This is a genomic window from Streptomyces sp. NPDC002574 (assembly GCF_042889545.1).
GTDB lineage: Bacteria > Actinomycetota > Actinomycetes > Streptomycetales > Streptomycetaceae > Actinacidiphila.
The window spans coordinates 56,892-113,633 of the sequence record NZ_JBIARB010000013.1 but is presented as its reverse complement, the minus strand read 5'-3'; the positions used below and the strand labels follow the sequence as shown (position 1 = coordinate 113,633).

The window sequence follows — 56,742 nt, the reverse complement described above, 5'->3', positions numbered from 1 at the left end:
CTACGCCGCCCGGGAGCCCGGCCCGCTGCGGGTGGTCGGGCTGCCCCAGCCGCCCGTGCCGGGTGTCGAACTGCACCCGGACTGCCGTGCGGCGTACGACGGCACGGCGGAGCTGCTGCGCGAGCTGGGCCACCAGGTCGACGAGGTGGACCTGCCCGTCGACGGCGCGATCCGGGACGCCTTCACCCGCGTGTGGGGCGTGATGGCCACCGTCTACCCGGTCGCGCCGGAGCAGGAGGAGCTGCTGATGCCGCTGACCCGGCACCTGCGCGCCGAGGGGGCCAAGGTCTCGGGGCCGGACTTCGCGGCGTCGCTGTACGCCTTCCGCGCGCTGGGGCAGTTGATCGCGGACGCGCTGCTGTCCTCGTACGACCTGGTGCTGACCCCGACGCTGGCGCAGCCGCCGGCGCCGGTGGGCCCGACCGGACTGCGTCACGACGACGACCCGGCCGCGGAGTTCGCGGGACTGGCGGCCTTCACGCCGTTCACGCCGATCTTCAACGCCACGGGCCAGCCGGCGGTGAACGTGCCGCTGCACTGGACCGAGGAGGGCCTGCCGATCGGTGTGATGTTCGGCGCCCGCTACGGGGACGAGGCGACGCTCATCTCGCTGTCGGCGCAGTTGGAGGCGGCCCGTCCGTGGGCCGCGCGCAGGCCCGCGCTCTGGTAGTGGCCGCGGCGGGGCGCGGCGGTTGCCCGGCGAGCAGCCGCCGCGCGCCCGGCCCCTGGTCGCCGAGCACGTCGCCCGGGTTGGACAGGGCGCAGCGGTCCAGGGAGAGGCAGCCGCAGCCGATGCAGTCGTCGAGGCTGTCGCGCAGGCGGGTGAGCTGCTCGATGCGGGCATCGAGTTCCGACCGCCAGCCCGCGGACAGCCGTGCCCAGTCGGCGCGGTCGGGGGTGCGTCCCGCGGGCAGGCCGTCCAGGGCCTCGCGGATCGCCGCGAGGGGCATGCCGACCCGCTGGGAGGCCCGGATGAAGGCGACCCGGCGCAGCGCGTCGCGGGTGTAGCGGCGCTGGTTGCCGGCGGTGCGGCGGCTGCGGATCAGCCCCTTGGACTCGTAGAAGTGGAGCGCCGAGACCGCCGCGCCGCTGCGTGCGCTGAGCTGGCCGACGGTCAGTTCGCGTTGTCCGGTGGGGATGGCGGTCATGCTCCGACTCTACGAGAGCGTCGTGAGTTTCTTGCGGCGTGGGACGCTCGCCCGCCACAGCCGGGCGCAGGACACCGCGGCGGCGCCGACGAGCAGGGCGTTGCGGATCGCGACGACGCTGGTGCCCTGCCAGGAGTTGCTGACGACCTCCTCGAAGAACAGCGGGTAGTCGACCGTGGTGACGGCGGTGGCGAGCAGCAGCAGGACGGTCACCGGGCGCTGCGTCGTCTGACGCATCGTCAGGCATACGGCGGCGAGCCCGATCAGCCAGATCAGGTACTGCGGGCTGATGACGCGGCTGGTGACGGTGAAGAGCAGCACGGCGGTCATGGCGGCGTCGTAGGGGGTGGCCGGCGTCCAGCGGGCCGCCCGCAGCCGCCACACCAGCAGCCACACCAGGGCCGCGCCGGTGAGCACGAGGGAGGCGGTGGCCACCCAGGAGACGTACGGGCCGATGAACTCCATGGAGCCGTAGTGCGCCCGCACGCGGCCGGGCCAGCCGAGAAGTCCCGCGACGTGCAGGAAGGTGCCGCCGAGCGATTCGACCTCGACCCCGCGGTGGTGCTGGGCGGCGACGAAGCCGGTGGCGCCGCGGAAGAAGACGGTCAGCACCGCGAGCAGGGCGGCCGCCGAGAGGCCGACCGCGGTCCAGGCCTGGCGGGTCGTGCGGCCGCGCGGGGTGCCGAGCACGGTGAGCGCGGGCCAGAGCTTGATCATGGCGGCGAGTCCGACGAGCGCGCCGCCCAGCCGGGGCCGCGCCGGCACCGCGAGCAGGGCGCACACGGCGACGGCGGTGACCAGGAGGTCGTAGCGGGAGTAGGGCAGGTGCATCAGCAGGGGCAGCCCCAGCACCCACATCCAGGCCCCCGTGATGCTGCGGCCGGGCCGGTTCCACCCGGCGCGCAGGAGGGCGGCCAGCACGAGGGCGTCGCCGAGGAGCGACAGCAGGACGAAGCCCTGCAGGTAACTCAGGCCCGGCAGCAGCGCGGGCGTCAGCATCACCAGGGCGGCGCCGGGCGGGTACTGCCATGTGACGTCGCGCACCGGGTAGGTTCCGCGTTCGAAGCCGTGACTCCAGTGCTGGTAGAGGTAGTAGACCTCGCGCGCGATGTCCCCGTGCCCGGCCCGCAGCAGGGCGAGCATGACCACGCGGCTGGAGATCCAGTACGCGCCGAGCGCGACCCAGGCCTGCGGCCAGGTGGACGGCCGCAGCAGGACGCGGCGTTCACCGGGGACGGTCGGCCCGCTGCCGTACCGGACCTCCGTTGTGTCCCAGTCGTGCGGGCTGGTCTCCGTCCGGGCCTCGGCCACTGCCGCCTCCTCCACCGCCACAACGCCACATTCGGGGCATATGGCTATGAAAGATAGCCACAAACCGGACAGGTACTTCGTGATACGCGCCGGAGGACGGGGCGTTGACAGGGATCCGTCCCTCGCAGCATGCTGAGCAAGCGCTTGGACAGTACGGGAGGCATGACATGGGACAGCCCAGGATCTTCACGTCGGTGGACGAACTGAAGGCCGCCGTCGGCGAGGAACTCGGCACGACCGACTGGCTGGAGATCGACCAGAAGCGGATCGACCTCTTCGCGGACGCCACCGGCGACCACCAGTGGATCCACGTGGATCCGGAGAAGGCGGCCCAGGGCCCCTTCGGCACCACCATCGCGCACGGCTACCTGACGCTGTCGCTCATCCCCTCCTTCACCCCCGAACTGATGCGCGTCGAGGGCGTGAAGATGGGCGTCAACTACGGCGTCAACAAGGTGCGCTTCCCCTCACCCGTGCCGGTGGGTTCGCGACTGCGTGCCACGGGCCAGGTGGCCGAGGTCACCGAAGTGCCGGGCGGGGCACAGCTCGTCGCCCGCATCACCCTCGAGCGCGAGGGCGGCGACAAGCCGGTCTGCGTCGCCGAGACGGTCGTGCGCTTCTACCTCTGAGGCCTTACCCCCGGCCGGAACCGGCCGGGCCGTACCCGACCATGCGCAGGGCGAGATCGGCGTAGAGCGCGCCGATCTCGTCCGGCGTGCGCCGCCCGCCCGGGTTGAACCAGCGGGCCACGTCGATGCAGAGGGACAGCAGCGCGACGGTCGTGCCGGAGACGTCGGGGACGTCGAACTCCCCCGTCCGCACCCCGTCGCGCAGGATCGAGCGGACCGCGGCCTCGCTCTGCCGGCGCAGTTCCACGATCTCGGTGTAGTGCTCGGGGCCGAGCGCGCCCAACTCGTACTGCACGACGCGGCCGGTCGTGTGGTGCTCGGCGTGCCAGCGGACGAACGCGCGCACGGCCTCGGCCAGGCGCCCGGACGGGGAGCCCTCGCCGCCGGCGGCGTCCTGCAGCAGCCCGAGGGAGAGCCGGTGGCCGACCACGCTGATCTGGTAGAGCAGCTCTTCCTTGGTCTTGTAGTGGATGTAGAGCGCCGCCGGGCTCATGCCGGCGCGGCCCGCGATGTCGCGGGTGGTCGTCGCGTGGTAGCCGCGCTCCGCGAACGCCTCGACCGCGGCGATGACCAGCCGCCGGGCGGCATCAGGGGTGATGCCCGTCCACGCCTCGGTCCGCTCCGACTGCTCCGCCTCCACGTCCATGGCGGACACCCTACATGCCCACTGAGCAAGCGCTTAGATTCCGAGCGGTCGGTCGAACGGTGAGGAGCGGCGGCCCGGTCCGGTCAGAAGGCGGTCAGAAGGCCGAGACACCGGTCAGGTCGCGGCCGATGAGCAGCTTCTGGATCTGGCTCGTGCCCTCGTAGAGGGTCATCACGCGGGCGTCGCGCAGCAGCTTGCCGACCGGGTACTCGTCGATGTAGCCGTAGCCGCCGAACACCTGGAGCGCGTTGCCGGCACAGCGCACGGCTGCCTCGCTCGCGAAGAGCTTGGCCTTGGACGACTCCGCCGCGAAGGGCTGCCCGCGGTCGATGAGGTCGGCGACGCGCCAGGTCAGCAGGCGTGCGGCGTCCACGTCGAGGGCGATGTCGGCGATCAGCTCCTGCACCAGCTGGTGGGCGGCGATCGGCCGGCCGAACTGCTCGCGCTCCTTGGCGTAGCCCACGGCGGCGTCCAGGGCCGCCTGGGCGATGCCCACACAGCCGGCGGCCACCGACACCCGGCCCTTGGCCAGCGCCGACATCGCCACCGAGAAGCCCTTGCCCTCGGGCGCGATCATCGTGGAGTCCGGTACGCGCACGTCCTCGAGCACCAGCTCGGCGGTCGCCTGGCCGCGCAGGCCGAGCTTGCCGTGGATCTCGCGGCGGGTGAGGCCAGGGGTGTCGGTGGGCACGAGGAAGGCGCTGACGCCCTTGTGGCCCGGGGTGTCATTGGTGCGGGCAAAGAGCAGCACGACGTCGGCCCACGTGCCGTTCGTGATGAACATCTTGGTGCCGTTGATCACCCAGTCGCCGCCGTCCCGGGTGGCCCGGGTGGTGAGGTGGGCGGCGTCCGAGCCGGTGCCGGGCTCGGTGAGGCCGAAGCAGCCGACGGCCTCGCCGGAGGTCAGCCGGGGCAGCCAGGCGCGCTTCTGCTCCTCGGTGCCCCAGTGGGCGACGGACTTCGCGACGAGGCCGAGCGAGACCGAGACGATGCCGCGCACGGACGAGTCCCCACGGCCCAGCTCCTCGGTGACCAGGCAGTACGCGAGGTGGTCGCCGCCCGAGCCGCCGTACTCCTCCGGGACGGTGAGGCCGAGGAAGCCCACGGCGCCCAGTTTCTTCACGATGCCCCGGTCCACGCTCTCGGCGCGGTCCCAGGCCGTCGCGTGCGGCGCGATCTCGCGCTCGGTGAAGTCAGCGGCCAGGCGGCGGACCGCGGCCTGCTCCTCGGACAGCTCAAGGTTCACGACGCACCTCGGTGTTGATCCACTCGTTAATTAGCAGTGCTAGTTTCTTGCTCGCAGCCTCTACTATGTGCCGCATGGCCCGTCCCCGCAAGCCCCTGCTCAGCCGCGAGCGCATCGTCGCCGCGGCGCTCGCGCTGGTGGACGCGGAGGGGCTGGCGGCCGTCTCCACCCGGCGGCTCGCCGCGGAGCTCGGGGTCAGCGGGCCGAGCCTGTACAACCACTTCACGACGAAGGACGGGATCCTGGACGCGGTCGCCGACGCCGTCGTCGCCGAGGTGGACCTCGCCATGTTCGAGGACGGCCGGGACTGGCGCGACGCGCTGGTGGACTGGGCCCGGTCCTACCGCGCCGCCCTCGCCGCACACCCCCACATCGTGCCGTTCCTCGCCCAGGGACCCGGCCGCCGCCCCGCGGGCCTGCGCATGGCCGACGCGGTCTTCGGCGGCATGACGGCCGCGGGGTGGCCGCCGGCCCACGCGACCCGGGTGGGCGCCCTCATGCGGTACTTCGTGGCGGGGTCGGCACTGGGCTCGTTCGCGCGCGGGTTCGTCGACGACGCGTCCGCGTACGACCCGGCGGACTACCCGCACCTGGGGCAGGCGCACCTGCTGGCGGAGCGTCAGCAGCAGGTGGACGAGGGCGCGTTCGAGACGGGGCTGCGGGCCCTGGTGGACGGGCTGGCCGTGCAGTTCGCCGCACTGCCGCGCTGACCGGCAGGGGCCCGCTGTCGGTGGCGGGTGCGACGATCGGCCCATGACGGACACGACCTTCGACTGGCGCTCGTTCCTCGTGCGGTGGAGTGGGGAATGGGCCGACGCCCGGGATCCGGACGACTGCCTCACCGAGGACGACGCGCGGGCCCTGCGCGACCGGTGGCTGGGCTTCGCACCGGCGGACGCCGAGCGCATAGCGGAGGCGGAACGCCGGCTGGGACGCCGACTGCCGCCGTCCTACCGGGCGTTCCTCGAGGTGAGCGACGGATGGCGGCACGCGGGCGGCTCTGTTCCTCGGATCGTCGGCGCCGAGGGGGCGCGGTGGTTCGAGGACGTCAGCGGCTTCGCGGACCTCCACACGGCGGATCCGGACGAGGTCCCGTACCCGTCGCACGAGGACGTGGTGCGCACCGGAATGTGGGGGCGGGCCCTGCACGTGAACGACAGGTCCGACCCGGTCCATGTGCTCATGGACCCGGGCGACGTGGACGGCGAAGGGGAATGGGCCGTCTCCTTCTTCGACGTCTGGTCGGGACATCCGCCCACGCGGTACGCGTCGTTCCGGGACTTCTTGGAAGGCATGTACCGGGAGTTCCACCAGTCGTTCGCGATCCACGGCGCCCGCGGCGGAAAAGAGTTCGCCAACACGACGACGCGGGCGCTGGACGCCGCGGTGGAGGACGCCCGGCACGACGCGCTGGCCGGCCGGTGGGAGTCGGCCGAAAGCGTGCTCGCCGAGGCGGAGGAGTACGGACGGCCGAGCGCCAAGCCGCTGCGCGATCAGATACGGCACCTGGCGAACGGAACCTCGACGGGCGGCTTCGCCAAGCTGGCCCTCGACCTCGTGTACGCGCCTGAGCTGTTGCCGGTGCTGGCCGGCGAGCACGTCGGGGGCGGACGTGACGGGGCCTCGTGGGGCTTCGTCCGGGGTGCGTCCGACGCGGTCCGCGCCCTGGGCGAGGACGTGCTGCAACGGGTACGGGAGGGAACCTTCCGGTACACGGCTCCGGGTGCCTTCGGGGAGGCCGTCGACCGGGCGCGGGAGCAGGCGCGGTGGGGCGGGACCGATGCGGCCTGGCGCACCTTGCGGGCGGCGCTGCCGGTCTGGGAGCCGCCGGGTCCGGATCTGCTCGCTCCGCTGGGTCTGCTCGCGGACCCGGTCCTCGGTCCGCTGATCACGCCGGAACGCGGACGGGAAATGCTGGCCACCCCGCGCGCCGGCGAGGCGGGAGTTGCGCCGGAGCCGGCCCCCGACACCGATCCGGCCGGCCTCGTCTGGCTCCCCTCCGCCCTGGGGCACCGACGCGGCTACCGCTTCGTGCTCGTGGAGGGCACGACCCCCGACGCGTTGCCCGGGCTGCTGGCGACGGAGGAGGCCGGCGGATTCCTCCAGGACCCTGCCCGCGCGGACGCGCCCTCCACGGGCACGACGCGCATGGCCGCCGGCAGCGCCGGCGGGGGCTGGTCCTTCGCCTTCGACGCGGTGCCCCCCGACTTCGCCGAGGCACGGTTCGTCTCACCGGTGGTCGCCGCGTCCCGGACCGGCCGCGCCGTCGTCGTCTGGAGCACCCCCGGCGGGACGCACCGGCCGACGTCCGACCTCTTCCATCTGTCGGTCGCAGAGAAGGGCGAGGAGTCGTACGCGTTCACCGTGCGCGGCACCGAGGTCCGGCGGAGCGGCAGTGTGCCGCCGGACCTCGATCCGGATCGTCTCTTCTCGCCCGAGGACTTCCCGAGGGAAGGTGAACTGCGCGCCCTGGGGGCCATAGCCGCCGCGTTCGGGGTGACGCTGCCGCGCTTCGCCCTGACGCGGAACTACCTGCCCACCTTCACCACCCGCTCGTGGACGCGGCCCCCGGGACCGGGTGAGAGATATGTGACGGTGACCGTCGGTCAGGGGTGAGCGGGCCTCAGAAGACCACCAGGGCGCGGCCGCCACGCCCTGCGAGCATCGCGTCGAAGGCGGCGGGGATGCCCTCCAGGGCGATGTGCTCGGTGACCATCGCGGACAGGTCGAGGCGGCCCGCGCGGATGTGGTCCGCGAGGACGGGCAGGTCGCGGGCCGGGTCGCTGTTGCCGTAGACGCAGCCCGAGAGCGTGCGGCCGAAGTGGAAGATCTCCAGGGCGGAGAAGGAGACCATGTCCTGCTTGCCGCCGATGCCGACGACCGTCGTGCGGCCGCCCCGCCGGGTGGAGGACCAGGCGGCACGGATGGTCTCCGAGCGGCCCACGCACTCGATGGCGACGTCCGCGCCGTGGCCGCCGGTCAGGGCGCGGACGCGTTTCGCGATGTCGTCACCGGCGACCAGGAACTCGGTGGCTCCCGCGGCCCGGGCCAGCTCCTCCTTGGCAGGGGACACGTCGACGGCGAGGATCGTCCCCGCGCCGGCGATGCGGGCGGCCTGGAGCACGGCGAGGCCCACGCCACCGACGCCGAAGACGACGACGGACTCGCCGGGACGGACGGCGGCGGAGTGGTGGACGGCGCCGTAGCCGGTGAGCACGGCGCAGCCCAGGAGGGCGGCCTCGGTGAGCGGGACGCCGTCGGGCAGCGGGAGGACGGCGACGGCCGGGACCACGGTCTCCTCGGCGAAGGCGGCCGTGCCGAGGCCCGGGTAGAGCTCGTCGCCCCCGGAGGCGAGCTTGGCGTAGGGCGCGGCGGCCGCCGCGCCCGCGTTGGCGCAGAGCCAGGGCTCGCCGAGGCCGCAGTAGTGGCAGGCGCCGCAGGAGGGCGCCCAGTTGAGGACGACGGGGTCGCCGGGGGTGAGGCCGGTGACGCCCTCGCCGACGGAGACGACCGTGCCCGCGCCCTCGTGGCCGAGGACGGCGGGCACGGGCTGGCGGAGCGTCCCGTTCGACAGCGACAGGTCGGAGTGGCAGACGCCGGCCGCAGCGAGGCGTACCCGGACCTGGCCGGGGCCGGGTTCGGGCAGCTCGATGTCGGCGATGGCCAGGGGCGCGTTGACGGCGGACAGGACGGCGGCGCGGACCACGGTGTTTTCTCCTGCGCTCAGGGGTTCGGGGGCGTCAGAACTGGAGGGACTTGGTCTGGAGGTACTCGGCGAGGCCGTGCGGTCCGAGTTCGCGGCCGACGCCGGACTGCTTGTAACCGCCGAAGGGGGCCAGCGGGTTGAAGCGGCCGCCGTTGATGTCGACCTGGCCGGTCTCCATGCGCCGGGCGAAGGCGACGGCCTCGGCGTCGTCCCCGGCCCACACGGCCCCCGCGAGGCCGTAGACGGTGCCGTTGGCGATGCGCAGGGCGTCGTCCTCGTCCTCGTACGCCAGAATCGACAGGACCGGGCCGAAGATCTCCTCCTGCGCGATGGTCATGCCGGGGGTGACGTCGGCGAAGATCGTGGGGCTGACCCAGTAGCCGAGCGGGCGGGGCGCCTCGGGGCCGCCGGCGACGAGCCGGGCGCCCTCGGCGATGCCCTGCTCGATGTAGCCGCGCACCCGGGCCTGCTGCTTGGCGTTGACGACGGGGCCGATGCGCTCACCGGGAACGTACTTGGCGGCGGCGGCCGCGGCGAGGGCGACGGCCTCGTCGTAGTGGTCGCGGTGGACGAGCATGCGGGTCCAGGCGCTGCAGGTCTGCCCGGTGTTGGACATGACGTTCGCGACGCCGACGTTGACGGCCTTGGCGAGGTCCGCGGTCGGGAGGATGACGTTGGCGGACTTGCCGCCGAGCTCCAGCGCGACGCGCTTGACCGCGGCCCCGGCGGTGGCGGCGATCTGCTTTCCGACGGCCGTGGAGCCGGTGAACGACACCAGGTCGACGCCGGAGTGGGCGACGAGCGCCTGTCCCGCGACCGGGCCGAGGCCGGTGACGAGGTTGAACACCCCGGCGGGCAGGCCCGCTTCCTGGACGGCGTCGGCGAAGAGCTGGGCGACCAGCGGGGTGTCCTCGGCGGGCTTGAGCACGACGGTGCAGCCGGCGGCGAGGGCGGGGGCGACCTTGGCGACGATCTGGTGCAGCGGGTAGTTCCAGGGGGTGATCGCGCCGACGACGCCGACCGGCTCGTGGAGCACGGTGGAGTTGCCGATCCGCTCCTCGAACGCGTGCCCGGCGGCGAGTTCGGCGTACGAACCGGCGACCTTGATGGGGAGGTCGGCGTGGACGGCCTGGGCGAAGGCCAGGGGCGAGCCCAGCTCGGCGGCGACGGTCTCGGCGATCTCGTCACGGCGGGCGGCGAGTACGTCGCGCAGCGCGGCGATGCGGGCGGCCCGGTCGGCGGGAGTGGTGGCGGCCCAGCCGGGGAAGGCCGCGCGGGCGGCGCGCACCGCGGCGTCCACGTCGGCGGCGGTGCCGGCGGGCACAGTGGCGAACACCTGCTCGTCGGCGGGGTTGACGACGTCGATCGTCTCCGCGCCGGCGGCGGGCCGCCACTCGCCGTCGATGTACATCCCGTCGTGCGGCTTCATCGGTTGTCCTCCCGGGCGGCGGTGCCTTGGCCCGCCCAAACTAGCGCCGATAGTTTTCTGGTGCCAGGTCGGCACTGCGTGCAGTGGATCACGCGGGGGCGACCTGGACGGGGAAGCCGTTGAGAACGGCCGTGCCCGACAGCGGGTCGAGGAGACTGCCGTCGAGCAGCTGGTTGAGGTTGGCGCCGGGAGTACGGGCGGCGACCGTGAGCCGGGTGCCGTCCCGGTCGTGTCCCCAGCCGTGCGGAAGGCTGACCACCCCGGGCCGCATCGCGTCGGTGACCTCCACGGGCGCCTCGATCTCGCCGCCGTCGCCCTTGATCCGGGCGGGGGCCGCGTCGATGAGCCCGAGGCGCTCGGCGTCCTCCGGGTGGACCTGGAGCGTGCAGCGGTTGGTGCCGCCGGTCAGCGCCGGGACATTGTGCATCCAGCTGTTGTTGGAGCGCAGATGGCGGCGGCCCACGAGGACCAGGCCGTCGCCGGCGCGCCCGGTGACCGACTCCAGCAGCCGGGGGACGTCGGCGGTGACGGCGGCGGGCGCCAGCTCGATCGTGCCGGAGGCGGTGCGCAGGATCTCCGGGACGCGGGGGCGCAGCGGGCCGAGGTCGATGCCGTGCGGCCGTTCCAGCAGCCGCTGGAGCGTGAGGCCCCGGGCGTCGGCACCGAAGCCGTCGCCGTAGGGGCCCAGGCGCAGCATCATGTCGAGCCGCCGCTCGTAGCCCGTACGCCCGGTCAGCTGCCCGGCCAGTTCGCCGGGTTCCCGGCCGTGGACCGGCGAGTGCGGGTCGGCGGTCTCCTTGCCGAGGCGATGGGTGATCGCCTGTTCGTCGACGAGGGCGGGGTCCGCGTCCGCCCCGAGGCCGCCGATGACGAGGGCGAGGCGGGCCAGGATCTCCGGCTCGTCGGGGCGCCCGTCCTCCAGCGGCACCGGCGGCGGGCTGTAGCGGGCGTTGTTGCGCACGGAGAAGTGCGTGAACGCGAAGTCGTAGTGCGCGCTGCGCGAGGGCGGGGGTGGCGGCAGGACCACGTCGGCGTGGCGGGTGGTCTCGTTGAGGTACGGGTCCACGCTGACCATGAAGTCCAGTGCGGCCAGGGCCCGGTCGAGGCGTTCGCCGTCGGGCGCGGACAGCACGGGGTTGCCGGCGATGGTGACCAGCGCGCGGACGCGGCCGTCCCCGGGGGTGTCGATCTCCTCGGCGAGCGCGGCGGCGGGCAGTTCGGAGGCGACCTCGGGGTGACCGGAGACCCTGCTGTGCCAGCGCCCGGTCGTGAAGCCGCGGCCGGGCCGCGGCGGGCGCGGCGCCCGGGCGGTGGGCGGCAGCGGGAACATGGCCCCGCCGGGGCGGTCGAGGTTGCCGGTGAGGATGTTGAGCACGTCGATCAGCCAGCTGGCGACGGTCCCGAAACGGACGGCGGTACTGCCCAGACGTCCGTAGACGGCGGCCGTCGGGGCGGCGGCGAGATCGCGGGCGAGGGTGCGGATCTGTGCGGCGGGGACGTCGCAGTGGGCGGCGACGCTCTCGGGGGTGAAGTCGCGTGCCAGCGCCCGGACCTCCTCGACTCCGGTGACATGCTCGGCGAGGCGGCCGAGGTCGGTCAGCCGCTCCTCGAACAGCACGTGGACGAGGGCGAAGAGCAGGGCGGCGTCGGTGCCGGGGCGCGGGGCGAGGTGCCGGTCGGCGAGTTCGGCGGTGCGGGTGCGCTTCGGGTCGATGACGGTGAGCCTGCCGCCGCGCCGGCGCAGCGCCTTGAGCTTGCCGGGAAAGTCGGCGGCCGTGGCGAGACTGCCGTTGGAGACCATGGGGTTGCCGCCGATGACGACCAGGTGGTCGGTGCGGTCCAGGTCGGGGACCGGGACGGCCAGCGCGTCGCCGTACAGGTGACCGCAGGCGGCCTGCTTGGGCATCTGGTCCAGGGTGCTGGCCGAGAAGACGTTGCGGGTGCCGAGGGCGCGGACGACCGTCGGCGGGTAGAGGCCGCCCGCGACGGTGTGCACGTTGGGGTTGCCGAGGTAGACGGCGGAGGCGGCTCGGCCGTGCTCGGCCGGCACCCGGCCGAGACCGGAGGCCACCGCCTCCCACGCCTCGGGCCAGGTGGCCTCCACGAGCCGGCCGTCGCGCCGCACGAGGGGCGCGGTCAGCCGGTCGGGATCGCCGTCGACCTCGCCGAAGGAGGCGCCCTTGGGGCAGATGAAACCCGCGCTGAAGACGTCGTCGCGGTCACCGCGGGCGCGGGTGACGCGGTCGTCCTCGATCGTCAGCGTCAGGCCGCACGTGGCCTCGCACAGCGGACAGATACGCAGAGCGGTGCGGCTGCTGGCCATCGAGCCCTCCCGGGTGACCGGAGACATCCTCGTCGGGCACACCATACCGACCGGTAGGCATGTCGGGTAGCGATCCCGCGGGCCCGGGCCCCCTCGCGGCGTTTCAGACGTCCAGGACGCGGGCGAGATAGGCCCGCAGCAGCTCCTTGGTCTCCGCGATGAGGACGGCGTCGCCCTCCGGGTCGGCGCGGAAGGCCAGCTTCAGCAGCGCGTCGGCCGCCTCCACGCCCACCACGAAGGCCGTGCGCAGCCGCTCCTGATCGCCCGCGGCGCCGAGCCGGCCCGCGAGCAGCGAGCGCAGGCCGTCGGCGAGTTGGTGGTTGGCCTCGTCGTTGGCGGCGGCACCCGGGGCGGGTCCGGCGAAGCTGACCAGGGCGAAGCCGGGAACCGTGCGGCGCATGGCGACGTAGTGGTCGACGACGACGTCGATCAGGCGGCGCCAGTCGCCGGCACCCGCGTCGGGACCGGTCGCGGTTGCGGTTGCGGTTGCGGTTGCGCCGGACCCTGCTGCGTCGAGGCGTGCGGTGACGCCGGCGAGGTACTTCTCCAGGTTGCGGCGGGCCAGCGCGTCGGCCATCGCGCGCTTGTTGGAGAAGAAGCGGTAGACCGAGCCGATCGGCACCCCGGCACGGGCGGCCACGGCCCGGGTGCTGAGCGCCTCGTAACCGCCCTCGTCGAGGACCGCCGCCGCCACGTCGAGGATGCGGGCGAGGCGTTCGGCGCTGCGCTGCTGGACGGGGACCCGCCGGAGACCGCTGCCGCTGCTCTGCACGGGATTCATCATGCCGGTCCCACCGGTTTTCCACAGGTGCCCGACGACCCCTTGCGGGCCGGATTCCTCTGCTTGACCATAGGAATCGTGACCAGCACTGAGATCAAGGACCTGGAGTACCTTCCGGGCTTCGGCAACGAGCACGTCAGCGAGGCCGTGCCGGGCGCCGTCCCGGTGGGCCGCAACTCCCCGCAGCGCGCGCCGCTCGGGTTGTACGCGGAGCAGTTGAGCGGCACCGCGTTCACCGAGCCGCGGCACCACAACCGCCGTTCGTGGCTGTACCGCATCCGCCCCTCGGCCGCGCATCCGCCCTACCGGCGGATCGCGAACGGTGCGCTGCGCAGCGGGCCCTTCCAGGAGGCCGCACCCGATCCCAACCGGCTGCGCTGGAGTCCGCTGCCGATACCGCAGGGCCCGGCGGACTTCGTGGACGGCCTGGTCACCGTCGGTGGGAACGGCGATGTGCTGCGCCGCGAGGGCATCGGCATCCACTGGTACGCCGCCAACCGCTCCATGGACGCCCGGGTGTTCTCGTCCTCCGACGGCGAACTTCTGATCGTGCCGGAGCGCGGCGCCCTGCTGCTGCGCACCGAACTCGGCCTGCTGGCAGCGGAGCCTGGGCACGTCGCGCTGATCCCGCGCGGGGTGCGCTTCCGCGTCGAGTTGCTGGACGCCGACGCGCGGGGCTACGTCTGCGAGAACTACGGGCAGCACTTCCGCCTCCCCGACCTCGGCCCCATCGGGGCGAACGGGCTCGCCCAGGCCCGTGACTTCATGGCGCCGGCCGCCGCGTACGAGGACCGGGAGGAGCCGGTGGAGGTGGTCAACAAGTTCGGCGGCAACCTCTGGGCCGCCGAGTACGACCACTCGCCGCTGGACGTCGTGGGCTGGCACGGCAACCTGGTGCCGTACGTCTACGACCTGCGCCGCTTCAATGTGCTGGGCTCGGTCAGCTGGGACCACCCCGACCCGTCGATCTACACGGTGCTGACCTCGCCCTCCGACACCCCGGGCCTGGCCAACGCCGACTTCGTGGTGTTCGCGCCGCGCTGGCTGGTCGGCGAGGACACCTTCCGGCCGCCGTACTTCCACCGCAATGTGATGAGCGAGTTCATGGGGCTCGTCGAGGGGGCGTACGACGCCAAGGCGGAGGGCTTCGTGCCCGGCGGTGCCTCGCTGCACAACATGATGTCGGCGCACGGCCCGGACCGGACGACCTTCGACAGGGCCAGCAGCGCGGAGCTGAAGCCGCAGAAGATCGACGACGGCCTGGCGTTCATGTTCGAGACCCGCTGGCCGGTCGTGCCCACCGCGCACGCCCTGGGGGCGGAGCATCTGCAGAGGGGGTACGACGACGTGTGGCAGGGGCTTGAGCGACACTTCAGGCCATGACGACGAGCCCCGGCCTCTTCGCCCCCGACTCGCTGGTCCTGAACCGCAAGCTGCCCCTGTGGTACCAGGTCTCGCAGTCGCTGCGCGCCTCGATACTCGGCCGTCGCCCGGACGCCCCGCTGCGGCTGCCGACCGAGGACGTCCTCGCCGGGCACTACGGGGTGAGCGTGCTCACCATGCGGCAGGCGCTCAAGGAACTGGAGGAGGAAGGGCTGATCAGCCGGCACCGCCGGCGCGGCACGTTCATCGAGCCGGCGGCGCTGCGCGGCGCCCCGGTCCGGCTGCTGGGCTCGGTCGACGCGATCGTGGCCCAGCAGTCCGGGGAGCGCACGAGCGTGCTCGGGCACGGACCGGAGCCGGTGCCCGCGGAGTTCGCCGAGTACTTCCCCGGGGTGGCCGAGACCGTGGCATACCGCAGGCTGCGGTGCGACGAGACGGGTGAACCGACCAACTGGGCGGAGAACTTCGTGCTGCCCGAACTGGCGGCCCGGATCGACCTGGCGGACCTGGCCCGCTGGCCGATGACGAAGGTGCTGCGCGACGCCCTGGGGGTGCGGATCAGCCGGATCACCGACACCGTGGAGGCCCGCCTGGCCGACCCGGACACCGCGCGCCTGCTGCGGGTGCCGCTGCTCAGCCCGATCCTGCACTGCACGGGGGTGACCTACGACGAGTCCGGACGCGCGGTCGACGCCGTGCGCATCCACTACCGCGGGGACCGGTTCTCCTTCACCGTCACGATGGAGGCACCCTGAGGGGCGTCAGTAGCATGCTCACGGTGAGCGATGAAGCGCCGACGCTGGCAGACCTGATGCCGTGGTCCACCGCACCCCTGCGCCTGGGGCGTTCCTGGGTGCTGGCTCCCGAGGCCGCCACTCTCACCGCCCGCTGGGACCGGCTGCTGCGGGCCGAAGGGGCCGAGCGCGAGCGTCTGTTCCACCCGTCACGGGCGCGGACGACGCACACCGGCGTCGCCCAGCTGCCGGGCCACCCCGTGTCCACCGCGCGGCTGGACCGCGAGGACGGGCCGAGCGCCGAGCCGGTACGGGTGCTCCACGGCCCGTACGACCAGCAGTGGCTGCTGCCGGACCAGCGGCTGATCGACGCCGCCCGCCCGGAGCTGTGGCGCGTCGCCGACGACACCCATCAGCTGTACGCGGTCGAGCTCGCCCGGCTGCCCCAGGTTCCCGGGCCGCCGCTGACCTTCTCGGCGCTGCTGCCGGACGGTCACTCCCCCGCCGGGCGCCCGGGCCGCGTCCGTCCGCTCTTCCGCCGCCCCGGCGGGGCCGACCCCAATCTGGCGCCGGGGCTGCTCGCCCATCTCGCGGCGCGGCTGGGCGTGCCGGTCCCGGCGGAGGACGTGCTCGCCTGGATCGCCGCGACGGGCAGCGGCGGAGGCCCGGTCGAGGTACCGCTGACCGCCGAACCGGAGCTGTGGGCGCAGGGCGTCGCGCTCGGCCGCCGGCTGCTCTGGCTGCACACGCGCGGCGCCCGGTACGCCGACCCCGGGGCGCAGCGACCGGCGGGCCATCCCCGGCTGCCGGGCGGCCGGCGGCCGTACGTGCGGGCCGCCCTGCCGGACGCGCCGCAGGAGCCGCCGGCCTGGGACACGGAGGAGGAGGCGCTGGTGGTCGGGGACGGGCGGATCGCGCCGGTACCGGAGGCCGCCTGGGAGTTCCACGCGGGCGGCACCCGGGTGCTGGAGACCTGGTTCGCCCTCCGTGCGGAGCCGGGGACGGCGGGAACGCTGGACGCCGTGCGCCCCGCTTCCTGGCCGCGGGCCCGCACCACCGAACTGCTGGAGCTGATCAGCGTCCTCGCGCTGCTGGCGGAGGAGCGGCCCCGCCGCCGGGCGCTGGCCGCTCGGGTGGCCGCGGGCCCCCGCATCGGCGCCGGGGAGCTGCGGGCGGCGCGCGTCCTGCCGGTCCCGGAGGCGGCGCGGCGTCCCGCGTCCGTGCTCGATCACCACGAGGAAGGTCCGGACGGGCAGTTCGTCCTGCTGTGACCTGGGTCGTGGTCCGCACCACGACTTCGGCAACCGTGATCGCATGACGATGTGACCACAAGTCGACATGACAACAGGCCCGGACGGAACACACCGACACGCCGCGTGATGCGGCGCGGTGCCGGGACGGTGTGTTCGCCCGAGCCTGTGCGCGTGCGGAAGCGTCAGGGACGCCGTCGGGTCAGCCGCGGCCCCCGAAGAGGGATCGCCGCAGCCGCCGCAGCGGGGCGAACAGCGACACACGGGCTCCACGGTTGGCGTTCGTCCGCACGTGGTCACGCGAGGTCAGCTCACGCATCAACAGCGTGGCCTCCTCGGCCTCCCGCTGCGGCACGGCCGGACCGGCCAGCACCGAGAGATGGCGGTCGAGCCGCGCACTGGACGTGCTGCTCCCGCAGGTGATGGCAGGCACTCGCGCCCTGCCTCGCATTGCTATCTGATCCATGACACTCCCCACCCATTCGAGGGCACCCGGCACCGGGCAGGGTAACCCTATCGTCCTGCCGCGTCACCTACGCATCCGCGTTACCGGATTCACCTGTCCGTCAAGGGTGTTGACGGTCATGTGCCGATTCCGAGGGCCAGCAGGGGCAGTTGGGCCACAGGGTCGGCGGTGGGCTGCGGTGATCCGCCACTCGGCTCAATCGTCACGGTGAACGCGTACGAGCGGTCGTCCAGGCCGGAGGCGACCAGCGGCCCGGGCGTGTCGCCTCCGCCCGCATCGTCCCCGAACACCCCGATCGAGCGGAATGCGTCGGGGCGCTCACTGACCAGCCACACCTGGTAGACCCGGCGCCCCTCCAGCCGTGGCAGGCCCTGCACGGTCACCACCGCGCGCCTCTGCGCCCGCGAGCAGACCGCCGTCACGCCCCGGCCGTGGTCGTCACTGGTGTAGGCGGGTCGCGCGTCACCGGCGTTCAGCACCTCGATGACCGCCCGGGTCCGCGCGCGCTCCCGGTCCAGCCGCTCCTCGGCGCGATGGAGGAGGGTGCCCAGTACCGCGGCCACGACCAGGGCCGCGACGGCGCCCGTCGTTGCCGGCCGGAGAGCCGAGGGCCTGCGCCATCGCCACAGGCGGTAGCGCGCACCGGCACGCGCGCCCCTTTCGCGCCACCGACCGCCGGGTGAGCGCTCGGAGCGCCTGGCGTGCTCCGAGTGCTTCCGATGACCGGGGTGCTCGGGGGGCTCCGGATACTCCGGATACTCCGGATGCCCGGGGCGGCCGGCGGCCTCCCCATGAACGGTTCCCGTCCTCCCCCGCGCGGCGCCCCCGAGCCGCACGGTGCCCCCCGCCGCATCGCGCACCCGGTCCGCGCAGGCGTCGCACCGCAGCAGATGGGCCTCGAAGCGGCGCACTTCGCCCGGCAGCAGCGCGTCCAGGGCGTAGGACTCGGCCAGATCGTGCACGGAGCGTCTCATCTCGCTCCCCTGCTTCCCTCGGGCGCCGGGTGGCCCGGCTCCACCTCAACTCCGGGACGCCGGCGCCCGGTTGCCTCATTATCACGTGACAATCCTGTGACGCAAATTCCGCCGGATCCGCCAATCCGCCCCGCACCCCGGTCCCGAACACCTCTCGCAGGACCTCTTCCAAGGGGGAGGGGCCGCACTCGCGAAGGACCGACGCGATGACCGCAGAACTCAGGAACAGGCTCACGGCCCGGATCGGGCGATCCCGTGCGATCGCCCTGATCACGGCGGGCACCCTGGCCGCGGGGGGGCTCGCCGCGGCGGGCGTCACCGTGCTGGCACCGGACGCCGCGGAGGCCTCCAGCCACCGGGAGGCGCCGCTGATCTCGGGCCAGCCGCAGTACGACACCACGGACGTCTACGCGTTCGTCAGCCCCGACCGCCCGGACACCACCACGCTGGTGGCGAACTGGATCCCGTTCGAGGACCCGGCCGGCGGCCCGAACTTCTACACGTTCGCCGACGACGCCCAGTACGACATCCACATCGACAACGACGGCGACGCCCAGGGCGACTACCTCTACCGGTGGACGTTCCAGGACCACGTCCGCAACAAGAAGACGTTCCTCTACAACACCGGCCCGGTCACCAGCCTCGACGACCCGGACCTGAACGTCTTCCAGACGTACGACATCGACCTGTTCCGGCTGCACAACCAGCGGGTGGTCGGCCGCTACAAGGTCGCGAACGACGTACCGGTGGCGCCGTCGAACGTCGGCAAGGCGTCGATGCCCGACTACAGCGCCCTGCGTCAGCAGGCCGTCAAGGACCTCGGCCGCGGCACGACGGCCTTCGCCGGCCAGGCCGACGACCCCTTCTTCCTGGATCTGCGGGTCTTCGACCTGCTCTACGGAGGCAACCTCTCCGAGGTCGGCGACGACACCCTCAAGGGCTACAACGTCAACACGATCGCCCTCCAGGTCCCGACGGCCGCGATACGCCGGTCCGCGAAGCAGCCGGTCGTCGGCATCTGGTCCACCACCCAGCGGCGCACCGCGGACGGGGACTGGGCGCAGGTCTCCCGGCTCGGCATGCCGCTGGTCAACGAGGTGGTCAACCCCCTCAAGGACAAGGACAGGTTCAACGCCTCGTCGCCCTGGAACGACGCGCAGTTCCTCAAGAACGTCACCGAGCCGGAGCTGCCGAAGCTCGTCGAGGGCATCTACAAGATCAAGGCCCCGGCCACCCCGCGCAACGACCTCGTCCAGGTCTTCCTGACCGGTGTGCCGGGGCTCAACCAGCCGCCGCACGTCCGCCCGTCGGAGATGCTGCGGCTCAACACCGCCGTGCCGCCCGCCGCGCAGCCCAAGCGGCTCGGCGTCCTCGACGGCGACACCGCCGGCTTCCCCAACGGGCGCCGGCTGACGGACGACGTCGTGGACATCGCGCTCCAGGTGGTCGAGGGCGAACTCGTCGGCGCCAAGAACGACCTCGGTGACGCGGTCAACGCCAACGACCAGTCCTTCGGGACGAACTTCCCCTATGTCGCCCTGCCGAACGCCGGCTCGGACGGCCCAACGGCCAAGCCGGCGACGACCGATGCGACCCGGACCGACGGGGTGACCCAGCTCAACGCCGGCGGACTGATCCAGGGCCCCGGCGGTGACGACAACACCGTCCTGATCGCCTCGGCCGCCTCCGGCGGCGCGGGTGTGCTGCTCATCGGCGCCGCGCTGGCCTGGTGGCGGATGCGCCGCCGCCCGGTCCGCGCGCGGGCGCACCGCGCCTGACCGCCGGTCCCGCTCCCGGCCGGGGCGTGACTCCCCTCGCCCCGGCCGGGGCTCCCACCCACCCGAAAGGCAGGCAGCCATGGACGCACCGCCCCTGGGCCGGCTGCGCACCGCCGTCCTCTTCACCGCGCTGTCGCTGGGCCTCGCGCTGGCGCTCACCGCGGGTGCGCTGGTGCTCGGCGGGTCCTCCGGCCGGACCGGCGCGACCGGTGGACCGGCCGCGGCGGCCGCGCGCACCGGCGACGCCCCACTGGACCGGCTCGCGACGGGGGACCTCGCGGGCGGCATCGCCGGGCTGCAGGACCACCTGCGCGCCCAGCCGGCGGACTCCTCGGGCTGGGCCACGCTCGGTGCGGCCTACGTCGAGCAGGCCCGCACCTCCGGCGACCCCACCCGCTACCCGCAGGCCGAGGCGGCGCTCGCCCGCTCCCTGCGGATCACCCCCGACGGCAACGACGCGGCGCTCGCCGGGCAGGCCGCCCTCGCCGCCGCCCGGCACGACTTCGGCACCGCCCTGAGCGCCGCCGACCGGGCCCTGCGCACCAACCCCTACAACGAACGCGCCCTGGCGGTCCGGGTGGACGCCCTGGTCGAACTCGGCCGCTACGACGCCGCGCGGACCGCCGCCGAGCACGCCGACGCGCTGCGCCCCGGCATCCCCGTCTTCACCCGCCTGGCCTACGTGCACGAGCTGCGCGGGGACGCCGCGGGCGCCCGCCGCATTCTGACCCGGGCCCTGGACACCGCGAGCACTCCCGGGGACACCGCCTACGTGGCCACGGCGCTGGGCCAGCTGGCGTGGAGCCAGGGGCGTTACGCGGACGCCCTGGGGCAGTACGCCACCGCCCTGCGCGCGTCCCCCGGCTATCTGCCGGCGATCGAGGGCCGCGGCCGGGCCTACGCCGCGCGCGGCGACCGCGCCAGGGCCCTCCGCGACCTGGCCGAGGTCGTGCGCCGCTACCCGCTCCCCGCCCAACTCGCCGAGCTGGGCGAGCTGTACGAGGCGGCAGGGCAGCGGGGCAAGGCCCGGGAGCAGTACGCGGTGGTCGGCACCTGGATCGCGCTCGCCAAGGCGAACGGCGTCGCGACCGACCTGGACGCGGCGCTGGTCGCCGCCGACCACGGCGACCCGCGCGAGGCGCTGCGCGCGGCCCGCGCGGAGTGGGCGCGCCGGCACACCGTGCACACCGCCGACGCCCTCGCCTGGGCGCTGCACGCCAACGGCCGCGACCGGGAGGCCCTGCCGTACGCGGTGCGCTCCTCCGCGCCCGGCTACCGCAACGCCGCCTTCCTCTACCACCGCGGCGTCATCGAGGCCGCGCTCGGCAGGCGACCGGCCGCCCGCGCGTCGCTGGCCGCCGCGCTGCGCCTCAACCCTGGTTTCTCCCCGACCGGCGCCCCCGCCGCCCGCGCGGCCCTCGCTCGTACCGAAGGAGACCCGTCATGATCCGGCGCAGGCCGCTCGCGGCGGCCGCTGTGGCGGCGGCCGCCGCCGCGCTCGCGCTCCTGCCCGCGGGGCAGGCGCAGGCGCACCCGCTCGGCAACTTCACCGTCAACCGCTACGACGGTCTTGTCGTCGCACCCGGCGCGCTGCGCGTCGACCACGTCGAGGACCTCGCGGAGATCCCCGCCGCGCAGGCGGCCCCGGCCGTCGACCGGGACGGCGACGGCACCCTGGCGAAGCCCGAGTTGGCGGCCTGGGCGCGGTCGCGCTGCGGCGCCGCGGCGGACGGCGCGCGGGCCGGGGCGGGCGGGCGGAGCGCTCCCGTCCGGGTGGACGCGGCGAGCGCCGCCGTCCGGCCTGGGCAGGCCGGGCTGACGACGCTCCGCGTGGAGTGCCGGCTGACGGCGGCCCTGCCCCGCGCGGCGTCGCTCGCGCTGACGTACCGTCCGGCCGACATCGGCACCGGGCCCGGCTGGCGGGAGATCACGGCGCGCGGCGACCGCATGACGCTGGCCGCCGCCGACGTGCCCGCGGCGTCGGTGTCGCGGCGCCTGACGGCCTACCCGGGGGACCTGCTCTCCTCCCCCGCGAACGAGCGGTCGGCGCGGCTGCGCGTGACGCCGGGCGGTCCGGCACTGGGCGACGCGGCGGACGCGAGCACGGCGGCACCGGGGAGCGGGGTGCTGCCGCGCGGTGCGGACCGCTGGACGCAGGCGCTCACCGGACTGGTGTCGCGGCACGCGCTCACACCGGGGTTCGCCGCGCTGGCCCTGCTCACGGCGCTGGCGCTGGGCGCGATGCACGCGCTCGCCCCGGGCCACGGCAAGACGCTGATGGCCGCGGCGGCAGCGGCGGGCGGGCGCCGGTCGCGGCGCGACATGTTCGCCCTCGGCGCGTCGGTGACGGTGACCCACACGCTCGGCGTCTTCGGCCTCGGGCTGCTGGTGACGACGGGGTCGGCGGCGGCGCCCTCCGTCATCGCCTGGCTCGGCATCGCGAGCGGCCTGCTGGTCGCCTTCGCGGGGGCGGCGCTGCTGCGCAGGGCGTGGCGGCTGCGGGACCGCGCCCACGGGCACAGCCACGACGACGGACATGATCACGAACACGGCCACGCGCGCGCCCCCCGACGGCACCCCCACACGCCCACCGCCACCGGCCCCTCCCCCACCACCGCCGTCCTGACCGCCGAGCGCTCCGCCCCCGCACCGCACGACCATCACCATCCGCACCCGCACGCCCACGCCCACGCCCACGCCCACGAGGCCCGCCCGACCCTTCGCGGCACGATCCTGCTCGGCTTCGCGGGCGGCCTGGTCCCCAGCCCGTCCGCCGTCGTCGTGCTCGTCGGCGCCGCGGCGCTCGGCCAGGCGTGGTTCGGCTTCCTGCTGGTGCTGGCCTACGGCGCGGGTCTGGCCGTCACGCTCACGGCGGCCGGATTCGCCGTCGTGCGCCTGGGCCGACTGGCCGGCAGGGCGTCGCTGCGTCAAGGGCGGTCCCGGGGGCGGGCGTTGACCGCGGCCCGGCGCCTGGTGCCGCTGGCGACGGCGTCGGTGGTGCTGGCGCTCGGCTGCGGCCTGGTGCTCAGGGGCGCTGCGGCGACGCTCGGTTGACGTCGACGCGGGAGGTTCCCGTCGAAAGGGTTCGTCCGGGGGGAAGTTCGGTCATGCTGGGCAGCGGGCGCGACGAAGGGGGGAACCGCCGATGACACGGGTCGTGGCGGGGCGCTACCGGTTGATCGGCGAACTCGGCCGCGGCGGCATGGGCGTGGTCTGGCTCGCCCGTGACGAGCTGCTGGGCCGCGAGGTGGCCGTCAAGGAGGTGAAGGCGCCGCCCGGTTACGACGAGCGCGACACCGCGCGCCTCTACGCGCGGCTGGAGCAGGAGGGCCGCGCCGCCGCCCGGGTGGAGCACCCGAACGTCGTCAAGGTCTACGACGTGGCGATGGCGGACGGCAATCCGTGGATCGTCATGGAGCTGATCCGCGGTCTGACGCTGGCCGACGTCCTCGACGCCGAGGGGCCCATGGCCGTGCGCAGGGCGGCGGACGTCGGGTCCAAGGTGCTGGCCGCGCTGCGCGTGGCGCACGCGGCCGGTGTGCTGCACCGCGACGTCAAGCCCGGCAACGTGCTCATCGGCAACGACGGACGCGTGGTGCTCACCGACTTCGGCATCGCGATGATCGAGGGCACCTCGGCGCTGACCCGCACCGGCGAGCTGGTCGGCTCGCCCGAGTACCTCGCGCCGGAACGCGCGCTGGGACGTCGCCCCGGCCCCGCGTCCGACCTGTGGTCGCTGGGCGTGCTGCTCCACGTCGCGGTGGAGGGCGGTTCGCCCTTCCGGCGCGACACGGCGCTGAGCACGATGCGCGCGGTCGTGGACGAGCCGTTGCCGCCGCCTCGGAGGGCGGGCCCGCTCGGGCCGGTGATCGCGGGACTGCTGCAGAAGGACCCCGCGGCCCGGATCCCCGCCGCCGAGGCCGCGCGGCAGCTGGACGCCGTGGTGTCCGGCCGCCCGGCGGGACCGGGCCCGGCCGCGGCGTACGCGCCCACCGAGGCCGCCCTGACGGTCACCGCGCCGCAGCCGGTCCGGGACCCGGACCGGGGGCGCACGCCGGTGCGCACGACACCCCTGCCCGCGCCCCCGCATGACGACCCGCCGGCCGCCACCGCGACGGGCCGGCCCCGGCGGGCGCTCCTGGCGCTGGCCGCGGGGGTGCTCGCCCTGGCGCTGGGAGCGGGTGGCGCGGCCTACGCGCTGCTGAACGACGACGGGGGCGGCGGGGCCGGTTCGGGGCCGGCGACGACGGGCGGTGTCAACGGCGCCGGCGTGACCTCCCCGGCCGTGACGACGGACGGCGGGGCCTCCTCGCCGGCCGTCTCCTCCCCCGCCGCCGGCACGCACTCCGCGTCGCCCGGCGACGGCCACGGCCCGGGCTCGGGGACGCCCTCCGGCACGTCGTACACGCCGGTCCGGGTGAACGTCCACGTCTCGGTGCACGCGGTGCGGGACAGCTACACGGGCGCCTGCCCGCCGCCGGAGGCCGAGGCGCCGGCCTTCTCCGCGGTCGTGACGGTGGACCGGACCCCCGCGACGGTCACCTACCGCTGGCGGACGGGGAGCGGGACCGGCGGGGACCCGACGTGGCGGAGGCTCGACTTCCCGGCGGGCGGGGCCACCAGCCGTACGGTCGAGCACATCGAGCTGTCGTACGAGCCGGACGCCACCCACGAGGACTGGATGGCGCTGGAGGCCGGGAGTCCGATGGCGGTGGAGTCGGAACACGTCCCGTTCACCGTCACCTGCCGGGCACCGTCCCCGTCCCTGTCCCCCTCCCCCACGGGCACTGCGGCCTCTCCCTGACCGCGCGGAGGGGACCGGGCGGGCGCCCGGCCCCCTCCGGTGTGCGGGCGCCGCGGATCAGGCGGCCGCGGAGAACACCGGGAGGTATCCGCCCGACTGGCCGGAGGCGGTGGGGTGGTACGACTCGTACACGGGGATGGTCAGGCTGTGCAACCACGCCGTTCCGGCGCAGAGTTCATGGCCGCTGAAGGCGCCGCGGACGTCGCCGAAGGCGAAGCCGTGGTCGGCGGCGCGTTTGGCGGTGACGGTGTCGAGGAGATCGGCGGCGTCGTTGATGGCCCTGCGCTTGGCCGTGGTGAGGCCGATGCAGGAGGTCCCGAGCCGGTAGAAGTGGGGGTAGCCGACGACGACCACGCGGGCCGCGGGCGCCCGGGAGCCGATGGCCTCGTAGAGCGCGTCCAGCCGGGCCGGGAGCCGGTTCGCGATGTACTCGCGCGCCTGGTCGATCCGGTTGAGGCAGGCGCTGGAGGTGTTGATCAGGCAGGTGGTCATGACGCCGACGAATCCCGCGTCGTTGCCGCCGACGGTGACGCTGACCAGGGTCGTGTCGGCGTTCAGCGCGCCGAGCTGGCGGTTGATCACATCGGTGGTGGTGGCGCCGGAACAGGCGGGGAAAGAGAACCCGGACGGAGTATGCGCCTTGGCCCACAGGCGCGGGTACGCCCGGCTGCTGCGGTAGCAGCCGCCGCTGGAGTCGTCGTACCTCCCGGAGCCGACGCCCGAGGCGTAGGAGTCGCCGAGGGCCACGTACACGGGGCCCGCGGCCTGTGCCGGGCCGGCACCGGTCAGGGCGAGTGCGGCGGCGAGGACGAGCGCGGACGCGACGGACACGAAACGGGACAGTCTCATGCCACCTCACTTAGCAGGATCTCGGCCGCTTCCCCCGCACCGCCGGCCGGCCCGCCGGAGCGGTGTCCCCGCCACGGCGCGCACCACGACCACCCTCGGCAGGCGCGCGCAGGTGACGGGCCGTCGGCATGCCACCGGCCGCCCCCTCGCCGGCCCTCGCCCGCCGAACCGAACAAACTGCCGCCCCCCGCCGGGCAGTTCGGGGGAAATCGTCCGCCCCTGTCCGGCCCGCCACCCGGTCCGGGCACGGCGGCCGCTTCTGTTCCCTCCTTCCTTGACGCCCACGCCCGAATTGAGCGACATTGAACACCTGCATCCGGCGTTTTGGGGGGCAAAGTCGCCAATGCAACCACCGCACACAGACAATGCATCCGGTCACCCGATCGGCAAGGAATCACTTCCCCTGCTCGCGGGCGCCGCCGTGGGAGTCGGCGGGGTCGGCGCGGTGCTCGCGCTCGCGGACATCGCCTCGCCCGTCAGGGCGCCGTTCACCTTCTTCTTCCTGCTCGCCGCACCGGCCGCGGCACTCGCCGCCGGGCTGCGCGGCCTCGACCCGCTCAGCCGGGCGGTCGTCGCCGTCGGCGGCACCGTCGTCATCGACCTGCTCGTGGCGCAGGGCATGCTCGCGCTGCACATGTGGTCGGTGCGCGGCGGGGTCGCCGCGGTAGCGGCGGTGAGCGCCGCGCTGTTCCTGCTGCCGCTCCTGCGGCACTCCTATGGCCGGGCCGAGAGAAGGCGGACTCCGTAAAGTGGACATCACCGTTTACCGCCCCGGCGAGCTCACCGCCGCCGACCGGGCGGCGTGGGCACGCGTGCAGAGCCAGGCGGTCGCCATGGGCAGCCCGCAGCTCGGCAATCCCTTCCTGTCGCCCGGCTTCACCTTCGCCGTGGCCCACCACCACCGGGGCGTGCGCGTCGCGGTGGTCCGCGAGGACGGCGACCCGGTCGCCTTCTTCCCGTTCCAGCGCTCGGCGACCGGCGTGGGCCGGGCGGTCGGGCTCGGGCTCTCGGACTGCCAGGGGCTCGTGCACCGGCCGGGGTTCCAGTGGGACGCCCGGGAGCTGCTGCGCGCCTGCGGGCTCGCCGTCTGGGAGTTCGACCACCTCGTGGAGGGCCAGAAGCCCTTCGAGGAGGGCGCGACCGGTACGTACGCCTCACCCGTCATGGACGTCGAACACGGTTACGAGGCGTATCTCGGCCATCTTCGCAGCCACTCGCCCAAGTTCGTGCGCACGACGCTCGCCAAGGAGCGCAGGCTCGGCCGGGACGTCGGCGAGGTGCGCTACGTCCACGACGAGCGCGACGTCGGCGCGCTGCGCACGCTCATGGGGTGGAAGTCGGCGCAGTACCGAAGAACGGGGCGCAGCGACCGCTTCGCGCGGCCGTGGATCGTGGACCTGGTGGAGCATCTCTTCCACACCCGCGAGGAGTCCTTCAGTGGCTTGCTGTCGGTCCTGTACGCGGACGACCGGCCGATCGCCGCGCACTTCGGGATGCGTACGCCGGCGGTGCTGGCCTGCTGGTTCCCGGCGTACGACACGGAGTTCTCGAAGTACTCGCCGGGGCTGGTGCTCCATCTGCGGATGGCGGAGGGGGCGGCGGCCGACGGGGTGGCCCATCTCGACCTCGGGCGCGGTCACAAGGAGTACAAAGAGTCCCTGAAGACCCGCGACCTGACCGTCTCCGAGGGCTGGGTGACCCGGCCGCATCCGGTGGCGCTCGGCCATCGCGCCCGGCGCGCGCCGGTGCGCGCGCTGCGCAACGCGGTCACGGCGCATCCCGTGCTGCGGGAGCCGGCGGACCGATTCCTCAAGCGTGTGGGGCGGTTGCGCGCCGGTGCGTGATAACGGACATTGCGTCACAGTAATGATCAATACGGTCCAAGGGGATTGATCAGTGCCGATCAGGACTGATCACCGCTCATCAGGTCTCACCATGACTCAACTGGACGATTATCCGCCAAATCCATGAAATGGTATTCACTCTCACGAGTCTTGCCATACAGTTCCAACCGTCAATACCGTCGTACATCCACCCGCATCGACCTGTTATGCAAAGCGGCTCAAGGGGAGGGCCAGACAGTCGCGACAGGAAGATCGCGGGGCGCGGTAGGGGGGTGCCGTGCTCGGTCACCAGGACGTGTGTGCCGAGTCGCGAGCCGCGCGGCCAGTCATGCATGTCCACTCACCCGGCCCGCCAGCTGTTGGGACCCCGCCATGCCCTGCATGCGCGGATTCCCGGGCGGGGTGAGACAACAACCCCCCTTTCGAACCGGCACACCAGAGGGCGCCCGGGACGGGCGACCCACCGGACGAGAGGGAAAACAGACTCATGAGCTCGTCTCTGCGCCCGGCAGTCACCGGGCACGCACAGACAGTCGCGGTCCTGACTCCGGACCATTTCACGCCGGTCTCCACGCACTTGGCGATCGCTCCGCTGGTCAGCGTGGTCATTCCGGCGATGAACGAGGCCCAGAACCTGCCGCACGTCTTCGCCACCCTGCCGTCGTGGATCCACGAAGTGGTCCTCGTCGACGGGAACTCCACGGACGACACCATCGCGGTCGCCCGTGAACTGCGGCCGGACGTCCGGATCGTGGCGCAGACCGGCAAGGGCAAGGGCGATGCCCTGATCAGCGGCTTCGCCGCCTGCACCGGCGAGATCATCGTGATGGTGGACGCCGACGGCTCGGCGGACGGGTCGGAGATCGTCTCCTACGTGTCGGCCCTCGTCGGAGGGGCCGACTTCGCGAAGGGCTCGCGCTTCGCCAACGGCGGCGGCACCGACGACATGACCCCGATCCGCAAGCTCGGCAACCGCGTCCTGTGCGCCGTGGTCAACGCCAAGTTCGGGGCCCGCTACACCGATCTGTGCTACGGCTACAACGCGTTCTGGCGGCACTGCCTGGACAAGATCACGCTGGACTGCACCGGCTTCGAGGTGGAGACCCTGATGAACATCAGAGTCGTCACCGCCGGCCTGAAGGTGCAGGAGATCCCCAGCCACGAGTACGTGCGCATCCACGGCGTCAGCAACCTGCGCGCGGTGCGCGACGGGCTGCGGGTGCTGAAGGTCATCGTGCAGGAGAAGAACGAGCGCCGCGCCGCACGCCGCAAGGAGGTGCGGTGACCACGCGGACCCCTGTCTCCGTGGTGATCTGCGTCTACACCGAGGACCGCTGGGGCGACATCCTCGCCGCGGTGGCCTCGGTGCGGGCGCAGACCCTGGCCGCCCACGAGGTGCTGCTGGTCGTCGACCACAACCCCGCGCTGCGCGGGCGGTTGGAGGAGCACTACGCCGGAACCCCGGTACGGGTGCTCGCCAACGCCGGGCCGCGCGGCCTGTCGGCCGGCCGCAACACCGGGATCGCGGCGTCCACCGGCGAGGCCGTCGCCTTCCTGGACGACGACGCGGTCGCCGAACGGGACTGGCTGCACTGGTTCGCCGACGCCCTGGAGGACCCGCTCGTCATGGGCGTCGGCGGGCGCACCCGTCCGGTCTGGGCCTCCGGGCACCGGCCGCGCTGGTTCCCCGAGGAGTTCGACTGGGTGGTGGGCGCCTCCTACCGGGGCCAGCCGCCCGGCCGGGCACAGGTGCGCAACGTCCTCGGCGGCAACGCCGCGTTCCGGCGCACCGCCTTCGACATCGCGGGCGGCTTCGCGACCGGCATCGGGCGCGACGGCGACAAACGGCCGCTGGGCTGCGAGGAAACGGAGTTCTGCATCCGGCTCGCGCAGGCCAAGCCCGGCACGCTGCTGCTCATCGACGACCGCGCCGTGATCTGGCACCGCGTCCCCGCCGCCCGGGAACGTTTCGCCTACTTCCGCACCCGCTGCTACGCCGAGGGCCTGTCCAAGGCACTGGTCACCCGCAGTGTCGGTACCGATGCGGGCCTGGAGACCGAACGCCGGTACGCCACACGCGTCCTGCCCGTCGGTGCCGCGCGCGGACTGCGCGACGCCCTGCGCGGCCGTCCCGGCGGCGCGGGGCGGGCCGGCGCCATCGTCACCGGTGTGGCGACCACGGCGGCCGGGTATGCCGTCGCCCGACTGCGCACCCGGGGGGAGGCCATGCCGTGAGACCGGCCGTTCCCCTGCCGTCCGTCCACCGCACACCGGGAGGTGCCCTCGTATGACCGAGACCGACGGACGGCGGGACGGCCCCGTGCCGATCCTGATGTACCACGCCGTCACCGACACGCCCGTGCGCGCCACCCGGGGGCTGTCCGTGACGCCCGCGGCCTTCGCCGCGCAGATGGCGCTGCTCGAGGAGCGCGGCTTCACCCCGCTCGGCACGACCGCGCTGGCGAACGCCTGGCGGGAGGGGCGGCCGCTGCCGCACCGCCCGGTGCTGATCACCTTCGACGACGGCTACGAGGGCGTGCACCGGCACGCCCTCCCCGTACTGAAGGGCCTCGGCTTCGTCTCCACGCTCTTCGTCTCCACGGGCTGGCTGCGCGGCGCGCACGAGATGCCGGGCGCGGCGCCGGACACCATGCTCGACTGGGACCAGGTGCGTGAACTGCGCGACGCCGGGACCGAGATCGGCGGCCACAGCCACAGCCATCCGCAGCTGGACCAACTCGGTGACGAGCGGCTCTGGTTCGAGCTGCTGCGCTGCAAGGAGATCCTGCGCGACGAACTGGGCGCGCCCCCGGTCTCCTTCGCCTACCCCTACGGCTACTCCACCCGCCGGGTGCGGCAGGCCGTGCGCACGGCGGGCTTCGGCTCCGCGCTCGCCGTGGGCAACGCCCTCGCCGACCCGCGGCGGCAGAACCCCTATGCGCTGGCCCGGGTGACCGTCCGCCGCAGCACGGGGATCGAGGAGTTCGGGCGACTGGTCGAAGGGCGCGCCGTCGCCCGCAATTTCGCGGCGGACCGGGTCCTGACCCAGGGGTACTCCCTGGTGCGCAGAGCCCGCCGGGGTGTGCGGAAGGTGCGCGAGAGCGGTGTCTGAGACGACCACGACGTCCACCACGCCCACGACGCCCGGGGAACCGGCCCCGGGAACGGCGCCCGGCACCGCGGCGGCCGGCGATCCCGGCACCGCGTCCGGCACCGCCAAGCGCGGCGGGAACCAGCTGTTCCGCAACGCCTACGCGCTGATGCTCAACACCGGTGTCTCCGCGGTCCTCGGCCTGGGCTACTGGCTGGTCGCGGCCCGCTACTACAGCGAGGACGCGGTCGGCCAGGGCTCGGCGGCCATCGCCGCCATGAAGTTCCTGGCGGGCCTGACCGCGGTGACCCTCACCGGGGCGCTCGCGCGCTTCATCCCGGTCTCCGGCCGGCGCACCGGACGCCTGATCTTCGGTACGTACGCCGGGAGTTCGGCGATCGTGGCCTTCGCGGCGGCGGTCTTCCTGCTCACCCTGGACTTCTGGGGCCCCTCGTACCGCTTCCTGCACGGCACGGTCAACGGCCTCGGCTTCATCGCGGCGGTCGTCGGCTGGTCGCTGCTGACCCTGCAGGACGGGGTGCTGACCGGGCTGCGCAAGGCGGTGTGGGTGCCGGTCGGCAACACCGTCTTCTCGGCGGCGAAACTGGCGCTGCTGGTGGGCATCGCGGCGGCGGTGCCGACGGCCGGTGTGTTCGTGTCCTGGGTCGCGGCCATCGGCCTGTCGGTGGTGCCGCTGGGCTGGCTCGTCTTCCGCCGGTTGGCGCCCCGGCACGCCAAGGCCACACCGGAGAGCGCCGAACCGCCGACGGCCCGGCAGATGGGCCGCTTCGTCGCCGGTGACGCCACCGGCTCGTTCTTCGCGCTCGCCGTGGTGTACCTCGTCCCGGTCATCGTCGCCTCGCAGATCTCCTCCACCGACAACGCGTACTTCTACATCACCATGACCATCGGCGGCACGATCGACCTGCTGGCGATCAACATGGGGTCCTCGCTGACCGTCGAGGGCGCCCACGACCCGGGCCGGATCGCCGAGAACTGCCGGGCGGCGCTGCGCCGGATGGCCAAGATCATGGTGCCGATCACGCTCTTCATGGGCGTCCTCGCACCGCAGATCCTCGGCGTCTTCGGCGACGGTTACGCGCAGGAGGGCGCGCCGCTGCTGCGGCTGCTGGCGCTGTGCTCCCTGACCCGGGTGCTGATCGAGGTCTACTTCGGCATCCTGCGGGCGCAGAGCCGCACCGGGCTGCTGGCCGTCCTCCAGGGGCTGCTGTGCCTGCTGGTACTGGGTCTCACCCTCGCGCTGCTGGGTCCGCTGGGCATCACCGGGGCCGGGTGGGCCGAGCTGGGCAGCCTGCTGGTGATCGCGGTGATCGCCGTCTTCGGACTGCGGCGGCTGGTCACCGCGCCCGCGGCCGCCCCGCAGCCGGCCACCGCACCGGCGGCGGAGGCGCACGAGGCGTACGGGGCGAGCACCGCCGAACCGGCGGCCGAGCAGACGGCCGCGGCGGGCGAGGACCTGGAGATCGTCTACGGCACCCGCTGGGCGCGGGCCGCCGCGCTGGACAGCGACACCCTCCAGCTCGGCGTCCACCTGGACTTCGACCACCCCGAACGGCGCCCCTACGTGACACCGCCGCAGGGGACCGCGATCCCCGGGCTTCCCGCGCCGCGCGCGGAGAAGTCCCTGACTCCCGCGACGACATCCGCGACACCGGACCCGGCACCCGAGCCACCTGCGCAGAACCCGGCGGGACCACCGGCGGAATCAGCGGCGGAAGCGCCGGCACCGCCCGAAGCGCCCACCGGCCGCCGGTCCCGGCTGCTCGAACTCGGCGTCTGGGGACTGCTGTTGGGCGCGCTGGCACTGTACTGGCTGCCGCTGAGCAGCATGGACGACGCCTCGCTCGACGCGATGAACGGCCTCGGCCTGATCTCCGTCCTCCCTCCGGCGACCCTGGCCGGGGCGGCCCTGCTGGTGGTGGCCTTCGCGGCCGGCCTCTGGCTGCGCGCGCCACGCCGGTGGCTGCTGCTGGCGATCCTGCTGGCGACGGTGGTCTCCCTGCACGGCGTGCCCGCGGTACTGGAGGAGCAGCCGCGGTTCGCGACCGCCTGGCAGCACGCGGGATTCATCGACTACATCGGCCGCACCGGGGACGCCGCGCCCGACATGGACGCCCGCTTCTCCTGGCCCGGCTTCTTCGCCGCGGTCACCTTCGTCACCCGCGCCATCGGGCTCACCGACCTCACCGAGGTGCTGCGCTGGTGGCCGCTGGCCGTGGAACTGCTCTACCTCGCACCGCTGATGCTGCTGCTGCGCGCGGTGCGCGCCGGATGGCGGGCGAAGTGGTGCGCGGTGTGGATGTTCGCGCTGTGCGGCTGGGTGGGGCAGGACTACTTCTCCCCGCAGTCCCTCAACTACCTGATCTACCTGCTCTTCGCGGCCGTGCTCCTGGTCTGGTTCCGGGCCCCGGGGGCGCCGCGCGGCAAGCTGCTGCCGGGCGAGGCCGAGGTGCCCCCGACGGGCCGGACCGACCGGGCGGTGCTGCTGGCCCTGCTGGTGGCGCTGTTCGCCGCGTCGGTGGTGAGCCACCAGCTCACCCCCTTCGTGATGCTGGGCGTGCTGGCCGTGCTCGTGCTCGTCCGGCGGTCGACGCCGCTCGGGCTGCCGCTGCTGTGCGGCGTGCTGCTGATCGGCTGGATCTGCTATCTGGCCGAGCCGTACTGGTCGGGCCACTTCGACGAGCTGTTCGGCGGCGTGGGCTCGCTCGGCGGCAATGTGTCCTCCAGCGTCTCCGGGCGCATCGAGGGCGGCAGCACGGTGCACAAGCTGGTGCTGTACGTACGGATCGCCCTGGCCGGCGGCGTCATGGTGCTCGCTGCCGCCGGCTGGCTGCGCCGCCGCTGGGCCGGGATCAACGACCTGGCGCTGCTGGTGCTGCTGGTCGTGCCGTTCCTCGGCTTCGGCATGCAGTCCTACGGCGGCGAGATGGCCCTGCGCGTGTTCCTGTTCGCCCTGCCCGGCGCCGCCGTGCTGGGCGCGCTCGCCTTCTTCCCGCGCTCCTCGTCGGACCGCGGGTGGCGCGGGCCGGCCGCGGCGCTGCTGGCCGGCTGGGTGCTGATGGCCGGCTTCCTGGTGGCGCGCTGGGGCAACGAGCCGTTCGAGCGGGTCCGCACCGGCGAGGTCGCGGCCATGGAATACGTGTACGCGCACGACAAGCCGACCGCCCGCCTGGTGTGGCTCAGCACCGACCCGGTGAACGACGTGACACCGAGCCTGCCGTGGAACGCCCGGGACATGGAGCGGGTGACGTATGTGCCGGTCCTCGCCCCGCGCGACCCGGTGCTGGTCGATCCGCTGGTCAAGGCGCTCCAGGACGCGGGACCGAACTCGTACCTCATGGTCTCGCGCGGCCAGGACTCCTATCTGCAGCTGGACGCCGGATTCTCCCGGACCTGGCCCGCCAAGCTGATGCGCTCCCTCGACGCGCGCACCGAGCTGCGGCCGGTGCTGCGCAACGAGGACGCGACCGTCTACGCACTGAGCGAGCAGCCCACCGACTGGACGGCGGCGCAACCGCGGCCCGGCCGGGTCTTCCCCGTGGTGACATGGAACACCTGGACGGCGGCCGGCGTGCTCACCGGCGTCTCGTTGCTGGTGCTGCTCGGCGCCCGCGAGCTGGTCCGGGTCACCGTGCCGGAGGCCAGGCGGCGGCGCGGCATGCGCTGGTCCCTGGTGGCGGCCGCGCCACTGCTGCTGGTGTTCCTGGCGGCGACGGCGATCCGTTTCCTCACCCTGAGCTGACCGGCTGCCTCCCCGCCCCGGGAACAGCCCCGGGAACACCGCGCCGCCACGCGGCGTTCCCGGGGCCAAGGAGGTGCGAGCAATGGCGCACGAGGAGAACGAGACGACCCCGCAGCCGCAGGCCACGACCGCGGCACCGGCACCGGACACGGCGGCGCAGGCCCGGCGGGCCCGCTTCGGCCGACTGCCGGAGCGCGTCCGGCCGCAGGACACGATCCCCGAGGTGCGGGCCACGGTCCACGACCCGGACCGCGACGCCTACAACCCGGACGAGTGGCTGGTCCGCAACGTCGTCTGACGCCCGCCGCGGCCGCTACCGGCCGCGGGCGAGCCAGCGCACCCCGTAGCCGGGCAGGTCGAAGGAGCGGCCGTCCACCGTCGCCCGGATCGGGCGGCCGAGGACGTTGACGACGAGCACCGCCTTGTCGTCCGCGAGCACCCGGACATTGGGCCGGTCGTCCTGCGCGACGGACACCGTGCGAAAGCGCGTGCCCGGCGGGAAGGCGGCGGCGAAGCGGCGCAGGAGGTCCATCATGGGCAGCTGCTCGCCACCGCCGGAGGACAGCTCGGTGCTGGTCCACAGGCATCCCGGGCACGACTTCCCGCGCTCCTGCGGATTCCAGTAGAACGCCGCGTCCGCTCCGCCGCGGGCCAGCTCCATCATGGCGGCGGCCTGCACGGCGGTGCGGTGCCGTTCGTCCCAGCCGGTCGGCTTCCCGTCCGGTTCGACGTACCACTCGGCCCACCACAGGGGCAGGCCGCCGCTGCGCTGCTTGAGCCAGCGGCCGACGGCGGCGAACTTCTCGGTGGCGGCGAACTCGTCGGGGACCAGGGAGTCGTCGCGGTTGGTGCTGGAGCCGTCGGCGACGAGGAAGTCCGCGCCGGCCTTGTGGCGCAGCCAGTAGTCGACGGCGTCGAGGGCCCTCCGGTCGGCCGCGCCCCAGGGGCCCTTGAGGGTGCCGGAGGCGTCGCCGTTGCCGTCGTCACCGGGGGCGAAGCTGTCCATCACGAGGTAGGGGCCGCCGACGAGATTGTCCTGATCCACCTTCTTCAGCGCCCGGTACACCCGGTTGTACAGGTCGGTGTAGCCCTCGTAGTCCCAGCGCTGCCCGCCGTCGTTCCAGAAGCCCTTGAACTCGTTCCAGACGATGAAGTGCCGCACGTCCGGGTAGCGGCGGGCGACGGTGGCGGCGAGGGCCGCGAAGTCGTCGAAGTGGTCGGGGGTGGGGGCGACCTCCAGCCGGGACCAGTCGGTCCCGGCGCCCGGCGCGCCGCCCTTCATCCAGTCGGGGGCGCAGCACAGCGTGATCACGGGGGTGCCGCCGCTGGCCCGGATGAGGTCGATGCGGTCGTCGAGTTCGCCGAAGTCGTACTTCCCCGGCGACGGTTCGGGGTTGTCGGCGCCCCAGCCCATGATCGCCTGGTCCTGGGGCAGCGACCGCTCGGAGAGCAGCCCGGCCGCCGCCCGCTTGGCCGGGCCCTCGCCGTGGTCCGCGCTGTACTCGGTGTGGGTCAGGCCGAACCCCAGCTCGGCGGAGGGTTTCCCGGTGGGTGTGCTGGACGGGCTGTGCACGCCGGCGCCCGACCCGGCGCTGCCGCGCCCGCCGTCGCCCGTACCGCCCCGTAGGTCGCACATCGTCAGCAGCAGCGCCAACGCGACCACACCGATCCCCAGAAGCGCGGTGATGCCTCGCCGCCCCGCCCCCGGTACTTTCGCACGAACGTCCCCATGGCGTCCCATCACCAGCCAGGGTAACCGCCGCGTTGCCCGGATCGGGCGGGTTTCACCGGGGGTTCAACGGGATTGCGCCGCTCCGCGAAAACCCTGTGCGCGTGCGGAGCCCGTGCCGGATCATGAGCGTCATGCCCGACGCAACGCCCCCGCATCGCGCCCTGTCCATCCGTCTCGGCATGAACGACGACGACTCGCCGTCCGACGCCATCGACGCCCTGTTCCTCAGCCGCTTCGTCACCGGCGAACAGCCTTACTCCCGCGGCTCCTCCGTGGAGCGCGTGAAGTCGGGGCTGACCCTGCTGCCGGCCGGGGCCGAGGTGCTGCGCGCAGCGCGCGACAAGGACCGCGGCGCCACCCTCGCCGAGGGAGAGGGCTGGACGATCCTGGTCTCCCGGTGGCACCACCGCGCGGACGTGACCGTGACCGCCGTCAGCGAGGAGCTCGCCCAGCGCGTGCTGGCCGAGGCCGTCGAGAACGCCGAGGACCAGCCGGAACCGCAGCCCGACGACGTCACCATGGGCTTCTGGTACGTGGCGCCGCGCCGCGGGCCGCACCGCATCACCCGTCAGATCAGCGCCGCGCCCTGGGACGACGTCCGGCACAACTACACCGCGCCGGTGGCCGAGGCCGTGGACGGGCTGATGAAGCTCACCCCGGACGACATCAGCGGCCGCCTGCTGCTCCTGCACGGACCGCCCGGCACCGGCAAGACCTCGGCGCTGCGCACGCTGGCCCGTTCGTGGCGGGACTGGTGCCAGGTGGACTGCGTGCTCGACCCCGAGGTGCTCTTCAACGACGTCGGCTACCTGATGGAGATCGCCATCGGCGAGGACGACTCCGAAGGGCCCGGCCGCTGGCGCCTGCTGCTCCTGGAGGACTGCGACGAGCTCATCCGCGGCCAGGCCAAGCACCAGACGGGCCAGGCACTCTCGCGGCTGCTCAACCTCACCGACGGGCTGCTCGGGCAGGGCCGCAACGTCCTGGTCGGCATCACCACCAACGAGGACCTGGAGCGGCTGCACCCGGCGGTGGTCCGTCCCGGGCGCTGCCTGGCCCGGATCGAGGTCGGGGCGCTGACCCGCGCCGAGGCCACCGACTGGCTCGGCACGTCCGAGGGCGTCGGCCGCGAGGGCGCCACCCTGGCGGAGCTGTACGCGCTGCGCCGCGGCGCGTCCTCCGGCGCCGGCCCCGTGCTCCCCACCCAGACCCCGGCCTCCTCCTCGGGCGGCCTCTACCTCTGACGGCGGTGGCGGAGCCTGCCTCCGGCGAGGCGAAGGCGAGGCGAGGGGGCGGATCCGGTCCCGCACCGGTGCCGAACTGCGGCGCGGCCGCCGCCCCCGGGCGCACCGCTGCTGGGACCACCTGTACGCGGCGCCCCTGTGGCCGCTGCACGGCGCGAACCTGGGCACGCTGCCGCGTACCTGCGACGCGGTCGGGGCGTGCCTGGTCGTCCCGCGTTTCCCCCGGGTGCCGGAGGCGCCGGCCCGCGGCAACAGGCTGCGGTGCCCTCCTTGCGTACCGACGAGGCCGTACGCCTGGCGGACCTGCCGGCCGCGCGGCGCAGCACCACGGTCGCCGTCCTGGGACACGAGCAGCACGACATCCCGCCGGAGGCGCTCGACCTGCTCGACCTCGCCGTCGAGATCCCGATGGTGGGGACGGGCGCCGGCCTCATGTCGCGGTCGCGGGCTCGCCGGCGCTCTGCACACTCGCCGGGCTGCTGTGAGCAGGACGCGCTACGCCCCGTACGCGGCCCGCAGCGCGTCCCGTACGGCGGCCTCGGCGGCACCGCGGTCCAGGCCGAGGCGGTGGGCGCGCTCGGCATAGGCGGACGCGGCGGCGGCCGCCTCCCGGTCCGCGGCGTCGCCCGCGGCCGCGACGAACGTACCGTTGCGGCCGCGGGTCTCGATCACGCCGTCCGACTCCAGGGCGCGGTACGCCTTGGCCACGGTGTTGGCGGCCAGGCCGAGGTCGTCGGCGAGTCCGCGCACCGTCGGCAGCCGGTAGCCGACCGGGAGGGCTCCGGAGCGGGCCTGGTCGGCGATCTGGGCGCGCAGTTGCTCGAACGGCGCGGCGGCCGCGTTCGGACGGATGACGATCTTCAGGCTCACTGCGGTTCGCTCTCCCGGCGGGGCACGGCACGGCTGTTTGTCGTGGCCATTGTGCTGCAGCCGCTCGGCGCCAGGGCGACGGCACGGCCGGGGGCGTCGGGGTCGTGGGCGATGGTGTCGCCGGGCTCGTGCAGGTGCAGCACGAACCGCTCGCCCGCGCGGTACCCGTCCAGGCCGGCCCTGCAGTACGCGACCACGTCGTCGGGCAGCGCGTCCAGCGGGAACCAGCCGAGCTCCGAGCACTTGTCGGGCTCGCGGTTGACCGGCTCCCGGCCGGTCCCGTCCGCGACGAAGAACCAGCCGATGCGGGCGTTCCCGCCGGGCGCGCGGTGCTGCATGACCAGCGCGACCGAGACGTCCTCGGGGCCCAGCGCGACGCCCACCTCCTCGTACGCCTCGCGGATCACCGCCTCCCGGACGTCCTCGCCGTCCTCGACGTGGCCGGACGGCGCGTGCAACAGGCCGTCGGCGTAACCGGTGTTGACGCGGCGGGCGAGCAGCACACGGTCGCCGCGCCGCAGGATCAGGTGGACGTCGACGATCTCGCTGTGGCGCCGGGGCGGTGCCGGCCGCACCACGGCCGCGTAGCGCTCGTCCCGCACCGGGCGGCCCCACAGCGCGGTGTCGTGGGCGAGTTGCTCGATCTCCGTGTGGGCGGCCAACGGGCGTACAAGGGTTGCGAGTTCGGCCGCCGTGATGCCCATCGGCTCCGCCTCGCCCCAGCACCCCTCGACCAGCACGATGCGCCCGCCGCGCCGCAGCAGCCCCGCCCAGCGGCGCAGCGCCGCCGCGGGGTCGGGCAGCGCCCAGAGCATGTGCCGCACCAGCACCACGTCGAACCGCCCCGCCGCCACGGGCGGCTGCGTCGCGTCGCCGACGACCACCCGCGCGCCGGTCCCCGCCAGCTTCGCCCTGGCCAGGGCCACCATGCGCGGCGACCGGTCCACCCCGGTCACCCGGTGGCCCCGCTCCGTCGCCAGCGCCGCGAGACTGCCCGTCCCGCACCCCAGGTCCAGCACGTCCGCCGGCGTGTCCGGCAGCCACCCCCGCAGCCGCCCCGCCCACGCCTCCCGCACCGCGGGCTCACGCAGCCCGTGGTCCGGCTCCTCGTCGAAACGGTCCGCCGCGGCGTCCCAGTACTCCCCGCTCTTTTCGTCCACCCGCCGATCCTGCCATCCCCCACTGACACCGCCCCGGGGCGTCGACTGCGCTGTCGCGCCAGTCCGTGCGGAGGCAGCCACTTCGGGCCTCCCGCCGATCCTGCGGGCCGGTCGGGCGTGCGCCGTCACAGCGTCCACCAGCAATAAAGGCGCAGGTCCGTGGCGTGACCCCGATGCCGTCGCCGCCTAGAGTCGTGGCGGACGAGTTCAGCCCGCGCGCCATCGGCCGACGAGTGGGCCTGGCCGGCAACACAGTTCGCCGACTGGTCGGTGTGAAGGAACCCGGATGAGCTGCTGGTCGGCCGCTGAAGTGGACGCACCGGCATCCTCGACCCCTGCAAGCCCTACCTCCACCAGCGGTTCACCCAGGGCCCTGGAATCGCCCGGCGGCCACACGCCGGGGCAGGCCGGTGACGGCGCCGAGCACGACGGCTCGACATGGGGCTCGGGTCAGTGCCGGCCGGGGCCTTGACTGTCGAGACAGTCGATCAGTGCGGCCTCATTGCGGCGCAACTGGTCACGGTCACCGGCAGGGAGCGAGGCAAGAGCATCGACCAGAACCCGCTTGCGAGGAACGTGGACCATGTTGCCCGTGTAGATCCGGCACCCCGAGCACCAGACAAACCCGATGCAGCGCTCGAAGCTGGAGGACTCGGGCGGATGGAAGCGGTACTGGTAGGAACGGACGGGCTCGTGGCACACGAGGCAGATCCAGCGGTCACCGTCGGCGACGTACCAGCCGTATCCCCACTTGCGCCAGGACTTCCTTCCGGTTGGTGCTCTTCAAGTCGTCATGCGCACATTCTGCCTTGGGGGCGGCGTTCACGGGGACACCCGATCGCGTGTGCACCCGCCGCGACTCGGGCGAGATCCCCAAGCGCCGCCGACTCACGCGCCGCACACACCTGCGATGGGGCCACCTTCGCCCCCCATCACGGGACCGTGCGGCGCGGTCCCGCGCCCCCGCGGGGTCAGCGCAGGCCGAGGGTGCGGTAGCGGGCGCGGCGGGCGGCGAGGCGTTCGGGGCGGGGCAGGGTGCGGAGACCCGCGAGTTCGGCGCCGAGGATCGCGCCGAGGCGGGCGAGGAAGGCCTCGGGGGCGTCCGCGGCATCCTGCGCATCCTCGGCACGCCCCGCGCCGGAGGCCTCCTCGACGACACGGTCGACGATGCCGCGCGCGAGCAGGTCGGCGGAGCGCACTCCCTGCCGGGCGGCGACCTCGTCGGCCCGTTCGGTCGTCCGGTACAGGATGGCGGAGGCGCCCTCGGGCGGCAGGGGGGACAGCCATGCGTGGCGGGCGGCCAGCACGCGGTCCGCGGGCAGGAGCGCGAGGGCGCCGCCGCCGGCGCCTTGGCCGAGGAGCAGGCAGAGCGTGGGCGAGGGAAGGGTCACCAGGTCCGCGAGGGAGCGGGCGATCTCGCCGGCGAGGCCGCCCTCCTCGGCCTCCCGGGAGAGCGCGGCACCCGCCGTGTCGACGACGGAGAGCAGGGGCAGGTCCAGCTCGGCCGCGATGCGCATGCCGCGGCGTGCCATCCGCAGCCCGGCGGGGCCGAGGGCGGGGGGCCGTCCGTCGTCGGCCTCGTGCCGGTCGTGGCCGAGGACGACGCACGGGGTGCCGCCGATCCGGGCGAGCGCGAGCAGGAGTCCGGGGTCCCGCTCCCCCGCGCCGGTGCCGCTGAGCAGGGTCACGTCCTGGCCGGCCACCGCCAACAGGGCTCGCAGTCCCGGCCGTTCGGGCCGCCGCGAGCGGCGGATCGACTCCGCCGCCGGTACGTCCGCGGCGGTGGCGTCCCGCGGGCCGGCGGGCGCCGCGGGGGCGGCGTCGCCGCACAGCACCGCCAGCGCCCGCGCCGTCGCCCCGGCGAGCCGCGCGAGCGGCAGGACGGCGTCCACGATGCCGTGGGCCAGCAGGTTCTCCGCGACCTGCACCCCGGGCGGGAACGGCTCGCCGTACAGGGCCTCGTGCACCCGGGGGCCCAGGAATCCGATGAGCGCTCCGGGTTCCGCGGTGGTGACGTGACCGAGCGAGCCCCAGGAGGCGAGGACCCCGCCCGTGGTGGGGTGGCGCAGGTGGACCAGGTAGGGCAGTCCCGCCGCCTTGTGGTCGGTGATGGCCGCGGCGACCTTCACCATCTGGAGGAACGCGATGGTGCCCTCCTGCATGCGCGTCCCGCCGGACGCCGGTGAGGCCAGCAGCGGCAGCCGTTCGCGGGTGGCCCGCTCGATCGCCCGGACCAGCCTCTCCCCGGCGGCCACGCCGATCGACCCGCCGAGGAAACCGAACTCGCCCGCGACGACGGCCACCCGGCGGCCGCGCACGTCGCCCTCGCCGGTGACCACCGACTCGTCGAGTCCGGTCCGGGCGCGGGCCCTGGCGAGGTCGGCCCGGTACTCCTCGCCGTCGAGGTACGGGGGCAGCGGGGGTGGTGGGGACCGAGGGGGGTCCCAGCCGCGCCAGGTTCCGGGGTCGACGACGGCGTCGACGAGCTGCTGGGAGCCGGGGCGGCGGGGCGGTTCGGTCATGGGGACACCCTGCCATCCCCCGGATGCGTTGGCCCGCAGGTCAACATGCCGTTGTGGGGCGGCACTCGGGGCGGGCGCGAGCGCCGGCAGGCGCGCCGGGGTCACTCGTGTGGCCCACGTCCATCGGGTGCCGGCCATCGTTGTGGGGATGTGGCTACAGTCAATCCCCAGAGCGCGCCTGAGGCGTCGTCCGGGAGCGCGACCCCCCGGACCGTCCCGGCGTCCGTCCGCCGCACGCACCCCCCGCGCACCTCGCCCGGCTTCCCCCTCGGGGAGTGGGTCTTCATCCCGCGGACCGAGCACTTCCTCGGCAGTTCCTCCGACGCCTACATCGAGCGCGGTGACGAGCGGGTCCCCCTCGTCCACTGCTCCTCGGAGCTGGAGCAGTTCACGAGGGAGATGGCCGGGATCGAGGGGGACTTCACCCGTCGCTGCTCCGGCATCGACCCGGCGGCGCCGTACTGAGGGGCCGCCCCCTCCCCCTCCCCCTTTCCCGTGTCCCCCGCTCCCGATACCTCCACGCCCGGCCCCGACAGGAATGCCTTCATGCCGCCTTTGCAGGACCGTTTCCGCCCTGAGAATGATCTGCCGTACGAGGATCATCTCCACGGTCCCACCATTTACAGCCCCCGCCAGTCCGCCGACGACACGTCGGGGCACGGGATCTTCTCCGCCCCGGACTTCGACGTCCTCAACGGGGCGTGGGCGTCCGAGGAGGAATTGGCGCAGCTGCTCGACCAGTCCGGGGCGGAGGAGGAGGACGTCTTCCAGCACGCCCCGGACACCGCGACGCACGAGCTCCCCCTCACGCGGCGCCGGCACCGCAAGATCCGCCGGGCCGCGCTGCGGCGCCGGCTGACGCGGACCCAGACGCTCAGCTTCGTCGCCGCCGCGCTGGCGGCGACCATCGTGGCCATGGTGAGCGTGCTCGGCGGGATGATCGCGCACGACCCGCTGCGGAACATCGCCTCCGCCGACGGGTCCTCGGGCCTGGCCGACTGGTGGCCGCTGCTGGTGTACGGCCCGTGGATGGTGGCCTCACTGTCGATCCTGCGCGCCGCCCTGCACCAGCGCCGCGCCCCGCACTCATGGGCGGTCGTACTGCTCTTCTCGGCGTTCGCCATCCTCTTCTGCATCGCCTGCGCGCCCAGGACGATCACCAACTGGACCGTCGCGGCCCTCCCCGCCATCGCGGCCCTGTCCTGCTTCCACCAGCTGGTCCGGCAGATCACCCTCACCAGGCCGCCGCGGCGCACCCCGCGCAGCCGCCGGCACTCCTGAGCCGGACGACGGACAGCGGACAGCGGACGGCTGTCGACGAACGCCGTCCGCGTACGACAGGGACTGCTTCCGGTCCCGCCGGGACCGGAAGCAGCGGCACGGGGGCGATCAGCTGAAGACGTCCGTGCAGTCGGTCCGGGTGGCGTGCGCCGGGTCGAGGGCGTTGGCCGTCTCGTGGAAGACGATGCGGTCGGTCAGCCCGATGAGGACGTGCTCGGACAGGTCGAGCGAGCACAGGTCCTGGAGCACCACGTTGTGGACGTCGGGGCCCGACAGGAACTGTGAGGTGTACGGCGTGACGACCTCGTCGTACCGGGTCGAGATCACCGTGTAGTGGACGCCGGGAAGGGTGTCGCCGCCGGCGTTCAGCTTGGCCAGGAAGGCCGATCCGGCCATCTGGTCCGTGAGGCCCTGGGGCAGGAGGCCGTCGATGGCGTCGGCCGCCCCGGGGAAGTAGGGCAGCAGGTTGAGCAGTCCGTTCAGGTCGGTGCCGTGGTTGTCGGCGCCGATCCCGACGAGCGCGTTGACCTTGGCGGCGCCGCCCAGGAACTTCATGTAGTACCGCGGCATCATGCCGCCCTGGGAGTGCCCGACGATGTCGACCTTGGCCGCACCGGTGGCCGTGAGGACCCGGTCGACGTAGTCGGAGAGCTGCTGGGACGACGCGGCGATGGGACCGAGCCCGTAGAAGACCGGGACGCCGGGCAGTTGGCCGTAGTCGAGGGAGTAGACGCAGTAGCCCCGCGCGACGAGGTACGGGGCGAGGCCGAGCCAGTTGTCGATGGAGTTGCCGAAGGTGCCGTGCACCAGGACGACCGGGCGCGGGTGGGCGGCGGAGGGCTTGCAGGACCAGTTGTTCCAGCCACTGCTGGGGGCGGAGGCGGCGGCTTGGCCGGGGGCGGCGGTGGCCGTGCCGGCCAGGGCGGGCGTGACGGTGAGGGCTGCGGCGAGGGTGAGGGCGGAGAGGAGCCGGAGCGCTGTTGTCCGTCTGAAGTGCAGCATCGAGCGATCTCCTCGCAGGTGGGGGAAAGAGCAGGGGGGACCGTTCCCTGACGCCCTGTGATCCGGATCACAAGATTGCTGAGCTTCCGTCAATTTACGCACGGGTAACAAAAACCGGCCAGCTACTGGTCGGTAAAGAATGTGTCACACTGCCTTCATGGGCCTGTGATAGAGGAGCGCTACGAAGCCTTGCGGAACGTGGCGGCCGGGCGCACCGCGCCGGAGCCGAACCGGGCGTTCACCCGGTCCACGGCCGCCTCCGCCGTCAGGTGCGACGCGCGCATCGGGTCCAGCGAGAGCTGCTGGGCCACCCGCTCGGCACCGGTGAGGTCCTCCGCGCGCAGCCCGATGCCGGCCAGACGCGCCCGCTGCAGACCGGCCGAGTCCATCAACCGGTAGGCCAGGGTCCGCAGATCCTCGTCGTGCGCGGACGGCTCCGGGAGCCGCCGGGTCTTCTCCCAGCGCGCGCCGCCGGTGAACCGCAGGGTCAGGGACAAGGACCTGGCGACCTGCCGGCGACCGCGCAGCATCGCCCCCAGCCGCACCACCAGGTCGAGGAGCTCGGCCCGGGCGGCCGGCCCGTCGAGCTCGTGCCGGGTGAAACGGTGCGTCACACCGGCCGACGGCGGCAGGTCCTCGGGGGAGACGGGACGGGGGTCCGTGCCGCGCGCCCGCTCCGCGGCCAGCCGGCCCGCGCGCCGGCCCAGGATCCGTTCGACGACGCCCGGCGGAATCGCGGCGACCGCCCCGATGGTGTGCAGCCCGTACGTGCGCAGTGCCTCGGCCTGTTGGGGGCCGATGCCGTGCAGTGCCTCGACCGGCAGCGGCGCCAGGAAGGTGTCCGCCGCGCCCTCGGGCACGATCAGGATCCCGCCCGGTCCCGCCACGCGGTCCGAGGCCGTCGCCGCCACCGCCCAGGTCTCCGCGACCCCGATCCGCAGGTCCGTGCCCAGCCGGGCCATCGCGCGCAGCCGCACCAGCCACGCGATCCGCTCGGCGTCCGCGCCGAAGTACCGCTGCGCGCCCCGCGCCTGCACCAGCGCCGCCCGGGGCGGAACGGCCTGGACGACGGGCGAGAACTCGCGCAGCAGGTCCAGCACCGCCCGGTAGCCCTCCTCGGGCAGGGCAGGGGCGCAGCGCACGTGCAGGATGCTCGCCGCGCCATCGGGCCGCCGCCCGGAATCGCCGTACGTCATCGTCCCGCGCTCCCCGGGCTGGAGTGCCAGAGCTTGCGGCCGGTGGGGGCGCCCTCGCCGGCGGGGCGCAGATCGGCCCAGGGGTGCATCTCGTAGCCGGTGGACATCCGGACCCGGCGGCCGTCGGGCGGCGGGACGGGGAGGACCACGGGCTCGTCCGGGGTCTCTCCCGGGGTCTCGGCCAGCCGGGCCGCGACCGCCTCCAGGCCGCCCTGCCGGCGCAGTTCGACGAGTTCGGCGAGGTTCCAGGCGGCGGAGCCGACGACGGACAGGCTCTGCGGGCCGCGGCGCTGGACCACCCCGCGGACCAGCAGCAGCCAGGAGTGGAAGACGGTGTGCGCGCAGGCCTCGTGGCTGTCGTCGAAGAAGGCGAGGTCGACCAGGCCGGTGCCGTCGTCGAGGGTGGTGAAGATGACCCGGCGCCCGGAACGGATGGGCGGGGTCTGGGTGGCCGCCTTGGCGCCGGCCACCAGGACGGTCTCGCCGTGCCGCACCTCGCGCAGCCGCTTCGCCGGGATCGCGCCCAGTTCCCCCAGGAAGGCGAGGTGGTCCTCCATCAGGTGCCGGGAGGTGTCCATGCCGAGCACGCCGAGCTCCGCGCCGAGCCGTTCGGCCGCGTCCATGTCGGGCAGCCCGGCCGGCGGGGAGGCCGCCGCCTCTCCCCCGGTGAGGGCGAGCTGCCCGTCGTACGCGGAGGCGCGGCCCTGCCGGTGCAGCTCGGCGACCTGGAGCAGCAGGTCGCGGCGGTTGCCGCCGAACGCGTCCAGCGCGCCGACCTGCACCAGCCGTTCGGCCACGGCCCGGCCGGGGCGGGCGCGTTCCCACAGGTCCTGGAGCGAGGTGTAGGGCTGCCCGGCGGTGATCCGGGCGACCTCGGCCTCGCTGATGCCGTGCACCTCCGACAGTGCGAGCCGCAGCCCCCACACCCCGGCGCCACCCCCTTCATCGGACACCAGTTCGATTCGATAGGCCGCGCCCGACCGGCTGACGTCCAGCGGCAGCACCGGCACCCCGCGCCGCCGGGCGTCCGCGAGCAGCAGCCGCTTGGGGTACATGCCCGGGTCGTGGGTGAGCACCCCGGCGTAGAAGGCCGCCGGGTGGTGCGCCTTGAGCCAGGCCGACTGGTAGGTGGGCACGGCGAAGGCGACGGCGTGCGCCTTGCAGAAGCCGTACGCGCCGAAGGCCGAGACGATCTCCCAGGTGTGCCGGACGACCTCGCGGGGGTAACCGCGCTCCCGCGCCCGGGCCGCGAACCAGGCCCGCACCCGGCCCTGCCGTGCCTCGTCCGACAGCGCCCGCCGGGCCTCGTCGGCGAACCCCCGGTCGCAACCGGTCATGACCCGCATGATCTCGATCAACTGCTCGTGGAAGACGACGACTCCGTAGGTCTCGCTCAGCACGTCCTCCAGGTCGGGATGCGGGTAGTGGACGGGCTTGCGCCCGTGCCGGGCGTCGATGAAGGGCCGCACCATGTCGGCGGCGACCGGGCCCGGGCGGAAGAGCGAGATGTCCACGACCAGGTCGTGGAAGGTGCTGGGCTGCAGCCTCCCCACCAGGTCGCGCTGGCCGGGCGACTCGATCTGGAAGCAGCCCAGCGTCTCGGCGGAGCGGATCAGTTCGTAGGTGGCCGGGTCGCCCGGCGGGACCTGCGCCGGGTCGTCCAGGTCGATCCGCCCGCCGCCGGTGCGCTCCACCTCGTCCAGGGCGTGCGCCATCGCGGACTGCATCCGCACCCCGAGCACGTCGAGTTTGAGCAGCCCGAGGTCCTCCACGTCGTCCTTGTCGAACTGCGACATCGGGAAGCCCTCGCCGCTGGTCGGCATCACCGGCGTGCGGTCCAGCAGCCCGGCGTCCGACAGCAGCACCCCGCACGGGTGCATGGCGACCCCGCGCGGCAGCGCGTCCAGCGCCTCGACCAGCTCCCACAGCCGGCCGTGGTCCTCCCCCGCCACCTGCCGCAGCTCGGGCAGTTCGGCGAGCGCGGCCCGCGCGTCGCGCGCCCGGATGTGCGGGAAGGCCTTGGCCAGCCGGTCGGTCTGCTCCGGTTCCAGCCCCAGGGCGGCGCCCACGTCGCGGACGGCGTGCCGGACCCGGTAGGTCTCGGGCATGGCGACGGTGGCGACCCGCTCGCTGCCGAACCGGTCCAGGATGCGCCGGTAGACCTCCAGCCGGCGGGCGGACTCCACGTCGATGTCGATGTCGGGCAGGGAGGCGCGCCGCCCGGACAGGAAGCGCTCCATGAGCAGGTCGTGGTCGACGGGGTCGGCGGCCGCGATGCCCAGCAGGTGGTTGACGAGTGAGCCCGCGCCGGAGCCGCGCGCGGCGACCCGGATGCCCATCTCCCGTACGTCGGCCACCACTTGGCCGACGGTGAGGAAGTAAGAGGCGAAGCCGAGCTGCTCGATGATCCGCAGTTCGTCCTCCAGCCGCGTCCAGTACCGCTGTTCGCGGTCGTGCCCGGTGCGGACCATCCCGGCGGCGCAGCGCGAGCGCAGCACGCGGTCGGCGGTGCGGGCACCGGCCCCCACCGTCTCCGGCTCGGGGAAGTGGACCTGCCCGATCCCCAGGTCGTCCGCGGGGTCGACGGCGCAGGCCGCGGCGGTCTCCTCGGTGGTGCGCAGCAGCCGGTGCGCGTCCGAGCGGTGGAAGCCGGCCGCCTCCACGATCCGCTCGGCGGTGCGCGCCATGTCCCCCGCGTCCTTCAGCCAGCGCTCGCCGCCGTCCAGGCTCTCCGGCTTGCGGATGTCGACGGGCACGAGCCGGCGCGCCGAGTCCAGCACGTCGGCCACTTCCCCCTGCCCGGGGTCGGCGTAGCGGACGGCGTTGGTCAGCACGGAGGTCACCCCCTGCTCGGCGGCGAAGCCGACGATGCGCGCGGCCAGCCGCAGCGAGCCCGGTCCGGTGCCGGTGCGGCCGTGGTGGGCGGCCTCCAGGCGCAGCGCGTCCCCGTACGCCGCGCGCCAGGGGCGCAGCAGTTTCGCGGCCCGGTCGGGGCGGCCGGCGGCGAGCGCCCGGCCGACCTCGGAGTCCGCGCCCAGCAGCACGAACACCCCCTCCTGTCCCAGATCCTCCCAGCCCAGCCCCGCGTCCCCGGCATGGGCGGCGCTGATCAGCCGGCACAGCGCGGCCCAGCCGCGCCGGTCCCGGGCGAGGAAGACCGCCCGGTCGGTGGCCTCCGGGACGAAGGAGCCGCCGCGCACCGGGGTGCGCCGCCGGCCGCCGGACGGCTGGGCGGCCTGCCCGTCGTACGCCGCGGGCACCGCGAGCGAGGCGCCGAACAGCGGCCGCACCCCTGACCGCGCGCAGGCCTTGGCGAAGCGCACCACGCCGGCCACGGTGTCCCGGTCGGTCAGTGCCAGCGCGTCCATGCCCCGCTCGGCGGCGCGCTCGGCCAGCCGCTCGGGGTGCGAGGCCCCGTACCGCAGCGAGAAGCCGGAGACGGTGTGCAGATGCGTGAATCCCGGCATACGCACCTCCGACCGCTCACGTCTCCCCCCTTTCGGACCCTCCGGTACCCACCATAGACCACTTCTCGAACACACGTACGAAGACATGCCGGAGACGTGCCGGATCCCTGTCCTCCGGCACCCTCCGCGTGGTTTCCTGCACACGACGTCACTGCCGGCGCGCACCCGAGGGGGAAGTCGCCATGCCGATGCTGCTGGTCAAAGGGTCCTTCCGGATAACCGGCACCGAGCCGGACGGCGACACCGTGGGCTTTGTGCCCACCCGCCACCCGGACTGGAACCGCGTCCCCGGAGCGGCGCGGCTCGACCTCACCAACTCCTGCCGGGGCAAGCTGCGCCTGGACGCCGTCGACGCCCTGGAGACCCACTACGGACCGACCTCGGCCCCGGCCCACCAGCCGCTGCCCTTCGCCCACGCGGCCCGGGACGAACTGCTGACCTGGCTGGGGTTCACCGACGTGCGGCGCGCGCCGGACAGCGAGCGGGTCGTCTCCGCCGCCCCCGAGAGCGTGCCCGGGTGGATCCTGACCGGCGGCGTCGACGTGCACGGCCGCTGCGTCGCGCTGGCCGGGCGCGGCCCGCTGCCGGAGGGCACCCGCAGCGGCCAGGAGGTGACGGTCGGCGTGCCGCTGCTGCGCCGGACCGTCAACCACCACCTGATCGCGCAGGGGCTGGTCTACCCGACCTTCTACAGCGACCTCTTCGAGGACCTGCGCGAGGAACTGGCCGCGGTCACCCGGCAGGCCAGGACCGCGGGGACGGGACTGTGGCCGCAGGACGTGAGCACCGCGGGGGCGAAGGTCACCGGGCTCTCCTCGCTCACCGACGAGGCGGTGGTCGTCCCCAAGCTCTTCCGGCGCCTCTTCGACCACCTCGCGTCCGGCGAGTTCTCCCCCGGCTCCTTCCGCGCCTTCCTCGCGGGGGCGGCCGACACGTACCGGATCGTGTCCTCGGACACGCCGCGCGCGCAGGTGCGCGGGCTGCACCACGTCGTCGAGGTCACGGACGACGGCACCGTGCGGATGACCCGGCCGATCGAGGACCTGGTCTTCACCGAGGCATGACGACCGGGGCCAGCTCCGCCGCCCAGCGCAGCAGTTCCTCGTCCTCGCCGGGACGCCCGACGACCTGCAGCCCCAGCGGCAGGCCGTTGCCGGCGTACCCGGCGGGCAGACTCACCGCGGGGAAGCCCGCGTTGCTCCACGGCAGGCACATCACCGAGTCGCCGGTGCTGTCCAGGCCGAACGGGGCCGGGCCGGTGGCGGGCGGCGCCAGCCACGCGTCGATCCGCTCCATCGCGTCCAGCAGACGGGCCCGGACGGCCCGGCGCTCGCGCACGGCCCGCTCGTAGTCGTCGCGGGCGATGGCCTGCCCCTCGCGGATGGCGGCGACGGTCTGCTCGCGGTAGAGGTGGCCGTGGCGGGGGAACCACTCGGCGTGGGTGCGGGCCACCTCGTAGCGGTTCATGGTGAACAACTGCCGTACGACCGCCTCGAACTCCCCGGGGCCGTCCATCACCGGCACCTCGCGCACGGTCCAGCCCGCCGCCGCCAGCCGGGCGGTCTGCGCGGCGAAGGCCGCCCGCGCCTCCGCGCCGGCCCGGTCCAGGTACGGCCCGGCCGGGACGCCGAGCACCGGACGCCGGGCGGTCCCCGGCTCCGCCTCCGGCTCCAATCCCCGTTCGGCCGACGGCGGTTCCCGCCAGTCGTCGCACAGCACGGACGCGCCGAGCGCCGCACCCGCGACATCGGCGGCGAGCACGCCGACCGTGTCGAAGCTCGGGGCGTTGGCGATCACCCCGTCCACCGGGATCCGCCCGAAGGTGGGCTTGAAGCCCACCACCCCGCAGAAGGCCGCGGGTCGGATCACCGAGCCCACGGTCTGCGTGCCGACGGCCAGCGGCACCATGCCCGCGGCCACGGCCGCCGCCGATCCGCTGCTCGAACCACCCGGCGTGTGCGCGGTGTTGTGCGGGTTGCGGGTCGGCCCCGGCGCGGTCACCGCGAACTCGGCCGTCACCGTCTTCCCCGCGATCAGCGCCCCCGCCGCCCGCAGCCGGTCCACCAGCGGCGCCTGCGGTCCCGCCAGCACCTCCGCCGGCACCCGCGACCCGGCACGGGTCTGCGTCCCGTCGCACCGCACGATGTCCTTGACGCCCACCACGACCCCGGACAGCGCGCCCGGCGGCGCCGCGGCCGCCTCCGCCGCGAGCCGGCCCCGCCGGTCGGGCTCGGGCACGAACGCCCTCACCCGGGCGTCGAGCCGGTCGATACGACCACACACCACTGCCACGCGATCCACCGGGTCCGTCACGGCGGTTCACGCTACGCCCCAACCTCTGGCCTTGCTCAAGCGGGGCGTCACGCCGAGCGCCACCGGGCACACCGCCTCCAGGGGGTGGTGGGAATGTCCTGGCTCGCATGGACATGTTCCGCGGCCGCGGTGGGACTGCTCGCCGCGGCGGCCGTACTGCTGCGCGCGCCGCGCGCTTCACTCGATGAGGTGACGGATCCGTACGAGGCGGCGTATCTGCGCGACGGTCCGCGCGGCGCGGCCACCGTGGCCCTGCTCGCGCTCCATCTGCGCGGCACCGTGGACGCCGGGCCGCACGGCACTGCCCGTATCTCCGGGGCGATGGCCGGGCTGTCGCACCCGCTGCAACTGGCGGTCTACAAGGCGCTGTACCGGCCCTCGGGCGTGAACGGAGTCGCCGCGTCCCGCTCCGTGCGGCGGGAGACCGACGCCCTGCGGGAACGGCTGGCCGGCGCCGGGCTGGTCCGCCGCGGCCGGGGGCTGCGCGTAGCCCGCGCGCTGGCGTGCGCCGTCGCGGTGGTGGCGGCGGTCGCGCTGGTGGGCGCGGCGGCCTGGGGGCCGGTGCTCCGGGTGGCGGTCCCCGCCGCACTGGTGGCCGGGGCCTGCGCCGTGTGGGCGGTCCCGTGGCGCACCGGTGCCGGCCGCCGCACGCTGCGGCGGACCCGCGGGCGCTTCCCCCTCACCGGGTCCCGGTCGCTGTCGCCCGAGTCCGCCCTGCTCGCCGCCGCCCTCCACGGTGCGCCGGCGCTGCTCGCCGCCGCCCCGCACTTCACCCGGGACAGCGGTCTGCTGGCCGGCCGCGACCGTACGGACAGCCTCTACGTCTCCCGTTCCGGGACGTCCGGCGGCGGCCCCGGCTGCGGAGCGTGAGGGTACGCGCCGCCCGGCGCGTCCCAAACCCCGCGGCAGTGCGAGATGGGTCACGTCCGGACGTCACGCGCGTATCCGTTCGCCCCGCGCGTCAACACCCGTCACGCCCCGGGTGCCCGAAGACCCCGAAGGGGTTGCGAAGGCAAGGGGACGGCACGGTTTACTGACCGCCATGACGGCGACCGACACCACGCTCAGACCCGCGGCGCACCCCGGCCGGCTGCGCATGCTGAACCACTTGCGCCGCCTCGCGGCAGCGGGCCTCGTGGAGCCGCCGTGCGCATGGCACCGGGCGACCGATGCCGGGGGCGCCGGGCCCACCGCGAACGCCGAGGACGCCGAGATCTGGGACGACTTCCCGCACCGGCTCGCGGCGCTGCTGGTCGGACTGCACGAGGACGCGCGGGCCCCCCGCAGGCCGGCACCGCGGACCGTGCACGTCGGCGCCACCGTGATGGCCTTCCCGCTCAACCGCTGAACCCCCGCGGGATCCCCGCGCGACCGGGCCCCGGGACCTGTCGCCGAGGTCCCGGGGCCCGCGCGCACCGCGTGCGCGTCGGCGCGGCACGTCGGCCGGGTCAGCCGAGTTCCGCGCCCACCGCGGCCAGAGCCGTGGTGACCGGCTGGAAGAACGTCTCGCCACCCGCCTCGCAGTCCCCGCTGCCGCCGGACGTGAGTCCGATCGCGCTCCCGTCGCGGGTGAACAGCGAGCCTCCGCTGTCCCCCGGCTCCGCGCAGACGTCGGTCTGGATGAGTCCGGTGACGGTGCCCTCCGGGTAGTTGACCGTGGCGTCGAGGCCGAGGACGGTGCCGTTGTGCAGGCCGGTGGTGCTGCCCGTGCGGAACACCTCCTGGCCCACCGCCGCGTCCGCCGCCCCGTTGATCGGCAGGGCCTGGCCGTTGCCGAGGTCGACCTCGCTGGGCGCGTCGGCGTTCGGGTCGTCGTACGTCACGAGGGCGAAGTCGCCGTTGCCGGGGAAGGTCGCGTCCGTCACCGTGGCGACGGGGGCACCGCCCTGCGTGTCGGACCAGGTGGGGAAGGCGACTCCGCAGTGGCCGGCGGTCAGGAAGGCCGGGGCGCCGTCCTTGACGACGTTGAAGCCGAGCGAACAGCGCGCGCCGTCGGCGAAGATCGCGTCACCGCCGGCCACGAAGGGCGTGATCCGGCCCGCGGACCTCTCGATCCGGGCCATGCCGCCGCCGAGCGAGCGCACGGTGGCCTGGAGCGTGTCCCACTTCTCGCCGGTGACGGTGCGGTCCGCGGTGACCAGGATCTGGTTGGTCCTCGGGTCGACCGCCCAGGCGGTGCCCGGAATGGTGGCGTTCTGCTTCAACGTGCCTGCCGCGCCGGTCAGTTCGTCGGTGGTGTTGCGGACCTGGCGGGGCACGGCGCCGGCCTGCCGGGCCTGGCGGACGGCCTCGGTGTCGTTCCCGGCGACGTTGACCACGAGCCGCCCGGCGGCCGGGTCCCAGTAGGCGCCCGCTATCGACGAGCCGAACTCCGAGCTGAGCCGGGAGGCCACGTCCGCCGCCGAACGGGCAGTGAGGGCCTGCGGCGGCGCGGCGTCCGCCGGCGGCGCCGGGGACTGCGACGCGTTGGCGTTCGGCAGCAGGACCGCGGCCGCGGCGACCGCCGCGACACCGGCCGCGACCAGCGCGATCTTCCGTTTCGGTAGGTGTTTGTGCTTCAACTCATGACCTCCTGTGGGGGGATACGGGGTCCGGTCGTCGACAGCGGAGGGGGCGGCGCTGTGCCGCCTGTCATACGGCGCGCCGGCGCGATGCGTTCATGACGGGAAATTCGGTCGCCCTCGCCCCGGGGGTGTGGTGGACTCCGCCCGATGAGCACTTCCGAACCCTCCGCGACGGCGCTGGAGTACCGCGCCGCGTACGACGCGCAGCTGCGCGCCCGCATCCCCGACGGCTTCTCCCGGCACGCCACGGTGGAACGGGTCGGCCCCCTGCTGCGCAAGACCTACCGCCACGGCGAGGCGGGCTTCCTCGACTACCGCGACCTCGGCGGCCTGGACGGGCCGGAGCTGGACGCCCTGATCACCGGGGAGCGGGACCACTTCGCCGGCCTCAATACGGCGGTCGAGTGGAAGTACCACGGGCACGACCTGCCCCCGGGGCTGCCCGGGCGCCTGACCGCGGCCGGCTTCGTGCCCGACGAGTCCGAGACGGTGCTGGTGGGCGAGGCCGCGGCACTGGCCGGTGAGCCGCGGCCGCCGGAGGGCGTGACACTGCGCGAGGTCACCTCACGCGCGGACTTCGAGCGCATCCGCGCCATGGAGGAGGAGATCTGGGGCGTCAGCCACGACTGGCTGCCGGACATGCTGGAGAGCGAGGCGGCCGGGCCGGGCGACCCGTGCGTGGTGGTCGTCGCCGAAAGCGGGGACACCGTGGTCTGCGCGGGCTGGGCCCGCTTCCACCAGGGGACGGACTTCGTGTCGCTGTGGGGCGGCTCGACGCTGCCGCAGTGGCGCGGGCGCGGCGTCTACCGGGCGACGGTGGCACACCGGGCCCGGCTGGCGGTGGCCGCGGGCCACCGATTCGTCGAGGTGGACGCCTCGGCGGACAGCGCTCCCGTCCTGCGGCGGCTGGGTCTGGTGGCGGTCACCACGACCGTCCCGTACGTCTGGAGCCCGGACGCGGGAACGGCGACCGGCCCCGGTCCCGCCTGAGGCCCCTGGCGCCGAACGACATCGGGCCGCGGCCCGGGCAACGCGAAAGGTGCGACCGCCCGGTTCCGGCGGCCGCACTTGTCCTGGCCCCCAGGTCACCGCGGAAGTGGGCACCGGGGGTCATCGGCTGTCCGTGGCCCCCGCCCTCGACGCTCTCGTCCTCCCGCGTCGTCCCCGGGGAGGCGTACCGGTCACTTCGCGCTGCGCCCCCACCCACGAAGGCGGTCACGAGACCGCCCGTTCGCCCGGCGGACCCCGGCACCGGCCGGCAGCGGGCAACTCCCCGGGCACCCCGTCCGCGATCCACCCCGTTGCGCGCACAGCGCCCCGGCCCGCGACGGCTGGGCCTGGCCGCGGGAACGACGTCCCGTATGCCCGGCGGCCGTACCCGGCGCCGGACGACAGCGGGCCGGCCTCACGGCGACCGCGGTCACAGGACGACTCGTACCCGGCGACCGAGCACTCGCCGGGGACCGGCCCCGCCGCAGGCGGCGTCGGCTCACGGGCACGGTCGCCCCACAACAGACCTTCGCCTCAGCGCCCCGCACCCGCGGCGGCCAAGCCCGGACCGCCCTGCCTCCGGCGAGCGCCCCGCGTCACACCGCGTCGGACGGCCGGGGCCGGACGCTGTCCAGCAGGGGATCGGGCAGCTCGCCGGGGACCGGTGCCGCCGCAGGCTGCGGTGCGGCGGCCGGGGCGGCGGGCGCGGCCACGGCCGGGCCCGGCTGGGTGGCGCGTTCCAGGAAGCGCAGCAGCTCCACCGGGAACGGCAGGACGAGCGTCGAGTTCTTCTCGGCGGCCACCGCGACGACCGTCTGGAGCAGCCGCAACTGCAGCGCGGCCGGGGCGTCGCCCATCACGTGCGCGGCCTGGGCCAGCTTCTTGGACGCCTGGAACTCCGCGTCCGCGTTGATGATCCGGGCCCGGCGCTCCCGCTCGGACTCGGCCTGCCGGGCCATCGAGCGCTTCATCGTCTCCGGCAGCGACACGTCCTTGATCTCGACCCGGTCGATCTGCACGCCCCAGCCGATGGCGGGGCTGTCGATCATCAGCTCCAGGCCCTGGTTGAGCTTCTCCCGGTTGGACAGCAGGTCGTCCAGGTCGCTCTTGCCGATGATGGAGCGCAGCGAGGTCTGGGCCATCTGCGAGACCGCGAAGCGGTAGTCCTCGACGTTGATGATCGCGTCGGCGGCGTTGACGACCTTGAAGTAGACCACCGCGTCGACCCGGACGGTGACGTTGTCGCGGGTGATGCCCTCCTGGGCGGGCACCGGCATCGTCACGATCTGCAGGTTCACCTTCCGCATCCGGTCGACGACCGGGACGACCATCGTGAACCCGGGTCCCCGCTCCCCGCCCCTGACCCGGCCGAGGCGGAACACCACGCCTCGCTCGAATTGCTGCACGACGCGGGCGCCGGCCAGGAAGTACAGAGCTCCGGCCGAGAGCACAGCGGCTATCAACTCGACGACCATCACGGCCCCCTGCCGTCCGGGATCGCGTACTTCCACGGTACATCGCGGTCAATCCACCGGATACGGGCGAGGATGCCCCGATCGCGCCGCTACGCGGACAGGGCGGTGCGCAGCCAGTCGTCGGCGGCGCCCGGGGTGGGCCGCGCCGGGCCCCACAGCTCCGCGGTGAGCTGCCAGTACAGGTCGGCGCGGGGATCCGCGGCGAGCAGTCCGGCCAGCAGGCGGCGGAAGGCGGGGGTGTCCCGGGTGCCGTACGCCAGGGCGTAGGCGGACACGAAGCAGTCCAGGGCGTCGCCCTCGCGCGGTTCGCGTCCGGCCAGCAGCTCCGCGGCGGCCAGGTCGTACGCCTCGCCGAGCCCCTCGTAGAGCACGGCGGGGCGGCCGCCCGCACTCGACCAGTACTCCTCGGGCCGCGGGCGCACGCTGTCGGCGCAGGAACCCGTGGTGAAGGCGTGCAGCCGGGCGAAGGCCAGCACCTGGTCGGGCGTCGGATCGGCGGGAGGTTCCGGCACCGACAACTCCAGGATCCGGCCGACCAGGTGGGCCGGGAGCCGGGGCGGCAGCCAGCGCCGCCAGAAGCGCCGCATCGGGGCCGTGCTGGGCGGGGTGGACAGCGCGCCGACCAGCCGCAGCCGGTCGGCGCGCTCCGCGGCGGCGCAGTCCCGGAGCGCGTGGAGGGCGGCCTCCCGCCAGCGCAGCGCGGACAGTTGGGTGCCGAGGTCGCGCAGCCGCCCGGCGACGGCGTCCTCCAGCGCGTCCGCCAGGGCGTCC

Annotated in this window: 47 protein-coding genes (2 of these 47 running past the window's edge); 25 read left to right on the top strand and 22 right to left on the bottom strand. The window is 74.1% G+C overall.

Annotated elements, in window-relative coordinates; all coding sequences use genetic code 11:
- On the top strand, nucleotides 1–670 hold the 3' portion of the coding sequence (locus ACFYXS_RS29530) for an amidase (RefSeq protein ID WP_389253613.1). 776 nt of this gene lie to the left of the window's left edge; only the last 670 of its 1,446 coding nucleotides appear in the window; the start codon falls outside the window, past its left edge; it ends in the stop codon at nucleotides 668–670.
- Here ACFYXS_RS29530 and soxR read toward each other — a convergent pair.
- Nucleotides 603–1,148 (bottom strand): redox-sensitive transcriptional activator SoxR, encoded by a 546-nt coding sequence (gene soxR / locus ACFYXS_RS29525; RefSeq protein WP_389253611.1) that lies wholly within the window; start codon nucleotides 1,146–1,148, stop codon nucleotides 603–605. The genes ACFYXS_RS29530 and soxR overlap by 68 nt on opposite strands.
- Nucleotides 1,149–1,157: 9 nt before the next feature.
- Entirely contained in the window at nucleotides 1,158–2,459 is a 1,302-nt protein-coding gene (locus tag ACFYXS_RS29520) for a glycosyltransferase 87 family protein (RefSeq protein ID WP_389253609.1), read from the bottom strand.
- A 167-nt stretch (nucleotides 2,460–2,626) separates the two neighbouring features.
- Between ACFYXS_RS29520 and ACFYXS_RS29515 the strand changes: the two genes are divergently transcribed.
- Entirely contained in the window at nucleotides 2,627–3,088 is a 462-nt protein-coding gene (locus tag ACFYXS_RS29515; protein ID WP_319661921.1) for a MaoC family dehydratase, read from the top strand.
- Between the two features lie 4 nt (nucleotides 3,089–3,092).
- On the opposite strand, the gene ACFYXS_RS29510 is transcribed toward ACFYXS_RS29515, so the two are convergent.
- A complete protein-coding gene (locus ACFYXS_RS29510) occupies nucleotides 3,093–3,734 on the bottom strand; it encodes a TetR/AcrR family transcriptional regulator (RefSeq protein ID WP_389253606.1) in 642 nt (213 codons plus the stop codon).
- 94 nt (nucleotides 3,735–3,828) lie between these two features.
- Nucleotides 3,829–4,980 carry an acyl-CoA dehydrogenase family protein gene (locus ACFYXS_RS29505; RefSeq protein ID WP_389253604.1) on the bottom strand — a complete coding sequence of 384 codons (1,152 nt, stop codon included), beginning with the start codon at nucleotides 4,978–4,980 and terminating at the stop codon, nucleotides 3,829–3,831.
- A 74-nt stretch (nucleotides 4,981–5,054) separates the two neighbouring features.
- Between ACFYXS_RS29505 and ACFYXS_RS29500 the strand changes: the two genes are divergently transcribed.
- A complete protein-coding gene (locus ACFYXS_RS29500) occupies nucleotides 5,055–5,690 on the top strand; it encodes a TetR/AcrR family transcriptional regulator (protein ID WP_389253602.1) in 636 nt (211 codons plus the stop codon).
- 43 nt (nucleotides 5,691–5,733) lie between these two features.
- Complete coding sequence (locus ACFYXS_RS29495; RefSeq protein ID WP_389253600.1) at nucleotides 5,734–7,596, top strand: SMI1/KNR4 family protein; 1,863 nt, start codon at nucleotides 5,734–5,736, stop codon at nucleotides 7,594–7,596.
- A 7-nt stretch (nucleotides 7,597–7,603) separates the two neighbouring features.
- Here ACFYXS_RS29495 and ACFYXS_RS29490 read toward each other — a convergent pair whose 3' ends face one another.
- The 4 genes from ACFYXS_RS29490 to ACFYXS_RS29475 form a co-directional block, all read right to left on the bottom strand.
- Entirely contained in the window at nucleotides 7,604–8,686 is a 1,083-nt protein-coding gene (locus ACFYXS_RS29490) for a Zn-dependent alcohol dehydrogenase (protein WP_389253598.1), read from the bottom strand.
- 34 nt (nucleotides 8,687–8,720) lie between these two features.
- Nucleotides 8,721–10,115 (bottom strand): aldehyde dehydrogenase family protein, encoded by a 1,395-nt coding sequence (locus ACFYXS_RS29485; protein WP_389253596.1) that lies wholly within the window; start codon nucleotides 10,113–10,115, stop codon nucleotides 8,721–8,723.
- 88 nt (nucleotides 10,116–10,203) lie between these two features.
- Nucleotides 10,204–12,465: a molybdopterin oxidoreductase family protein gene (locus tag ACFYXS_RS29480; protein ID WP_389253594.1), complete on the bottom strand. Its 2,262-nt coding sequence runs from the start codon at nucleotides 12,463–12,465 to the stop codon at nucleotides 10,204–10,206.
- 76 nt (nucleotides 12,466–12,541) lie between these two features.
- Nucleotides 12,542–13,219: a TetR family transcriptional regulator gene (locus ACFYXS_RS29475; protein ID WP_389253920.1), complete on the bottom strand. Its 678-nt coding sequence runs from the start codon at nucleotides 13,217–13,219 to the stop codon at nucleotides 12,542–12,544.
- A 78-nt stretch (nucleotides 13,220–13,297) separates the two neighbouring features.
- On the opposite strand from ACFYXS_RS29475, the gene hmgA reads away from it, so the two are divergent.
- From hmgA to ACFYXS_RS29460, 3 genes are read left to right on the top strand one after another with little or no spacing between them, the layout of a single operon-like run.
- Nucleotides 13,298–14,602, top strand: a complete 1,305-nt coding sequence (hmgA, locus tag ACFYXS_RS29470; protein ID WP_389253592.1) for a homogentisate 1,2-dioxygenase — start codon at nucleotides 13,298–13,300, stop codon at nucleotides 14,600–14,602.
- Entirely contained in the window at nucleotides 14,599–15,357 is a 759-nt protein-coding gene (locus ACFYXS_RS29465) for a GntR family transcriptional regulator (RefSeq protein ID WP_389253589.1), read from the top strand. The genes hmgA and ACFYXS_RS29465 overlap by 4 nt, the downstream gene beginning before the upstream one ends.
- Before the next feature lie 14 nt (nucleotides 15,358–15,371).
- Nucleotides 15,372–16,607, top strand: coding sequence for a type ISP restriction/modification enzyme (locus ACFYXS_RS29460; protein ID WP_389253587.1), 1,236 nt, complete (start codon nucleotides 15,372–15,374; stop codon nucleotides 16,605–16,607).
- A 181-nt stretch (nucleotides 16,608–16,788) separates the two neighbouring features.
- Here the strand turns inward: ACFYXS_RS29460 and ACFYXS_RS29455 are convergent, their stop codons facing one another.
- On the bottom strand, nucleotides 16,789–17,052 hold the full coding sequence (locus ACFYXS_RS29455) for a hypothetical protein (protein WP_389253585.1): 264 nt from the start codon (nucleotides 17,050–17,052) through the stop codon (nucleotides 16,789–16,791).
- Between the two features lie 116 nt (nucleotides 17,053–17,168).
- Nucleotides 17,169–18,026 carry an anti-sigma factor gene (locus ACFYXS_RS29450; RefSeq protein ID WP_389253583.1) on the bottom strand — a complete coding sequence of 286 codons (858 nt, stop codon included), beginning with the start codon at nucleotides 18,024–18,026 and terminating at the stop codon, nucleotides 17,169–17,171.
- A 206-nt stretch (nucleotides 18,027–18,232) separates the two neighbouring features.
- Here ACFYXS_RS29450 and ACFYXS_RS29445 point away from each other — a divergent pair, with 206 nt between their 5' ends.
- The 4 genes from ACFYXS_RS29445 (at nucleotide 18,233) to ACFYXS_RS29430 (ending at nucleotide 24,608) form a co-directional block, all read left to right on the top strand.
- Complete coding sequence (locus ACFYXS_RS29445) at nucleotides 18,233–19,804, top strand: DUF4331 domain-containing protein (RefSeq protein ID WP_389253581.1); 1,572 nt, start codon at nucleotides 18,233–18,235, stop codon at nucleotides 19,802–19,804.
- Nucleotides 19,805–19,883: 79 nt separating this feature from the next.
- Nucleotides 19,884–21,251 carry a tetratricopeptide repeat protein gene (locus ACFYXS_RS29440; protein ID WP_389253579.1) on the top strand — a complete coding sequence of 456 codons (1,368 nt, stop codon included), beginning with the start codon at nucleotides 19,884–19,886 and terminating at the stop codon, nucleotides 21,249–21,251.
- Nucleotides 21,248–22,858 carry a sulfite exporter TauE/SafE family protein gene (locus tag ACFYXS_RS29435; RefSeq protein ID WP_389253577.1) on the top strand — a complete coding sequence of 537 codons (1,611 nt, stop codon included), beginning with the start codon at nucleotides 21,248–21,250 and terminating at the stop codon, nucleotides 22,856–22,858. Before ACFYXS_RS29440 ends, ACFYXS_RS29435 begins: the two co-directional genes overlap by 4 nt.
- A 91-nt stretch (nucleotides 22,859–22,949) precedes the next feature.
- Nucleotides 22,950–24,608 carry a serine/threonine-protein kinase gene (locus ACFYXS_RS29430; protein WP_389253574.1) on the top strand — a complete coding sequence of 553 codons (1,659 nt, stop codon included), beginning with the start codon at nucleotides 22,950–22,952 and terminating at the stop codon, nucleotides 24,606–24,608.
- Between the two features lie 57 nt (nucleotides 24,609–24,665).
- Here the strand turns inward: ACFYXS_RS29430 and ACFYXS_RS29425 are convergent, their stop codons facing one another.
- A complete protein-coding gene (locus ACFYXS_RS29425) occupies nucleotides 24,666–25,457 on the bottom strand; it encodes an SGNH/GDSL hydrolase family protein (protein ID WP_389253572.1) in 792 nt (263 codons plus the stop codon).
- 421 nt (nucleotides 25,458–25,878) lie between these two features.
- Between ACFYXS_RS29425 and ACFYXS_RS29420 the strand changes: the two genes are divergently transcribed.
- From ACFYXS_RS29420 to ACFYXS_RS29390, 7 genes are all read left to right on the top strand, one after another.
- Nucleotides 25,879–26,205, top strand: coding sequence for a hypothetical protein (locus ACFYXS_RS29420; RefSeq protein ID WP_389253570.1), 327 nt, complete (start codon nucleotides 25,879–25,881; stop codon nucleotides 26,203–26,205).
- A gap of 1 nt (nucleotide 26,206) precedes the next feature.
- On the top strand, nucleotides 26,207–27,301 hold the full coding sequence (locus ACFYXS_RS29415) for a GNAT family N-acetyltransferase (protein ID WP_389253568.1): 1,095 nt from the start codon (nucleotides 26,207–26,209) through the stop codon (nucleotides 27,299–27,301).
- Between the two features lie 487 nt (nucleotides 27,302–27,788).
- Nucleotides 27,789–28,586: a glycosyltransferase family 2 protein gene (locus ACFYXS_RS29410; protein WP_389253566.1), complete on the top strand. Its 798-nt coding sequence runs from the start codon at nucleotides 27,789–27,791 to the stop codon at nucleotides 28,584–28,586.
- Entirely contained in the window at nucleotides 28,583–29,536 is a 954-nt protein-coding gene (locus ACFYXS_RS29405) for a glycosyltransferase family 2 protein (RefSeq protein WP_389253564.1), read from the top strand. The genes ACFYXS_RS29410 and ACFYXS_RS29405 overlap by 4 nt, the downstream gene beginning before the upstream one ends.
- 52 nt (nucleotides 29,537–29,588) lie before the next feature.
- Nucleotides 29,589–30,413 (top strand): polysaccharide deacetylase family protein, encoded by an 825-nt coding sequence (locus tag ACFYXS_RS29400; RefSeq protein WP_389253562.1) that lies wholly within the window; start codon nucleotides 29,589–29,591, stop codon nucleotides 30,411–30,413.
- Nucleotides 30,406–34,155, top strand: coding sequence for a lipopolysaccharide biosynthesis protein (locus ACFYXS_RS29395; RefSeq protein ID WP_389253560.1), 3,750 nt, complete (start codon nucleotides 30,406–30,408; stop codon nucleotides 34,153–34,155). Before ACFYXS_RS29400 ends, ACFYXS_RS29395 begins: the two co-directional genes overlap by 8 nt.
- A gap of 82 nt (nucleotides 34,156–34,237) precedes the next feature.
- On the top strand, nucleotides 34,238–34,453 hold the full coding sequence (locus tag ACFYXS_RS29390; protein ID WP_389253558.1) for a hypothetical protein: 216 nt from the start codon (nucleotides 34,238–34,240) through the stop codon (nucleotides 34,451–34,453).
- Nucleotides 34,454–34,468: 15 nt separating this feature from the next.
- On the opposite strand, the gene ACFYXS_RS29385 is transcribed toward ACFYXS_RS29390, so the two are convergent.
- Nucleotides 34,469–35,896, bottom strand: coding sequence for a xylan 1,4-beta-xylosidase (locus tag ACFYXS_RS29385; RefSeq protein WP_389253556.1), 1,428 nt, complete (start codon nucleotides 35,894–35,896; stop codon nucleotides 34,469–34,471).
- A 122-nt stretch (nucleotides 35,897–36,018) separates the two neighbouring features.
- Between ACFYXS_RS29385 and ACFYXS_RS29380 the strand changes: the two genes are divergently transcribed.
- The gene (locus ACFYXS_RS29380) at nucleotides 36,019–37,131 is read left to right on the top strand and encodes a DUF5925 domain-containing protein (protein ID WP_389253554.1); all 1,113 of its coding nucleotides are present in this window, start codon (nucleotides 36,019–36,021) and stop codon (nucleotides 37,129–37,131) included.
- Between the two features lie 495 nt (nucleotides 37,132–37,626).
- Here ACFYXS_RS29380 and ACFYXS_RS29375 read toward each other — a convergent pair whose 3' ends face one another.
- The 3 genes from ACFYXS_RS29375 to ACFYXS_RS29365 form a co-directional block, all read right to left on the bottom strand.
- Entirely contained in the window at nucleotides 37,627–38,001 is a 375-nt protein-coding gene (locus tag ACFYXS_RS29375) for a GntR family transcriptional regulator (RefSeq protein ID WP_389253552.1), read from the bottom strand.
- Nucleotides 37,998–39,161 carry a methyltransferase domain-containing protein gene (locus ACFYXS_RS29370; protein ID WP_389253550.1) on the bottom strand — a complete coding sequence of 388 codons (1,164 nt, stop codon included), beginning with the start codon at nucleotides 39,159–39,161 and terminating at the stop codon, nucleotides 37,998–38,000. Before ACFYXS_RS29370 ends, ACFYXS_RS29375 begins: the two co-directional genes overlap by 4 nt.
- Nucleotides 39,162–40,132: 971 nt before the next feature.
- Nucleotides 40,133–41,683 carry a carboxyl transferase domain-containing protein gene (locus tag ACFYXS_RS29365; RefSeq protein WP_389253548.1) on the bottom strand — a complete coding sequence of 517 codons (1,551 nt, stop codon included), beginning with the start codon at nucleotides 41,681–41,683 and terminating at the stop codon, nucleotides 40,133–40,135.
- 150 nt (nucleotides 41,684–41,833) lie between these two features.
- On the opposite strand from ACFYXS_RS29365, the gene ACFYXS_RS29360 reads away from it, so the two are divergent.
- Together ACFYXS_RS29360 and ACFYXS_RS29355 are read left to right on the top strand one after the other, a co-directional pair.
- Nucleotides 41,834–42,148, top strand: a complete 315-nt coding sequence (locus tag ACFYXS_RS29360) for a hypothetical protein (RefSeq protein WP_389253546.1) — start codon at nucleotides 41,834–41,836, stop codon at nucleotides 42,146–42,148.
- An 81-nt stretch (nucleotides 42,149–42,229) separates the two neighbouring features.
- On the top strand, nucleotides 42,230–42,964 hold the full coding sequence (locus ACFYXS_RS29355; protein WP_389253544.1) for a DUF2637 domain-containing protein: 735 nt from the start codon (nucleotides 42,230–42,232) through the stop codon (nucleotides 42,962–42,964).
- Between the two features lie 108 nt (nucleotides 42,965–43,072).
- Here ACFYXS_RS29355 and ACFYXS_RS29350 read toward each other — a convergent pair whose 3' ends face one another.
- The 3 genes from ACFYXS_RS29350 to ACFYXS_RS29340 all read right to left on the bottom strand — a co-directional run bounded on the left by ACFYXS_RS29350 (nucleotide 43,073) and on the right by ACFYXS_RS29340 (nucleotide 48,629).
- Nucleotides 43,073–43,966, bottom strand: coding sequence for an esterase/lipase family protein (locus ACFYXS_RS29350; protein ID WP_389253542.1), 894 nt, complete (start codon nucleotides 43,964–43,966; stop codon nucleotides 43,073–43,075).
- A gap of 179 nt (nucleotides 43,967–44,145) precedes the next feature.
- The gene (locus ACFYXS_RS29345; protein WP_389253540.1) at nucleotides 44,146–45,162 is read right to left on the bottom strand and encodes a hypothetical protein; all 1,017 of its coding nucleotides are present in this window, start codon (nucleotides 45,160–45,162) and stop codon (nucleotides 44,146–44,148) included.
- Nucleotides 45,159–48,629: a DNA polymerase III subunit alpha gene (locus tag ACFYXS_RS29340; protein WP_389253538.1), complete on the bottom strand. Its 3,471-nt coding sequence runs from the start codon at nucleotides 48,627–48,629 to the stop codon at nucleotides 45,159–45,161. Before ACFYXS_RS29340 ends, ACFYXS_RS29345 begins: the two co-directional genes overlap by 4 nt.
- Before the next feature lie 182 nt (nucleotides 48,630–48,811).
- Between ACFYXS_RS29340 and ACFYXS_RS29335 the strand changes: the two genes are divergently transcribed.
- The gene (locus ACFYXS_RS29335) at nucleotides 48,812–49,693 is read left to right on the top strand and encodes a nuclease (RefSeq protein WP_389253535.1); all 882 of its coding nucleotides are present in this window, start codon (nucleotides 48,812–48,814) and stop codon (nucleotides 49,691–49,693) included.
- Here ACFYXS_RS29335 and ACFYXS_RS29330 read toward each other — a convergent pair.
- A complete protein-coding gene (locus ACFYXS_RS29330) occupies nucleotides 49,680–50,942 on the bottom strand; it encodes an amidase (RefSeq protein WP_389253533.1) in 1,263 nt (420 codons plus the stop codon). The two genes, ACFYXS_RS29335 and ACFYXS_RS29330, sit on opposite strands and share 14 nt — an antisense overlap.
- Before the next feature lie 93 nt (nucleotides 50,943–51,035).
- On the opposite strand from ACFYXS_RS29330, the gene ACFYXS_RS29325 reads away from it, so the two are divergent.
- Nucleotides 51,036–51,812 carry a TIGR04222 domain-containing membrane protein gene (locus ACFYXS_RS29325; RefSeq protein WP_389253531.1) on the top strand — a complete coding sequence of 259 codons (777 nt, stop codon included), beginning with the start codon at nucleotides 51,036–51,038 and terminating at the stop codon, nucleotides 51,810–51,812.
- Nucleotides 51,813–51,984: 172 nt separating this feature from the next.
- On the top strand, nucleotides 51,985–52,290 hold the full coding sequence (locus tag ACFYXS_RS29320; protein WP_389253528.1) for a hypothetical protein: 306 nt from the start codon (nucleotides 51,985–51,987) through the stop codon (nucleotides 52,288–52,290).
- Between the two features lie 100 nt (nucleotides 52,291–52,390).
- On the opposite strand, the gene ACFYXS_RS29315 is transcribed toward ACFYXS_RS29320, so the two are convergent.
- On the bottom strand, nucleotides 52,391–53,503 hold the full coding sequence (locus ACFYXS_RS29315) for a S1 family peptidase (protein WP_389253526.1): 1,113 nt from the start codon (nucleotides 53,501–53,503) through the stop codon (nucleotides 52,391–52,393).
- Nucleotides 53,504–53,653: 150 nt separating this feature from the next.
- Between ACFYXS_RS29315 and ACFYXS_RS29310 the strand changes: the two genes are divergently transcribed.
- The gene (locus ACFYXS_RS29310) at nucleotides 53,654–54,496 is read left to right on the top strand and encodes a GNAT family N-acetyltransferase (protein ID WP_389253524.1); all 843 of its coding nucleotides are present in this window, start codon (nucleotides 53,654–53,656) and stop codon (nucleotides 54,494–54,496) included.
- Between the two features lie 596 nt (nucleotides 54,497–55,092).
- Here ACFYXS_RS29310 and ACFYXS_RS29305 read toward each other — a convergent pair.
- Nucleotides 55,093–55,971 (bottom strand): slipin family protein, encoded by an 879-nt coding sequence (locus ACFYXS_RS29305; RefSeq protein ID WP_389253522.1) that lies wholly within the window; start codon nucleotides 55,969–55,971, stop codon nucleotides 55,093–55,095.
- Between the two features lie 89 nt (nucleotides 55,972–56,060).
- Nucleotides 56,061–56,742: the 3' portion of a MerR family transcriptional regulator gene (locus tag ACFYXS_RS29300; RefSeq protein WP_389253520.1), read on the bottom strand. It continues 227 nt past the right edge of the window; 682 of the gene's 909 nt are visible here — the last part of the coding sequence; its start codon lies off the right edge, out of view; the stop codon is at nucleotides 56,061–56,063.

Bases quoted from the DNA above. Each gene is read 5' to 3' on its own strand.
- soxR (WP_389253611.1), bottom strand. From the start codon at position 1,148: ATGACCGCCATCCCCACCGGACAACGCGAACTGACCGTCGGCCAGCTC.
- ACFYXS_RS29515 (WP_319661921.1), top strand. From the start codon at position 2,627: ATGGGACAGCCCAGGATCTTCACGTCGGTGGACGAACTGAAGGCCGCC.
- ACFYXS_RS29510 (WP_389253606.1), bottom strand. From the start codon at position 3,734: ATGGACGTGGAGGCGGAGCAGTCGGAGCGGACCGAGGCGTGGACGGGC.
- ACFYXS_RS29500 (WP_389253602.1), top strand. From the start codon at position 5,055: ATGGCCCGTCCCCGCAAGCCCCTGCTCAGCCGCGAGCGCATCGTCGCC.
- ACFYXS_RS29495 (WP_389253600.1), top strand. From the start codon at position 5,734: ATGACGGACACGACCTTCGACTGGCGCTCGTTCCTCGTGCGGTGGAGT.
- ACFYXS_RS29485 (WP_389253596.1), bottom strand. From the start codon at position 10,115: ATGAAGCCGCACGACGGGATGTACATCGACGGCGAGTGGCGGCCCGCC.
- ACFYXS_RS29480 (WP_389253594.1), bottom strand. From the start codon at position 12,465: ATGTCTCCGGTCACCCGGGAGGGCTCGATGGCCAGCAGCCGCACCGCT.
- ACFYXS_RS29475 (WP_389253920.1), bottom strand. From the start codon at position 13,219: ATGAATCCCGTGCAGAGCAGCGGCAGCGGTCTCCGGCGGGTCCCCGTC.
- ACFYXS_RS29465 (WP_389253589.1), top strand. From the start codon at position 14,599: ATGACGACGAGCCCCGGCCTCTTCGCCCCCGACTCGCTGGTCCTGAAC.
- ACFYXS_RS29460 (WP_389253587.1), top strand. From the start codon at position 15,372: ATGCTCACGGTGAGCGATGAAGCGCCGACGCTGGCAGACCTGATGCCG.
- ACFYXS_RS29455 (WP_389253585.1), bottom strand. From the start codon at position 17,052: ATGGATCAGATAGCAATGCGAGGCAGGGCGCGAGTGCCTGCCATCACC.
- ACFYXS_RS29450 (WP_389253583.1), bottom strand. From the start codon at position 18,026: ATGAGACGCTCCGTGCACGATCTGGCCGAGTCCTACGCCCTGGACGCG.
- ACFYXS_RS29445 (WP_389253581.1), top strand. From the start codon at position 18,233: ATGACCGCAGAACTCAGGAACAGGCTCACGGCCCGGATCGGGCGATCC.
- ACFYXS_RS29440 (WP_389253579.1), top strand. From the start codon at position 19,884: ATGGACGCACCGCCCCTGGGCCGGCTGCGCACCGCCGTCCTCTTCACC.
- ACFYXS_RS29435 (WP_389253577.1), top strand. From the start codon at position 21,248: ATGATCCGGCGCAGGCCGCTCGCGGCGGCCGCTGTGGCGGCGGCCGCC.
- ACFYXS_RS29430 (WP_389253574.1), top strand. From the start codon at position 22,950: ATGACACGGGTCGTGGCGGGGCGCTACCGGTTGATCGGCGAACTCGGC.
- ACFYXS_RS29425 (WP_389253572.1), bottom strand. From the start codon at position 25,457: ATGAGACTGTCCCGTTTCGTGTCCGTCGCGTCCGCGCTCGTCCTCGCC.
- ACFYXS_RS29410 (WP_389253566.1), top strand. From the start codon at position 27,789: ATGAGCTCGTCTCTGCGCCCGGCAGTCACCGGGCACGCACAGACAGTC.
- ACFYXS_RS29400 (WP_389253562.1), top strand. From the start codon at position 29,589: ATGACCGAGACCGACGGACGGCGGGACGGCCCCGTGCCGATCCTGATG.
- ACFYXS_RS29390 (WP_389253558.1), top strand. From the start codon at position 34,238: ATGGCGCACGAGGAGAACGAGACGACCCCGCAGCCGCAGGCCACGACC.
- ACFYXS_RS29385 (WP_389253556.1), bottom strand. From the start codon at position 35,896: ATGGGACGCCATGGGGACGTTCGTGCGAAAGTACCGGGGGCGGGGCGG.
- ACFYXS_RS29380 (WP_389253554.1), top strand. From the start codon at position 36,019: ATGCCCGACGCAACGCCCCCGCATCGCGCCCTGTCCATCCGTCTCGGC.
- ACFYXS_RS29365 (WP_389253548.1), bottom strand. From the start codon at position 41,683: ATGACCGAACCGCCCCGCCGCCCCGGCTCCCAGCAGCTCGTCGACGCC.
- ACFYXS_RS29355 (WP_389253544.1), top strand. From the start codon at position 42,230: ATGCCGCCTTTGCAGGACCGTTTCCGCCCTGAGAATGATCTGCCGTAC.
- ACFYXS_RS29350 (WP_389253542.1), bottom strand. From the start codon at position 43,966: ATGCTGCACTTCAGACGGACAACAGCGCTCCGGCTCCTCTCCGCCCTC.
- ACFYXS_RS29345 (WP_389253540.1), bottom strand. From the start codon at position 45,162: ATGACGTACGGCGATTCCGGGCGGCGGCCCGATGGCGCGGCGAGCATC.
- ACFYXS_RS29340 (WP_389253538.1), bottom strand. From the start codon at position 48,629: ATGCCGGGATTCACGCATCTGCACACCGTCTCCGGCTTCTCGCTGCGG.
- ACFYXS_RS29335 (WP_389253535.1), top strand. From the start codon at position 48,812: ATGCCGATGCTGCTGGTCAAAGGGTCCTTCCGGATAACCGGCACCGAG.
- ACFYXS_RS29325 (WP_389253531.1), top strand. From the start codon at position 51,036: ATGTCCTGGCTCGCATGGACATGTTCCGCGGCCGCGGTGGGACTGCTC.
- ACFYXS_RS29320 (WP_389253528.1), top strand. From the start codon at position 51,985: ATGACGGCGACCGACACCACGCTCAGACCCGCGGCGCACCCCGGCCGG.
- ACFYXS_RS29310 (WP_389253524.1), top strand. From the start codon at position 53,654: ATGAGCACTTCCGAACCCTCCGCGACGGCGCTGGAGTACCGCGCCGCG.
- ACFYXS_RS29305 (WP_389253522.1), bottom strand. From the start codon at position 55,971: ATGGTCGTCGAGTTGATAGCCGCTGTGCTCTCGGCCGGAGCTCTGTAC.